49 protein-coding genes and 1 pseudogene (1 of these 50 running past the window's edge) are annotated in these 57,671 nt (G+C 66.8%); 15 read left to right on the forward strand and 35 right to left on the reverse strand.

The window, feature by feature from the left end; translation table 11 throughout:
• Positions 1-340 carry the 3' portion of a hypothetical protein gene (locus GTY47_RS35160; RefSeq protein ID WP_158688413.1) on the forward strand. The gene continues 2 nt to the left of window position 1, outside the view, so the window shows 340 of its 342 coding nt (coding positions 3-342); the start codon is cut by the window's left edge — 1 of its three bases falls inside, at position 1; the stop codon is at positions 338-340.
• 258 nt (positions 341-598) lie between these two features.
• On the opposite strand, the gene GTY47_RS35165 is transcribed toward GTY47_RS35160, so the two are convergent.
• From GTY47_RS35165 to GTY47_RS35220, 12 genes and pseudogenes are all read right to left on the reverse strand, one after another.
• Positions 599-1,972 (reverse strand): tyrosine-type recombinase/integrase, encoded by a 1,374-nt coding sequence (locus GTY47_RS35165; RefSeq protein ID WP_010040209.1) that lies wholly within the window; start codon positions 1,970-1,972, stop codon positions 599-601.
• Positions 1,969-2,163, reverse strand: coding sequence for a helix-turn-helix domain-containing protein (locus tag GTY47_RS35170; protein WP_010040212.1), 195 nt, complete (start codon positions 2,161-2,163; stop codon positions 1,969-1,971). Before GTY47_RS35170 ends, GTY47_RS35165 begins: the two co-directional genes overlap by 4 nt.
• On the reverse strand, positions 2,139-3,458 hold the full coding sequence (locus tag GTY47_RS35175) for a replication initiator (protein WP_010040214.1): 1,320 nt from the start codon (positions 3,456-3,458) through the stop codon (positions 2,139-2,141). Before GTY47_RS35175 ends, GTY47_RS35170 begins: the two co-directional genes overlap by 25 nt.
• Positions 3,459-3,588: 130 nt before the next feature.
• Positions 3,589-3,834: a hypothetical protein gene (locus GTY47_RS35180; protein WP_010040216.1), complete on the reverse strand. Its 246-nt coding sequence runs from the start codon at positions 3,832-3,834 to the stop codon at positions 3,589-3,591.
• A 14-nt stretch (positions 3,835-3,848) separates the two neighbouring features.
• Positions 3,849-4,043, reverse strand: a complete 195-nt coding sequence (locus GTY47_RS35185) for a hypothetical protein (protein ID WP_010040218.1) — start codon at positions 4,041-4,043, stop codon at positions 3,849-3,851.
• 10 nt (positions 4,044-4,053) lie between these two features.
• Entirely contained in the window at positions 4,054-4,245 is a 192-nt protein-coding gene (locus GTY47_RS35190; RefSeq protein ID WP_010040220.1) for a mobile element transfer protein, read from the reverse strand.
• 10 nt (positions 4,246-4,255) lie between these two features.
• Complete coding sequence (locus GTY47_RS35195; protein ID WP_010040222.1) at positions 4,256-4,852, reverse strand: DUF2637 domain-containing protein; 597 nt, start codon at positions 4,850-4,852, stop codon at positions 4,256-4,258.
• A gap of 22 nt (positions 4,853-4,874) precedes the next feature.
• Complete coding sequence (locus GTY47_RS35200) at positions 4,875-5,108, reverse strand: hypothetical protein (RefSeq protein WP_231911117.1); 234 nt, start codon at positions 5,106-5,108, stop codon at positions 4,875-4,877.
• Between the two features lie 67 nt (positions 5,109-5,175).
• Positions 5,176-6,551, reverse strand: a pseudogene (locus tag GTY47_RS35205) (FtsK/SpoIIIE domain-containing protein).
• Entirely contained in the window at positions 6,551-6,907 is a 357-nt protein-coding gene (locus GTY47_RS35210) for a hypothetical protein (RefSeq protein WP_010040228.1), read from the reverse strand. Before GTY47_RS35210 ends, GTY47_RS35205 begins: the two are co-directional and overlap by 1 nt.
• Before the next feature lie 328 nt (positions 6,908-7,235).
• The gene (locus GTY47_RS35215; RefSeq protein WP_231911118.1) at positions 7,236-8,474 is read right to left on the reverse strand and encodes a helix-turn-helix transcriptional regulator; all 1,239 of its coding nucleotides are present in this window, start codon (positions 8,472-8,474) and stop codon (positions 7,236-7,238) included.
• Positions 8,455-8,769 carry an antibiotic biosynthesis monooxygenase gene (locus GTY47_RS35220; RefSeq protein ID WP_010040232.1) on the reverse strand — a complete coding sequence of 105 codons (315 nt, stop codon included), beginning with the start codon at positions 8,767-8,769 and terminating at the stop codon, positions 8,455-8,457. Before GTY47_RS35220 ends, GTY47_RS35215 begins: the two co-directional genes overlap by 20 nt.
• 215 nt (positions 8,770-8,984) lie before the next feature.
• Here GTY47_RS35220 and GTY47_RS35225 point away from each other — a divergent pair, with 215 nt between their 5' ends.
• Complete coding sequence (locus GTY47_RS35225) at positions 8,985-9,398, forward strand: ATP-binding protein (RefSeq protein WP_102514991.1); 414 nt, start codon at positions 8,985-8,987, stop codon at positions 9,396-9,398.
• A complete protein-coding gene (locus GTY47_RS41460; protein ID WP_050810238.1) occupies positions 9,395-9,820 on the forward strand; it encodes a hypothetical protein in 426 nt (141 codons plus the stop codon). The genes GTY47_RS35225 and GTY47_RS41460 overlap by 4 nt, the downstream gene beginning before the upstream one ends.
• Positions 9,821-10,165: 345 nt before the next feature.
• On the opposite strand, the gene GTY47_RS35230 is transcribed toward GTY47_RS41460, so the two are convergent.
• The 16 genes from GTY47_RS35230 to GTY47_RS35305 form a co-directional block, all read right to left on the reverse strand.
• The gene (locus tag GTY47_RS35230) at positions 10,166-11,023 is read right to left on the reverse strand and encodes a hypothetical protein (RefSeq protein WP_010040238.1); all 858 of its coding nucleotides are present in this window, start codon (positions 11,021-11,023) and stop codon (positions 10,166-10,168) included.
• A 14-nt stretch (positions 11,024-11,037) separates the two neighbouring features.
• Positions 11,038-12,102 carry an AAA family ATPase gene (locus tag GTY47_RS41465; protein ID WP_231911119.1) on the reverse strand — a complete coding sequence of 355 codons (1,065 nt, stop codon included), beginning with the start codon at positions 12,100-12,102 and terminating at the stop codon, positions 11,038-11,040.
• Positions 12,103-12,581: 479 nt separating this feature from the next.
• Positions 12,582-14,195, reverse strand: a complete 1,614-nt coding sequence (locus GTY47_RS35240) for a restriction endonuclease subunit S (protein WP_078602834.1) — start codon at positions 14,193-14,195, stop codon at positions 12,582-12,584.
• A complete protein-coding gene (locus GTY47_RS35245) occupies positions 14,192-15,598 on the reverse strand; it encodes an N-6 DNA methylase (protein ID WP_078602835.1) in 1,407 nt (468 codons plus the stop codon). The genes GTY47_RS35240 and GTY47_RS35245 overlap by 4 nt, the downstream gene beginning before the upstream one ends.
• 906 nt (positions 15,599-16,504) lie before the next feature.
• The gene (dpdD, locus tag GTY47_RS35250) at positions 16,505-18,589 is read right to left on the reverse strand and encodes a protein DpdD (protein ID WP_010040241.1); all 2,085 of its coding nucleotides are present in this window, start codon (positions 18,587-18,589) and stop codon (positions 16,505-16,507) included.
• A complete protein-coding gene (dpdK, locus tag GTY47_RS35255; protein ID WP_029181195.1) occupies positions 18,586-19,086 on the reverse strand; it encodes a phospholipase D-like domain-containing protein DpdK in 501 nt (166 codons plus the stop codon). The genes dpdD and dpdK overlap by 4 nt, the downstream gene beginning before the upstream one ends.
• A gap of 17 nt (positions 19,087-19,103) precedes the next feature.
• On the reverse strand, positions 19,104-23,618 hold the full coding sequence (gene dpdJ / locus GTY47_RS35260; protein ID WP_010040243.1) for a protein DpdJ: 4,515 nt from the start codon (positions 23,616-23,618) through the stop codon (positions 19,104-19,106).
• Complete coding sequence (locus tag GTY47_RS35265; RefSeq protein ID WP_010040246.1) at positions 23,615-24,301, reverse strand: hypothetical protein; 687 nt, start codon at positions 24,299-24,301, stop codon at positions 23,615-23,617. Before GTY47_RS35265 ends, dpdJ begins: the two co-directional genes overlap by 4 nt.
• Entirely contained in the window at positions 24,298-27,336 is a 3,039-nt protein-coding gene (gene dpdH, locus GTY47_RS35270) for a protein DpdH (protein WP_010040249.1), read from the reverse strand. Before dpdH ends, GTY47_RS35265 begins: the two co-directional genes overlap by 4 nt.
• Positions 27,329-28,219, reverse strand: coding sequence for a protein DpdG (gene dpdG / locus GTY47_RS35275; protein ID WP_029181197.1), 891 nt, complete (start codon positions 28,217-28,219; stop codon positions 27,329-27,331). The genes dpdH and dpdG overlap by 8 nt, the downstream gene beginning before the upstream one ends.
• The gene (gene dpdF, locus GTY47_RS35280; protein ID WP_010040253.1) at positions 28,219-30,813 is read right to left on the reverse strand and encodes a protein DpdF; all 2,595 of its coding nucleotides are present in this window, start codon (positions 30,811-30,813) and stop codon (positions 28,219-28,221) included. The genes dpdG and dpdF overlap by 1 nt, the downstream gene beginning before the upstream one ends.
• Positions 30,806-34,114: a protein DpdE gene (gene dpdE, locus GTY47_RS35285; RefSeq protein WP_010040255.1), complete on the reverse strand. Its 3,309-nt coding sequence runs from the start codon at positions 34,112-34,114 to the stop codon at positions 30,806-30,808. Before dpdE ends, dpdF begins: the two co-directional genes overlap by 8 nt.
• 841 nt (positions 34,115-34,955) lie before the next feature.
• Positions 34,956-36,059, reverse strand: coding sequence for a DGQHR domain-containing protein DpdB (dbpB, locus tag GTY47_RS35290; protein WP_010040256.1), 1,104 nt, complete (start codon positions 36,057-36,059; stop codon positions 34,956-34,958).
• 48 nt (positions 36,060-36,107) lie between these two features.
• Positions 36,108-37,328 (reverse strand): tRNA-guanine transglycosylase DpdA, encoded by a 1,221-nt coding sequence (gene dpdA, locus GTY47_RS35295; protein WP_010040257.1) that lies wholly within the window; start codon positions 37,326-37,328, stop codon positions 36,108-36,110.
• Positions 37,325-38,458 carry a DGQHR domain-containing protein DpdB gene (gene dbpB / locus GTY47_RS35300; RefSeq protein WP_010040258.1) on the reverse strand — a complete coding sequence of 378 codons (1,134 nt, stop codon included), beginning with the start codon at positions 38,456-38,458 and terminating at the stop codon, positions 37,325-37,327. Before dbpB (GTY47_RS35300) ends, dpdA begins: the two co-directional genes overlap by 4 nt.
• On the reverse strand, positions 38,455-39,351 hold the full coding sequence (locus tag GTY47_RS35305; protein ID WP_010040259.1) for a hypothetical protein: 897 nt from the start codon (positions 39,349-39,351) through the stop codon (positions 38,455-38,457). Before GTY47_RS35305 ends, dbpB (GTY47_RS35300) begins: the two co-directional genes overlap by 4 nt.
• Positions 39,352-39,474: 123 nt before the next feature.
• On the opposite strand from GTY47_RS35305, the gene queC reads away from it, so the two are divergent.
• The 5 genes from queC to GTY47_RS41760 all read left to right on the forward strand — a co-directional run bounded on the left by queC (position 39,475) and on the right by GTY47_RS41760 (position 42,856).
• On the forward strand, positions 39,475-40,170 hold the full coding sequence (gene queC, locus GTY47_RS35310; RefSeq protein WP_010040261.1) for a 7-cyano-7-deazaguanine synthase QueC: 696 nt from the start codon (positions 39,475-39,477) through the stop codon (positions 40,168-40,170).
• Between the two features lie 2 nt (positions 40,171-40,172).
• A complete protein-coding gene (gene queE, locus GTY47_RS35315) occupies positions 40,173-40,808 on the forward strand; it encodes a 7-carboxy-7-deazaguanine synthase (protein ID WP_010040264.1) in 636 nt (211 codons plus the stop codon).
• On the forward strand, positions 40,808-41,164 hold the full coding sequence (gene queD / locus GTY47_RS35320; protein ID WP_010040266.1) for a 6-carboxytetrahydropterin synthase QueD: 357 nt from the start codon (positions 40,808-40,810) through the stop codon (positions 41,162-41,164). Before queE ends, queD begins: the two co-directional genes overlap by 1 nt.
• A 4-nt stretch (positions 41,165-41,168) precedes the next feature.
• The gene (locus GTY47_RS35325) at positions 41,169-41,942 is read left to right on the forward strand and encodes a GTP cyclohydrolase I FolE2 (protein ID WP_010040268.1); all 774 of its coding nucleotides are present in this window, start codon (positions 41,169-41,171) and stop codon (positions 41,940-41,942) included.
• 398 nt (positions 41,943-42,340) lie between these two features.
• Positions 42,341-42,856, forward strand: coding sequence for a VUT family protein (locus GTY47_RS41760; protein ID WP_010040275.1), 516 nt, complete (start codon positions 42,341-42,343; stop codon positions 42,854-42,856).
• A gap of 1,028 nt (positions 42,857-43,884) precedes the next feature.
• Here GTY47_RS41760 and GTY47_RS35335 read toward each other — a convergent pair.
• The gene (locus tag GTY47_RS35335) at positions 43,885-44,469 is read right to left on the reverse strand and encodes a DinB family protein (RefSeq protein WP_010040282.1); all 585 of its coding nucleotides are present in this window, start codon (positions 44,467-44,469) and stop codon (positions 43,885-43,887) included.
• 249 nt (positions 44,470-44,718) lie between these two features.
• The gene (locus GTY47_RS35340; protein ID WP_010040284.1) at positions 44,719-44,922 is read right to left on the reverse strand and encodes a cold-shock protein; all 204 of its coding nucleotides are present in this window, start codon (positions 44,920-44,922) and stop codon (positions 44,719-44,721) included.
• A 467-nt stretch (positions 44,923-45,389) separates the two neighbouring features.
• On the opposite strand from GTY47_RS35340, the gene GTY47_RS35345 reads away from it, so the two are divergent.
• Positions 45,390-46,886: a vanadium-dependent haloperoxidase gene (locus GTY47_RS35345; protein ID WP_050810237.1), complete on the forward strand. Its 1,497-nt coding sequence runs from the start codon at positions 45,390-45,392 to the stop codon at positions 46,884-46,886.
• Positions 46,887-46,957: 71 nt separating this feature from the next.
• On the opposite strand, the gene GTY47_RS35350 is transcribed toward GTY47_RS35345, so the two are convergent.
• Complete coding sequence (locus tag GTY47_RS35350) at positions 46,958-47,923, reverse strand: LysR family transcriptional regulator (protein WP_010040289.1); 966 nt, start codon at positions 47,921-47,923, stop codon at positions 46,958-46,960.
• Between the two features lie 81 nt (positions 47,924-48,004).
• Here GTY47_RS35350 and GTY47_RS35355 point away from each other — a divergent pair, with 81 nt between their 5' ends.
• The 3 genes from GTY47_RS35355 to GTY47_RS35365 all read left to right on the forward strand — a co-directional run bounded on the left by GTY47_RS35355 (position 48,005) and on the right by GTY47_RS35365 (position 50,953).
• Positions 48,005-48,955, forward strand: a complete 951-nt coding sequence (locus tag GTY47_RS35355) for a DMT family transporter (protein WP_050810240.1) — start codon at positions 48,005-48,007, stop codon at positions 48,953-48,955.
• Between the two features lie 187 nt (positions 48,956-49,142).
• Entirely contained in the window at positions 49,143-50,138 is a 996-nt protein-coding gene (locus GTY47_RS35360) for an ATP-binding cassette domain-containing protein (protein ID WP_010040291.1), read from the forward strand.
• Entirely contained in the window at positions 50,135-50,953 is an 819-nt protein-coding gene (locus tag GTY47_RS35365; protein WP_010040292.1) for an ABC transporter permease, read from the forward strand. Before GTY47_RS35360 ends, GTY47_RS35365 begins: the two co-directional genes overlap by 4 nt.
• Here the strand turns inward: GTY47_RS35365 and GTY47_RS35370 are convergent.
• Together GTY47_RS35370 and GTY47_RS35375 are read right to left on the reverse strand one after the other, a co-directional pair.
• On the reverse strand, positions 50,934-54,068 hold the full coding sequence (locus tag GTY47_RS35370; RefSeq protein WP_010040293.1) for a BTAD domain-containing putative transcriptional regulator: 3,135 nt from the start codon (positions 54,066-54,068) through the stop codon (positions 50,934-50,936). The two genes, GTY47_RS35365 and GTY47_RS35370, sit on opposite strands and share 20 nt — an antisense overlap.
• A 157-nt stretch (positions 54,069-54,225) precedes the next feature.
• Positions 54,226-54,528, reverse strand: coding sequence for a hypothetical protein (locus GTY47_RS35375; RefSeq protein ID WP_010040294.1), 303 nt, complete (start codon positions 54,526-54,528; stop codon positions 54,226-54,228).
• A gap of 64 nt (positions 54,529-54,592) precedes the next feature.
• Here GTY47_RS35375 and GTY47_RS35380 point away from each other — a divergent pair, with 64 nt between their 5' ends.
• Both GTY47_RS35380 and GTY47_RS35385 read left to right on the forward strand, forming a co-directional pair.
• Positions 54,593-55,189 (forward strand): TetR family transcriptional regulator C-terminal domain-containing protein, encoded by a 597-nt coding sequence (locus GTY47_RS35380; protein ID WP_010040295.1) that lies wholly within the window; start codon positions 54,593-54,595, stop codon positions 55,187-55,189.
• Between the two features lie 106 nt (positions 55,190-55,295).
• The gene (locus GTY47_RS35385; RefSeq protein ID WP_029181199.1) at positions 55,296-55,796 is read left to right on the forward strand and encodes an Asp23/Gls24 family envelope stress response protein; all 501 of its coding nucleotides are present in this window, start codon (positions 55,296-55,298) and stop codon (positions 55,794-55,796) included.
• Positions 55,797-55,869: 73 nt separating this feature from the next.
• On the opposite strand, the gene GTY47_RS35390 is transcribed toward GTY47_RS35385, so the two are convergent.
• Both GTY47_RS35390 and GTY47_RS35395 read right to left on the reverse strand, forming a co-directional pair.
• Positions 55,870-56,163, reverse strand: coding sequence for an AzlD domain-containing protein (locus tag GTY47_RS35390; RefSeq protein WP_040903275.1), 294 nt, complete (start codon positions 56,161-56,163; stop codon positions 55,870-55,872).
• A 38-nt stretch (positions 56,164-56,201) separates the two neighbouring features.
• Positions 56,202-56,885, reverse strand: a complete 684-nt coding sequence (locus GTY47_RS35395; protein ID WP_010040300.1) for an AzlC family ABC transporter permease — start codon at positions 56,883-56,885, stop codon at positions 56,202-56,204.
• Positions 56,886-56,955: 70 nt separating this feature from the next.
• Here GTY47_RS35395 and GTY47_RS35400 point away from each other — a divergent pair, with 70 nt between their 5' ends.
• A complete protein-coding gene (locus GTY47_RS35400) occupies positions 56,956-57,525 on the forward strand; it encodes an XRE family transcriptional regulator (RefSeq protein ID WP_010040306.1) in 570 nt (189 codons plus the stop codon).
• Positions 57,526-57,671: the final 146 nt, after the last annotated feature.

Consider the following 57,671-nt stretch of genomic DNA (forward strand, 5'->3'; position numbering starts at 1 on the left):
GGGGAACCTAGGTAAGTATCAGGACATCGTCGAAGCAGCAAAACGAGCAGGCGGCGTCGACGCCTTGATCAAGATCATCCAAGATGCCGCCGTAGCGAAGGCATCCCCAGGAGTATTTAGGAAAGGTGCCGCACTAGGTGCCGGAGCAGGGGTGGTAGGCACACTAGCAGCAGGCGGAGTTGCAGTCACCGTGAGACGTTCCTTGGATGACAAAAGGGCTCGCGAAGCACTGGCTAACGAGGCAGAAAAACAGTTTAAGGCTGAAGTTGAGAAATCCATGAACTCGGATGGTGACAATCCGAAGAGTGGCGAGGGCGATAAAGATTCCGACGAAGTTTAAGACTGGCTGACAGGCCCTGCGCACTCTCAGTCGCCGATCATGTCCGTGCCGCTTCCAGCCCGTGACGTGCAGCTTCACACGGCCCCCTGCGCTCCCGCATTGAACTTGCCGACGTGCCAGTAGCAAGCGAGATGAAGCCACCGCACTACAGGCAGTGCGACTCAGCTCACTCTTTACTAACCAAGCATCAGCGCGGGTAGAAAAGCGACGGAGGCCCCAGGCGGCGTGCCTGAGGCCTCAGTGTGGGTGCAGGTTGTCTCACTCGTACTCGCGGAGGAGGTCCTCGATGCGGCGGTTGGCGACGTCCTGCCGTCCATCGAGGCACTTCGCGTAGCGGGTCAGCAGGACCTCAACGCTGTTGCCGGCGCGCTCGGCAACCTCAGTCGGGTCGACTCCGGCGTTGAGCCACGTCGACAGCGCCGAGTGCCGAAGGTCGTACGGCCGACTCGCGAGCGGCGAGGCCGCTACGGCCGGCGGGAGCGCCAGGAGCCGAGCCTCCTGCCACACGCGGTAGTAGGTCGAGGACGGGACGACCGAGCCCTTCTCACTGAAGAAGAGCCGCCCGTCTTCCGCCGTGCCGAAGGTGGCCAGGTGATCGCGCAGCACGGCGACGAGCTGGGGCGGGATGGGCACGGGCCGAACGTCCTCGGTCGGCCGATTCTTGAGTCCGCGGTCGTCGTGCGTCTCCCCCGAGTCGGTCCACTGCTTGCCGACCGAAGGACGGGTCCGGTGGAGCAGCGCTGACCCCCAGCCCTGCATGGGGAGCACGAGGTCAGTCTCCACCAGGCCGACCGCCTCAGCAGGACGGAGGCCACCGAAATACATCGCCGCGAACAACCCGACGAGGCGCCGACCGCGAGCCCGCCGGTAGCCACCCACGTAGGACACCGCTGCCAGGAGATTGCGGGCCTGCTCCGGGTTGGCGACAACGCGCGGATCGACCTGGTTCGAGACCTTGGGCTTCTGCCAGCGCACCGCCGTGATCGGATTCTCACGGAGCTCCCCCAGGTCGACCGCGTAGTTCGCAGCGTTGACGAGGGTCCGCCGCTTCCGCCGCACGGTCTCAGCGGCTGCGGCGGTGCCGTCGAGCTTCAGCTTCAGCCCGTCCAGCACCGCACGGGCCGTTGCGGGTTCAGCGAGATCCGCAAGCGGTCGGGATGCCTTTGCCACCCAGTGCAGAACGTTCCGGACGTTCTCCGGGACCTCTCGCTCGTTCGGCCCTGGCAGCACGAAGGCCCAGTTGCGTAATGCCTTACGGATCTCCTCGTCGGACGGCCTCCCCGCGCGCTCCACAAGCAGTTCCATGGTCACGCTGGTAAGGGATTCGTTGATGCCGTCTCGCGTGTTGGGCGCAGCGTGGGGCCACTTCATCGCGAGGTACCTGAGGGCGAAGTCGTACCAGGACAACGGCGACTTCTTCTGTTCCATAGAGGCCGGAAGGCCAGTCTCCGTGTCGAACTCTTCGCCGTCCCGCATGGCGCGCATGAGCTTCGCTCGGTAGTGATCAGCGAGCGCCTTGGTACGGAACGAGTCCGAGAAGACGTTGCCCGCGACGGACCAGCGGACGCCGTACGAGGGCGTCTTGGTGTCCCGCTTGCGTACGCCCCAGACCTTGACGTCGAGAGACTTCACGCCGCCGCCTCCAGCTGTCGCAGCCACGCGGTGAAGTCACTCCGCCACACCCGCAGCTCCCCGTTGGGCAACTTGAAGGCGGCAGGCCCGTATCCGAGCTCGCGCCAGCGATAGAACGTCCGGCGAGAGACTCCGCCCAGCTCATCCAGGACCTGGCGGACGGTCATCAGTTCGTCTCGACGGCGGTCCATGTTGGTTCTCCTTCCGTTCCAGGGGCGGCTTCGAGTGAGGCGGCAAGCCAGGTTTCGCCATGGCTGAGGCCAGTGCCGGCGAACACCCAGTGGGCAAGGACGAGCGTGGTTTCGCCGTCCTGCGGGACGGCCGGCGCCGCTTGAGCCCGGCGCCACTCGGCACGGGCGTCGCGGAGTGCACCGAGGGTCGTGGAGTAGCGGCGGGACTTGGTGGAGAAGTGGCCTCGGAAGCCGAGCATGTGCGCCCACGCCCGAAGGCGGAGGTCTGCCAGCTCGCGGCGAGCACCGAGGGAACAGGCAGTTCGGATCATGCGCCGGGCGTGCTCGGTGATCCGGGCCTGGGCCAGCTCGGCGAGGAAGCGGATCGGCCGGTCCAGGGTGCCGGTCGCTGTCTCGGCACCCTTGGTGGCGTACTTGGCGATGTACGCCGCTACGGCCCGTTCGGTCAGCTCCTGGCCGTCGTCGAAGTCGGCGGAGCGGATCGTGCGCACGTCGAGCTGACGGCCGAAGACAAAGCGATGCGCCCGGCCGTCGATCTTCGGTCCGTCCAGGCGCGCAGCCGTGGCCGCGACCTGGATGGCGTCGGTGAGCAGGTCGGCGGTGGCCCAGGTCGGAGGTGCGGTGTCGCCGCCCTCTGGGCCGTCGAGGCGGATGACCGCGTGGAAGTGGACGGCACCGCGCTTTTGGTACTCGGCCACCTTCGCGAAGGAGACCCGCGCGTGGTGCCGGAACGCCCGCTGTGTGAGGCCGGCGCGCTTGGCGACCTCCCGGCGTAGGTAGATCGAGAAGCGCCGCCACAGGGCACCGGCGTGCGCGTTCCAGAGGACGGCCGCTTCGTAGTCGTAGGTGTCCGGGTCGAGCGGAGTGCCCAGGGCGGGATCCTGTTCGTCGTGGCGGATGCCGCAGCGGCAGTCCCGGCCGCCCGAGGGACGGTTGTGGACCGGTCCGAAGCTCGGGGCGGTGAAGGTGGCGAAGACGCGCGGGTGCGCCGCCACCTGTTCCGAGGTGCACTTGCCGCCGCGCAGTCCGGCGGTGATCAGGTGGTAGGTGTCGCGACGGTAGGTCTCGGCGCAGGCCGCGCACCGGGTTGCGCGGCGGTTGTTGCAGCGGACGAGGAGCTGTCCGGCGGGGAGGCTGGCGGAGTCCAGGTGACGCAGGACGTTGCCGATCTCGCCGGTCGTCGTGTTGATCGCGTACTCGGTGCGGTGGCCGTCGAGGCGGACCGGGTGGGTGCAGCCGCCCAGGCCGGAGAGTTGGTGGGCCAGCTCGGGCAGGTTGCCGAGGGAAGCCAGCATGGAGAGTTCCGCCAGCGGGGGCGGAGTCTGCCGGGTGATGATGGGTGTTCCTCTCTGCTGTTTCGACGGTTGGAGGGGCGGCCCCGGGGCGGCGGGATGCTTGGCGGCTTGCTACCGCCCCGGCGGCCGGTCAGCGCTTGTTCGCGCCGTTGAGCAGGGAGCGCAGGACCACGGCGGCGATGGCCACGGACACGGCCGTGACGGCGACGGCCGCCAGGAGCGCGGTGAGCACAATGCCGACGACCACCACACCGGCGACCGCGCCCGCGTACGGAGTGAGCGACCGGCCCGCGGATGGCACCGGAACCTGCGTCTGCTGCGGGACGACGGGTGTCGTCGGCAGCGTCGGGACGTCGGGCAGCTTGGGACGGAACATGGTGGACCTCCTTGTCACTTGTGGGGGCCGTTGACCACGCCGACCCCCGAACGGGTGCCGGACTCAATGGCCGGGGCGAGGAAGGTGTGAGAGAGCCAGAAGCCGAACAGAGCGATCACCACGGCGACCCAGAGACGGATGCTGAGGAACTTGATCGCGGCCCAGGCGATGACGCCCAGGACGAAGACGAGCGGGAGCGAGACGGTCACAGCGGTCTCCTCAGCGGACGGCGCAGCGATGGGTGCGGGCGGCCAGCTCGGCGGCGGCGCGGCTGTCGTAGTCCGTGGAGAAGCCGCAGCGCGGGGCCGTGCAGGCGGCGGTGTGCTTCTCGCGGCCCCGGCCGTCGTAGTACGTGCCGACCTGGACCGGGCCGATGCGGACGACGTGGCGGAAACGGCGGTTGGCGGGCATGTGTGCTCCTTCAGAGCTGTGCGGCGATGGCTTCGGCCAGTTGTGCCGGTACGCCGAGCCGTGCGCGGAGTGTCGGAGTGTCGATGGCCGCTCCGGTCCGCGCTCGGTGTTCGGAGGCGACCTTTCGGGCGTGGTCGACGAGCGCGGCCGGGACCGGCACCGAGGAAGGGGCGATGGCCGGTCGAGGTTCGGGCTCAGAGGCCGTCGGCTCGGGGATGACGGGTGCGGGTTCGCCGGTCCTGTCGTGTGCGGTGTGGGCGAGGAGGGTGCCGCCGAGGAAGGCGACCGCGGGCCATCCGGCGACGAGGATGCGGAGCCAGGCGGGTACGGCGCCCAGGTCGAGCAGGCCGGCGGTGGCGACGTTGGCGCCGAGCGACGCGGTCAGCGCCACGAGGAACCAGCACCACCCGCCCGCTTTCCCCCCGCCGGAGCGCAGTCGACGCCAGGCCGCCACCAGCAACAGGTCCACGGAAACCGGGTACGCCCACGCCTTCCACCCGTGCTGTCCTGCGGCCGAGGCCAGGTCGTGCAGGTGGGCGAAGGACAGCGCGGCGGCGATGACCGCCTGCACGAGCACCGCGTCGACGCGGGCCAGGTGGGCGCGCACGGTTCGATTCCCTCCGATGTGGTCAGTCAGTGGACTTGAGCTCGTCGGCCCGCGCGCGTGCAGCGGCGGCGACCTCGGCCGCTTCGGTGTCGCCGGGCCGGTCGGCGGCGATACGTTCCAGCAGGTCCGCCTTAGTGCTCATGAGTTCGCGGTAGTCGCCGACGCCGAATTTGCGGTGGTCGGCCAGGTCGGCGATCAGCGCCGAGACTTCGGAGATGGACGGGCGGGACAATGTGACTCCCTCGTTTTCGGGCATGGCGGGGTAGGGACTTGGCACGAGACGGACGTGCGGGCCGTTGGAACGTGGTTGAGCGGTCAGCCGCCTACTCGGCGAGCGGGACTGGCTTGACCAGCGATACCGGGGCGTCAGCCGGCTGGAGCGGCACCGCGGGCCTGAACGGTTCGAGCGCTGGCAGGTTCGGCACCAGGTGAGCCGATTCCCGGCAGACCGCAGCAGCGTCGCCGAGTGAGAGGTACGGGGTGCGGATACGGGACCAGCCGCCGGAGGTGTCACCGGCCACGGCGAGGCCGGGGCGTTCGGGGGCGATGGCACAGGCGGCGGAGACCGCTTCCGGTGCGATGTCGCCGAGCGCCATCTTTGCGGACGCTTCATCGTTGACGCGGTGGCACACGCGGCCGGTGAGCTGGGCCCGCAGCATGGTCGCGCCCTTGCCCAGCTCAGCCCCGAACCTCTGCCCGCAGACTTCCAGGTAGATGCAGGCGGCGCGGCCGAGCTGCGCGAGACGGATGAGCTGGGTGACCATCTCATCGCGCTGTTCCTCGTCCTTGCGCGTGGCAACGAGGAACAGTTCGGCCACTTCATCGACGAACAGCACGATCGGCACCGGCCGTTCTTCCTCGGGCAGGCCCCAAGTATCGGAGGTGATCTCCTCGTCCGGGGTGCCCGGCGCGATGCCTTGCCGGGCCTTGATCAGGTCGTACCGGTCTTCCATCTCCTTCACGAGGACCGGCAGCAGCTCGGCCGCCTGCTCGGGATCGGTGGCCAACGCCGACAGCCGCGGGGCGAAGGGCGCGAGCTCCACACCCCGCTTACAGTCGATCCCGACCAGCGCGACCGGCTGCTGTGCCAGCCCGGTGACCAGGTGCCGTTGATACATGGACTTTCCCGACAGGGTTGCGCCGAGGGTCAGTTGGTGCGGGATGGTCCGGTAGTCCCGCACGAAGGCCGTCGCGTCCTCCCTCAGCGCCACCGGCACCTTGAGGAATCCGCGCTCCGCCTTCCTGGGCATCCGGACGTTGCGCAGCACGTCGAAGCCGACGAGCCGCAGTTCCACCACGCCCGGCTTCACGTCCGTCACGTACACGGCGTGCACGCCCCAGGCATGCCTCAGTCGTTCCGCCGAGGCGGCGACATCTGCCGGCTCCTGGCCCGGAGCCAGGCGTAACCGAAGCCGCAGGCCCGTCGAGGCGGGCCGGATGACTCCCCGGCGAGGAGGCACCGGCCGGACCTCGCGCCGAGACGTCGCCTTGACCGCCAGGGCCCGCAGCCGTGAGGGCTGGACGGTCAGGCCGCACGCCTCCATGACGGAGCTGTGGGAGCCGAGGAGCCGGACCGTCGTATCGGCAGGCCGACCGTGGACCAGTAGACGCCCGGGTGACGAGCCCGGGTGTAGGCGGCCCCGCCACCGAGTCCGGCGAGGGGGCCACCCACCTCCAGCAGCGTCAACCAGTCCGACATCAGGCCGAGGCCTCGGCCCGAGCCGGGAACGTGGCCGGTGTGACGGCTGCGGCGCGAAAGGCGATGCCGTGCCGCTGCTGACCGTTAAACACGGTCTCCCACGGCCGGGCCACCAGACCCGGCAGCGAGACCGGTGCGCCGAGCGTCAGGCCCTCAGAGATGCCGCTTTCCGGAACGGTGACCTTGATCAGCGAAGACTCGCCGTCCTCGATGTAGACGGCGCCGATCGTCATGAGTGCTTCGCCGCTGGTGGCGTCCTTGGCGATCTCTCCGGTCTGGCGGTCCCGAACCTTGGGTTCCGGTGCTTCGGTCAGCAGGATGGTGGCCGCCGAAGTCTCCACACGGATGACACGCACAGAAATGCTCTCCCTTGCGTTGCGCCGCACGCGCGTACGGCCGCGTTTAGTGATGAATGACTACGCAACGGGAGGTTGACCTCATACCGACTGGGCGCGATACGCTCCAGGAGCGTTGATGCCAAAGACGCACCCGGCCTGAGTGGGCTGCCTCCCGCTCAGGCCACATCTGTTTCTGTGGCCCTTCCGCTTACGCGCCGGTGCAGGTCTGCCTTCCTGCTCCGGCCCGTTCGCATGTCCGCATGTCCGCACCGCCAACTCCGCTGGACGCGAAGGGGCTTGCCGGCACCAACCACAGTAACCCGTACTCCAAGTACTGTCTAGTACTTCAGGTACCAGTCCGTACTTCGTGTACGCCCAACTCCGCCGCCAGGGTGCGAAGTTCCTCAGAGGGCGGCTGGGCCATGGTCAACAGGTCCGCCGCAAGCTGCTTCACCATCGGCAGGGCCCTCACCATCTCGGGCGACAACTCACGCGCCCTGAGCAGCGCCGAGACCGCATCAGCGACCTGCCGGCGCTGGGCATAGGCCCTGGCGACATCGATCTGAAAGCGCGTCTGCCGTTCCGCGGACAGCCCCGACTCGTCGACGGCCTGCGCAGCCCGCAGTGCGACACCGGCATCTCCCAGGTCCACCGCGACGGCCACCTCGTGCAAGCCGACGTTGGTCGGCCCGAACTCGGTGTTGTAGTCGTTGCGCCCGTCACCGACCTGTTCGGCCATCTCACGGGCGTCACGTAGATACCCGTACGCCTCGTCGGCAAGGTTCAACCGAGCGGCAGCAACCGCCCGTTGCAGGGTCAGGGCGCCACGCAGGGCCACCGCCTCGATCTGCCCGGACTCCGCCAGAGGTCGCAGCGCATCAGCGGCACTCCCGGACACCTGGGCCGCCTGCTCGAAGTGACGAGCACCGAGAAAGACCAGCGACAGACGGAACTCACCGGCCGCCATCAGCAGCGGATCATTCGCCCGCTCGGCAGCGACCACCGCACGGTCCACGGCGATCCAGGCCGCCTCGGGCTCGCCCATGTTCGCGAGCGCACCACTGCACGTGTGGTACATGACCGCCAGCAGCCGGAACAGTTCCGGACGCTCCGCCTCAGCAGCCGAGCGAGTGGCCGCCTCCAGCCGGGGAACGAGCCCCTCGAGCAACTCGGCCAGGTCGGCATAGTTGCCCTGATGCGTAAGTGACCAGGCACGGTCGACCTCGGCGCGAAGCGCCGGAACATCAGCGGAAGCGTTCTGCGGCGCGAGGACCGCCTTCAGTGAGTGCGCGGCGCTCAGCACCATCCGCAGGCGACTCGCCCCAGGTGGCTCGCCTTCGGCGATCGACGCAACGATGGGGGCCTCAGCCGCCAACTCGGCGACCGGAATTTCAAGGACGTCGGCGACCTTTTCCAGCACGGTCATCCGGCCGATGCGGCGTACGCCCCGCTCCACCTGGGACACCCAGGCTTCCGAGCGCCCCAGCAGGCCGGCGAACTCCTTCTGCGACAGCCCTCGGCGCTTGCGATGGAAGGCGATCTTGCGACCGAGCGCCTTCTGATACTCAGTGCTCAACGTCCACACCCTTGCCGGACACGAAGTCCAGGCGATCAACCTCCGTGGCGGAGAGGTAGCGGTCCCGCTCGGAGAGGAAGGCCCGCACGTAGTCCTTCGACTCGTGCTCTTCGAAGGCGTCCTTGTCCCGGTAGAGCTCGTAGAACACGCGCTCCAGAGGACGGCCGTCAACGCGGTGCACCGTGTAGATCACCGTTCCGGGCTCGTTCGCACGGATCTGCTCACCAGTCCGGGTCACAAGGTCATCGAAGGCAACCGCCGCCTCTTCGTCCTTGCAGGTGAAGCGCACAAACAGACCGAACATGCGAGGTCCTCTCTCCATCGGCATCCAGGTCAGCACCAGACCGCAGGCCGAACGCTATGCGCCGGGCCGCCCGCACGAAAAGTACGAACCCGCACTCCAGGTACGCGCACATTCGGTACGGTGCTAGTACTAATTGTACAGCTCTGCATGGTCCGTGTCAGCCGATCGGCCCGGCTGACACAGAAAGCAGCAGGTCACCCGCCATGGAGGACGCCATGCCCACCCACCGACGCACCTTCCCCGGAGAACCGCAACAACTCGGCGCGGTGCGCAGTTGGACCCGCGCGACACTGAACGGCCACCCCCACTCTGAAGACGCCGAGCTGATCGTCACCGAACTCGGCACCAACGCCCTCATGCACACCGCCAGCGGCGACCCGGCTGGCGCCTTCCACGTCACGCTCACGGTTTCCGAGCTGACCGTGACCATCGCAGTAACCGACTCCGGAGACGCTAAGACCAGTCCCGCGGTCCAGCACCCGTCCCCCAACGCCACCCACGGCCGAGGTCTCGGCATGGTCACCACCCTCGCCCACCGCGTCCTGGTCCAGGGCGACGACTCCGGCCGCACGGTCACCGCCGAACTCCGTAGCCCGGCCAAGCTCCAGGAGCCGACACCGTGCTCATGAGTCCCCCACCAGACGACGCACGCCTCGGAGACCACGTGGGCAAACCCCGCCGCGGGTACTGGTGCGAGTGCTGGACACAAGACCTCACCACGCAGCAACAGCCGGCACTCCTGGCATCCTTCGACGCCTACTCGGCACCACAGGCAGACAGGTGGGTCGCGGTAGCACTCCGCACGATCTCACCGGCGCTCGACCCGGACGCCTCGGACGAGGCATGGATGTGGTTATACGAGGGCCGCGTCTACACGAGGCGAGCGCTCCTTCGCTCGGAGCCCAGCACGGTGACCATCACCCAGGCCAGCACACGCGTGACGTGGACGATCCGACCAGTGCTCTTCTTGCCGCTCGTGCACCGCCAAGGGGCCAAACTCCCAGCCTGCACGGACGATTTCAAACCCCACACGCCCCACGCCACCGACTGAGTTACAACCTTCTTCACGGGTTCAAGTCGGCTCGCTCCGCTCGCCGCGCGCGGCCCGGCCCCCGGCCGGGCCTGCGCTCCTGTCTCCGCCCCGCTCCAGCCCGGCCGGCGCCCGTGCCGCGCTGATGGCAATCAGTCGCCTGATACCAGAGAAGGGATACGTCGTGGCTGGGGCGGTCGGCTCCGCGGCTTTACGGAGCCACTTTGGCGCGAGCCTCGAAGATCATGGCCCCAACGTCGTGCTTTACCGGGCAGGTCCACAGACTGCCCGACGCGCCGAAAGCTTACGGGGCCATGATCACTCGCGCCAAAGCAGCGCCACCCCAAGCCGCTCCACCGACCTCGTCTACCTGTTCAGGCATTCAAAGGCAAGCCGTGCCGCCTCGCTTGTCGCTCGATAACTCCGAATTGCACACAAAGCCACAGCCGAGTACTCTCTGTTCCGCTTTAACGATCGCGCCAAGTCACCCATGGCCTCTCTATAACGGTCGCGAGCCGACGACTGCCTCGATTCATTCCACCGTTTTTGCGCCTTATCAGCATCGTCACAGAGTTTAAGGATCTCGGCATAAACTGCGCGACGGGCCTCCACCAGAGGCACATGGTCCAGGTGATAATACCTAGTGGAAGTGGTCACTTTTTCGTCGGCCGCACTATCGAAGTCTACGCCATGAGGATTAGCCGAGACTTGACCCGTCTCATCGAACCAGAGTAGGGCAACATCAGTCGCGCAGCAGGGGTCAATCAGCAGAGGAATTTCGTCGGACAGGATGTCATCTGGATCGTTAGCCCGCTCGGACTCGGCGAGGATAGGGAAGTAGTCTGATTTCCCACCAGCAGTACCGTCAGGGCCCTTACGCCATGAATTACAGAACGTACAGGCGAAGCGGAAGTTCTCATAGTCAAAGGCTAGCCACCAGTAGCCCGGATGGGCGGGTATACCTTTTACTGACGACTTCGGCCTGTAATGGTCGACCGCATTATCTGAACGGAAATCCCGCGATTCACAGTACCAGCACTTACCGTGGCTCACGGCCGCGAGATCGGCCTTCAAATCACGCCAAAGCTTGCCGTTCTCATCGATAATTCGCGCTCTCTCTTTAGCGCTAGTCGCTGCCGCAAGGTCCTTCTTAACCTTCCTGGCAGATGCAAGCCATGAGGCGCTGAGGCGCAGTCCCACCTCTTCGATGTCAATGAATATCAAATCTGCCCCCCCCATTAATCATCAACATCAAATAGATCACGCACGATTTCAGCAGCTTCCTGCCTGTTCTGCTCAATCTCTTCGCGTGACAGAACGACCTCATCCTGTGGCTGACTTTGTGTCCGGAATTTGGCCCGCAAGAACTCCTGAAACTCTGGATCGCGGTTTTCGAGCAAGAGACCGAGACCCCTCAACTCATGCCCCAGAGAAGAAAGCTCTTGCTCCTCTTCAGCAGTCAAGTCAGTCTCTTTGGACGCCAACTCCCTCTTACGGTCCAGCTTCCTCAGAGTCTCCAAATCCAGTTGCGAGCGAAGGCCGTAAACATCACTCGTAAGCAGGGCACCGACACCCATCCCCCTGGGATCTTCCAACGGCTCGAGAGCCACAATCTGGCCGTCTTGCCGGCGCTCTAGGATTCTGACCTCATCCTTGGTAAGGCTGGCGACAACCAAGGGATCGTGAGTCGCCATGAGCACCTGCGATCCAGAATCCAATCCTCCAAAGTCATGGAGAAATTGTTTGTACTGGACGCTCCAAGCAGGATTGAGATGGGTATCCGGTTCATCAAGAAGGAACAATGACTCCTCTTCTTTGGTGAACCGCATGAGTCCCAGAACCAGCAGCAGTTGCTGCTCGCCCTCACTAAGCTCTCTGAAGGTCAGGGGCGCATCAGCTTTGTTAATCGATACACGAATTCGCACATCGTTGATCAGTTCAGAAATATAAGTACTTTCAAGCGCCTTAAAGAACTCCTGGTTACTTTCGTAGCCGCTTGCCAACTCCCTAACCTTGTCAAGGCTAGGCAAGTAGAGAAACAAATGTTCAGAGCGAACGTGACTATTGAAGCCAGTTCTAACGCGGGTCCTCAGGCGTAGTGGAGCCAGCGAAATCCGATAGAGACTGTCGAGTAGCCCCCTCACAGTACCGCGCGCATTCCAGAACCGCGGATCACCGTCAGGGCTGTTCCATGAAGGCTTCTGCATGACGAACAGGACCGAATCAAGACCCTGAATCCCTAGATGGTCCTGCAGCAGGGACTGCACCGCCGGGTCATCATCTAAGAAGAAGGCAAGAAGCACAAAATTAGAATGGACGTTTCGTGCGTAGAATAGCGGCCTAATAGGCCTATCGTTACCACCGACCAAGTCCTTGTAGAATCGCTCTTGGTGAGCCACGAAGTGGTCTTCGAGACGATTACTTGGGCCTGAGTAGTAACCGAATACGTGCCGTGGCCGATACTGCGCGCCAGCAGAACCAGTGAAGCGACTAGCTGGGACGGTCTTCCCTCCGACCGTACAGCTAATGCGATACCGTCCGTCCTGTTCTGCAGACGATACCTCGACGTCGTACTGTCGAACTAGATATCGGATCCGGTAGGCAAAAGAAGGTGCCACTCCTAGATCTAGGTCGCGAAAGATTAGGGTTATCGCCTCTAGTAGGTTTGACTTGCCGGCACCATTCCTTCCAACAAGTACCGAAACACCTGACGCGTCGTCGAACTCGACTCGGAAATCGCGTAGGTTCTTGAATCTTGGGATTTCTACTTCAAGCAGACGCATCAGGACGACACCTCGAGGAAGACAGCAGTGTCATCCGGCCGGTGCACCTGCACGAGGCCGTTCTTTTCGAGATCCCGCAGCAGGAAGTAGAACTCGTCGATATCCTCTTCGGTCAAAGCCAGGGATGCATAGAGTTCTTCGGGTGTGGCCATTGCGCCTGCAGCGCGCAGAGCGTCGATGAGCCGATCTCTACTGGGTGGCACCTTTACACCTGCCCTCGCGGATGCTCGCTTCTTTGCTGGCACTGTCTTCTTCCTGCTCTCTTGAGACCCTTTTCCTTCTTTTGCCTGCAAACTGGATACCAAGTCAGCCGACGTCCGAGTGCCCGTGTGCTCTCTGGAGATCTCTTCTGCCAACGTCCCGTATGCCAACGAGGAGGTCAGGGCACGCTCAATCGCGGCAGCCCGCTCGAGGCCTCTTTGAACCTTCTCGCGCAGTAGGTCCAACTCAGAAATGGCATCATCCAACAGCGTTACCAGTTCGCGCTGTTTCTCGACGCTGAAGATAGGTACCGGCAGCTGCCTTACATCAGCAAGGTTCAGGCCGGGCATATTAATTCCTCGCATACGCCCTCGTAGCCAGGCTTGAGCCGCACCACTTGCCAACCAGTGTGCCAAGAAGGAGCTGTCGATTGCGGCAGCCGGCCTGAGCCGTGCGGTCCCTTGAGTGATCTGCGCGCCGTCTAGTTCCTGAGGAACGATCGCTACGCGTGTGTGACGAATGATCCCCAACAGCACATCACCCGGCCGCAATGCCGATCGTTCGTACTTTTGCGCAATTTCCGGACTGGTGCGCCGTAGCTGATCCTCTAGAATCTCTCCGTCTCGGAGATCCTGGCCCCGAATGTACGGCACGCCGTCTTCATCAGTGATATCTGGCCCGGGTTGGAGAATCCCGTAGACAATTGGCGCGCGCGCATCAACTACCTCACTGGCCTTCCTCCACTCCCCTTCAACTAGCTCTGTGGTCGCATCTGGATCCAATCGTCTATCGCCCAAGATGATACGATCACGAACTTTTCGAGGGAGGTCTGAAATAATGGGGACAGCTTTCTGCAGCGCATCCGTCGTCAGATCAACAAGGTCCTGTACCTCTCGAGCCCTCTCCGCGATTTCCCGCTGAACCTCCAGCGGCGGAACGGGAAAAGGGAGGTTTCGGAAACGCTTGAGCCCAAGGTTAACGATGTTGGTCGTCCCCCGGGCGAGAGCAGAGAAAACACCGCTATGTTGGTAGGCTCGAAAGACCAGCAGGGCAAAATCCGGGTGAACCTCTTCATGTGGCCGGAATCGAATAACGTGATTTTGGAAATACAGCTCCTCAACCTCGCCATTGAACAATGCGCAGCGGCCAACTAGTTCTCTGCTTTGTCCCTCGCACAGGAGTACATCACCGGCCTGGAGTCTGTAGCGTAGTCGCGCTTCAGGCGCGAAGGACATGGTCGCGAGTTCTTCCAGGTCCAAGCGGTCATCGAAAACGTTCGCTACCCGCAGATAAGGACGGATGTCGGGGCCACTAGCTGCAGCAGGAGTACGCTGCTGACCAACAATCGCCTCGCCAGCGTCGCTCACTAGGCACGTGGACCAGTCTCTCGGAAAACTAAGGTTGTCGATCATTCGCTGGTCACCTGGGGAGTCTCGGTCGAAGGGCGTGAGAGCCCGTAGGCCGCCAAGATCCGTTCCAACGATTCGACAGCAGACGTAGCAGTTTCCAGTTCGCTACTGAGCAAGTGCGTTAGGTCCAGCAAGTTCCCTGGCTGGGGCAAGCTGTCGTTGGTGAACTTTTCTGCTTTGTCGAGACGTTCACCATCCGCCGCAATTTCCTCGCGAGTGAGGTAGTGAAAACGCTCACTTGGCTGGCGCGGACTCCTGCCGTTAGGGTCGTCTCCATAAGCTGTGACGAAGTCGTCGAGGTCCCTATCCGTTAGCTGTCGGCGCTTCCCGTATGTAGGCCCTCCATTACGCAGATTGTAGAACCAGGTCCCATCACTCTCACCGTCATTGGAGACGAAAAGTACTGAGGTCCTAATTCCGGTTGCGTAGAAGATTCCAGTGGGAAGACTCAGTACCGTGTGAAGTCTGAATTTATCGAGCAGAACCTTCCTGATCGAGCACGCCACGCCAGACTCGAATAGGACGTTATCGGGGATGACAATGGCAGCCCGACCATTTTTCGCGAGCGACTTGTAGCAATGCTGAATGAAAGCCAACTGCTTATTGGATGTAGGGAAATCCAGTTGCTTCTTCTGCTCTGCACTTAGCGAACCCTTCAGTCCAAAGGGCGGATTCGTGAGAATAACATCGACTGCTGGCCTCATAGGGGGCTGACTCAAAGTGTCAACGTTCGCAATCTCAGCCCGCAGTTCGTGCAGTAGAAGGTTCATGAGGGCCATACGTTGCACGTCGTGGACCAGCTCATTCCCGACCAGCCGAAGGTCACCGCTGCTCATCGAGCGTGCAAAGAGTCCTGCGGCCACTAGGAAGCCAGCGGTTCCAGTAGCCGGGTCATAGACAGCCTCACCCCCAGTCGGCTTAAGTACCTTCACGAGCGCGTCGACCACTGGCCGAGGAGTGAAGTATTGACCTGCGCCATACCGTGATTCTTGTGCGTTCTTCTCGATCAACCCTTCATAGACATCGCCTAGGCCATTCTGCTTCGCCCTATACCAGTCAATGGAGTCAATTTCACTGATCAGTTTATGCAATGATGCACTATTGCGAACCTGAGTAGATGAATCGGCGTAGATTTCACGAACGATCTGAGACTTGGCTGTGGAAAGACTGACGAGGGTTTGCTCGTAAGTTGCAAGGGCTTCGGACGGAGGCGCCGACCTTAGAGCTTGCCAGCGACTCTCGCGCGGGATAAGTTGCTCAATCTTGAGCTCATCGGCCAGTTTAAGGAATAGCAAATACGACAATTCGTTCAGGTACTCGTGGTAGGTGACGCCCTCATCACGAAGTACAGAACATAGGGACCAGAGCCGGCGCGTAACGTCTGAAGTGTCTTGCATGTTGGCCATCTCCGCAGCTAGTTACTGACCTTGCTGGGAGGCTTGCGCGCTCCCTAAGCGTCACCATCCGTCCGTTTTCACCCGGTTCACCCTTACTTGCGGCGTGCTGGATGATGCATCCTGCCAAATCCTATGCTCCTACGTCGCCGAACCTCACACGGACCCGGCAACTAGTCTCCTCCTGGCGTGTGGTCGTACTTTGGGTGAGTCTTCAGGGGCTTCACCCCGTCCGGTGCTCGGTCATCAGTGCTTTCTTCCGGTACAGATAACGAACTGTCAGCCTGAAACCCCTGTTGCGTACAGGCGCCACTAGGCCGGCAAAATGCGCATCGCAGATCGCAAGGCCACCATTGCCGCCGTGTGGCAGAGCCCTGTGAGGCTGTGAACGGGAGCAGGCGAGATCTGCGGCAATGGACCGGAGGAGTGTTCTCGCACTGATGGATCGTATGAGAGATAGGCGTGCCAGTAGCGCTCAGCGCCAGCTTGAGATCAGCACTGCCGTCCTGCGGCTCCCTAGCTATGGCGCGAGGACGAGATGTCAACCAACCTCCTCCCGGTCCCGCGGCCTTCAAATGCCGCGTCGCCCCCAGAGCGCCGGAGGGTAGTCGACAGCTACACGGGTCGACACCTGTTCTCCATAAGGCTCCACCAAACGAAGTGGTCGCAGCCCTTTGGCAAGAGGCCCTGGGGCCGCGTCCACCGCTGCATCAGTCGGGCTCTTCGGCTCCGCCGGAGGGGTGGTCGTGGACCATACGTGGACTCGGCACACCTCCTACACGTGGCCCAAGGCCGCGACCAGCAAGTACGCCGAAAGCCCGCTCGGCCTCCGGAGTCGAGCCCTTCCCCCGCATGAAGGACCGTCCGGGGCGGCTGTGCTCAGCTTTGTTGAAAGGGCCACAGGACGCCAAGGGCGTCTCAGTTGCCTTGCACACTTCGGAGCAGGCCGTGTACTGCGGCGCGTAGCAGGGAGGCCGAGCCGCTGCCATCGGCGTAGTCGATGACGGCTGTTTTGGCGTGCTGGGTGATGAAACCCGTCGCAGCGTGCTTGGCGCAGCGGGTGGCCAATACGACTACATCTGCTTGGCGGGCCTTTTGGCGTAGTTGCGGACTGCCCACGCTGTCGTGGGCGAGGGCAATCTTGACTCCTGGGGCGAGTTGGTGCAGCGCATCGCCAACCCGGTCCAGGACCCGCTGGTCGAGGGAATACAGCAGCAGGTTGCGACCAGCCGCGTCCCGCAGGCCGGTTGCGGTCTCCTCTGCCCGTCCCTCGCCAGGCTGGTCCTGCCAGTCCAGTTCGATGCCGAGTTCCGCGGATAGGCGCCGTGCCATGGCGAGATCGGCGGGATCCAGGCGTCCCTGGTGCACGCTGAGCGGCAGCAGCAACGCCAAGGCGAAGGATTCACGTGCATCGGGTTCGGGGTGTGCCTCCATGACCAGTCGGTCGGCGAAGTCCAGCGCGATTGCGGCTCGCTCGGGGGCGACCCAGCGTTCGCACGTGTCGGCGAGTTCCCCCAGCAGTTGGCCGTAGACGGCGGCGGATGGCCCGGATCGCAGCACGATCTCGGTCAGTGCCTGCACGGCCAGCAGGTCGCCCGGTCCGAGCCAGTCGTAGGCGAGCGCGCAGGTGATTAGAGCGCGGGCGCTGAGCGGTGCGGGCTGGTCGTAGCCGACGCTTTCGATGAAGGCACCCACGCAGCGCCAGACTTTTGCTTGGCCCTCGTCGTGCAGTTCTTCCAGCAGGGCGGCGATGTTTCGGTCGTCCAGAGCTGGTGAGGGCCAGGCTGTCCAGACTTCCTGCTCCAGGATGTCGGTCAGGCCGGTGTAGCCGTCGGCGATCGCGTGAATCAGCTCCGGCCAAGAGGCGGGGATGTGCTCCGGCGTGTCCGACTCGACGGCTTGCGAGGAGGGCGAAGACGATAGTGATTCCGCGGTTTTGGCTGCAGTGTCAGTCTGGTGGGTGGGTGCCTCCTGCTGCGGAGTGCTTTGCGGATCGGCGAGGAGCGCCGCGGCTTTTCTAAGAACGGGTGGTAGGGCGTCGTGGGATGCGGTGTGCTCGATGATGGTGAGTATGTTCTGGGTGCTCTGAGGATCTTCCCGGGTCACGGCGGCCAGCAGGAGGACCATGAGTGCCTCGATGGGGTAGGACTCCGCGCTGTCTTCGAAGGGAGCGAGGGCGAGAAGACCCCGGTCGCGTAGTGCGTGTTGCGCAGCCAGCAGGTCGCCGTGGTCTAGCGGTTCCTGTAGGTCGCAGGTGAAGGCAGCATCGAGCACCGCCGCTTTCACTGGCGTGGGGGGATTCTGCCGCAAGACGTCGCTGAGGCCTGGATAATCGAGTAGTTCCTGGTCGAGGCCGAGCCGGGAGAGTCGCTTGATGTGCAGGTGGGCGAGGTTGGCGGCGGTGATGCCTCCTTGTCCGGCCAACTGGTCCAGGGCGGCTTGGGAGGCGGCTTGGCCACCGGCCGCCAGGGCTGCGTCGAACTCGGCCAGCAGTCGCCCGGTGGGCTTTGTTGCTCGCCACAGTCGCGGGGGACGACGAGCCAATGTGTGCTGCATGAGCAGGGCCACGTCGGTCAGTCTCTGGCGGTAGCGGCGGTGCGGGTGTGTTTCCAGTCGGAAGGTCGTCCCTGCTCCAGCGAAGTCCTGCACCGCTGCTTCGACGGGGTCGTTGGGGTCCAGTGTGCTGGGGTGTACGCCGGCACCGATGAGATAGGTCGGCCCGGCGAAGGCGGTGATGACGTTGCCGATGAGAGCTGCGTGTGCCTCGTCGCGGGTGATGACGTAGATCGCGAAGCGGTCCTGGGCCTGCTGGTAGCGCGGCAGTACGACAGGGATGTCGCTGCCGCTGCGGAGCAGGTCGACGAAGGGCCGGACCCGCTCGCCTTTCTGAGGGTCGGGATCCATATCTGGCCACGCGTCGTTGCCCGTGCCGAAGAACCGCTGCAAGAAAGCTTCCAGGTCCTGAGTGGTCCAAAAGGGGGAAGCCTGGCGCGCGGCGATCACTGATGCTCCTTCCATCGCTGGGCGAGTTCCAGGCGTGCCTGGGCCGCGTCGCTGCCTCCCACCTTGTAGCTCACCGCCTCGTCGTTCTCCATCAGGCCGCGCACCGTGAAGTTCATGGACCCGGTGAGCAACCAGTCCCGCCCGCAAATGGTCTTTTCGTGCACGGCGGGGTTCTGCACCACGCGCACGGCGTGCTGCGAGGTCAGGCGGCGCAGACGCCCGAGGAACTTTGCATTATGTGGGTCCGGGCGGGTGACCACCGTTAGGGAAGCGCCGGCCGCCACGATCCGGGCGAGCAGATCGGACAGAGAACAGGCGCTGGGAGGATTGTCGTCGAACAGGTCGTCGTACGTCCCCTGGCTGTTGTCCAAGACCTTCACGTCACTGATCCACGGCGAGACCAGCCACATCACGGGCCCAGGGCAGACAAGTTCCCCAATCAGTGCCGTCGCCAGGATCGCGTCGGCGCGCACGCCGGTGTGTCCTCCGGTGCGCATGGGGCGCTCGAGTCGACTCACTGTGTCGCCTCCCGGATGTCCACCCGCACGCGCCACTGCTGGCCGTCACGGCTCATTCCTTGCATCTCTCCGTACAGGCGCAGGACGTCCCGGTCCACCGTCAAAGCCGGCACCCGGGCGATGGCGTCAGACAGGGCCGTCGCAGCGTTCGTGTCGGCTGTCAACTCCACGGCGGCATGCTGGGCTATCGCGGTTTGATAGCGCTGCTCCCAGCCCTCTTCGGTGACGTCGATGCGCGGCAGTTGCTCATCGTGCGCGGCGGCGGCCAGGAGGCGGTCCAGGACGGGAGGACGGTCGAGGTAGGGCTGGTAGTGCTGAAGGTGGTGGGTGCGGGCATCGCGGCCACGCGGCCACAGCAGGCTGAAGGCCTGGTCGGCCGACAGGCGCGGGCCAGGGCCGGTGGGCAGACGCCCGGAACCGACGGCGTAGGCAATAACGCGGGCGTCGACTTCCACGCCCAAGCGACGCTCCAGGGCCTGCCACCCCTCGATCAAAGCCAGCGCGCTGGCGTCGGTGGTAGGGCTGCTGCCGGGACGGAGCAGCCGGGTGGACAACGCTGCCACGGCACTGTGCCGCGGCGGACCGTCGAGTCTGCTCCAAGCGTTGCGAAGATCGGTGAGCGCTTGGCTGGATCCGGCAGCGGAAGTGTGGGCCCGCAGAACTGCCATGGCCCGTGCTGCGACTCCGGTCGGTTCGGCCGTCACGTGGCGCAGGAGTCGGGTCACGGTGGTGTCGACGTACTCATAGTCGTTGGGGGTCAGAGCCGTCTCAACCAGACGCCAAAAACGCCGCGGGTCCTCGGCATAATAGCGGGACAGTTGTTCGATCACACCTAGACCGCCGATGGAGGTTTCGCTCAGCCACACCACGGACGGATCCCCATCCTTGGCTGCGGAGACTACGTCCGCGATCAAGTCGCCGTCCTGGGCGTCCGGGCAAGCGCGCAGTACTGCGGCGAGAATGGCCGCGGCCACGGTATCTGTGTAGGCGCGCCGTGCGAGGTCGGCGCTGCGGATGGCAACGTCTGAAGCCACCAGCAATTGTCCGGCCCGGTCCAGGGCGTCGATGACAGCGGGCACGTCGCTGAGTTCGGTGAGCGTGGCGATGAGACGTTCGTTGCTGTGGGCGGGCTTGCCTGTGTGCTCGTCGCGGTAGAGCACGCTGAGGATTTCCGCCAGGTCGTTGCGCCAACTGCCGTCAGCAAGACTGGAGCGGATCGACGACGGGTCGGGAGCGTCGTCGCTCAGGCCGCGCAGAGAGAATGACGTCAGGTACACCAGCGCTAGCCAGCCGCGCTGGAACTGGTTGGTCACCTTCCCCAGCGCTGGATCGTCTGCCACCGCCTGGAAGTAGGCCATGGTGCGCCACTGGGGCGACGTGAGGTAGCGCGTGACCTCGGGATGCGTGGTGTCCAGGGGGGCGAGGGTGAAGGAGGCTGCGTCCACGTTCAGCCGGAAGCCGAGCGCGGCCGGTTCTCCGTTGCGGGTGTAGCGCACGGTGCGGGCATCCGTGGTGCCTGTGTCGTAGCTCACCTCAAAGCGCGAGCCGGCAGTTATGCGGCGCACCTCGATCGGATTGCCTGCCGCGTGCAGGGCGAAGCCGACGGAGGTGATGCGGTGTTCCCACGACGAGGGGCGGGGAACGTCACCTGGCAGGGGCTGAGTGCCTGCATCGACAACGATCTGTGAGGCCCAAAGAGGAAATCCCTGTGACCGGTCGGCGACCTCCTTGGGAGGCTCGCTGAGCTGCAGACGATGCGGGCGCAGTACGACCAGACCTGCCGGGTCCTGCCCCGGGGGGGACCAGCGGCCTTCGAGCGTCGGGCCTGGTACAAGGCTGTCGTCCAGTTCCAGGGTGTCCTGGCCGATTGGAGGGATGGGGAGCCAGGTGCGGTGGTCGTCACGCTGGTAGCCGTAGCGGCGGCTGACCCTGCCGGGTACGGCTTCCCTCAGAGCCCTGGCGATCGGCAGCAGTTCGTCGCTGCTGTCCTGCTCGGCGCTGCTGGCGGTAGTGCGCGAAGCGAAGGGAAGGATCAGTCCGACCTCGGGCACGTTGAGCGGATCGAACAGCGTCCGTGTCACGAACTCCGGAAGCATGGCACGGGGCTCGGCGCCGGGATCCTTCTCCTGGAGGGTCTGCCAGTTGTTCTTCAGCCGGCGTACAGCGGTGGGAACCACGCTGAGCAACAAAGAGCGCGGCTCCTCCCAGAGCAAGGCTTGCACTTCGTCAGCGGTCAACTGCAGTGCCGCTCTGAGATGGCGCGCCAGATCGTCCTGGAGAGCAGGAGTGGTCAAGAGGCTCTCCAACACCTGCGCCAAGTCCTGGCGGGCCGCTTTGTTCTTATCGTGGGCCTTTGCCGCCTTTGGTGCGGTCAACAGCGTCCTGGGGTCGGCCCACGGATGGTGAAAGCGCAGTTTGCGTCCTGCCCAGTCCAGCAGCGACTGCGTTCCTTGAATCTTGATGACGAAGCGGTTGTTGACCGGAAGGTGACGTGCTGGCACTTCCGGCTGGAACAGCGTCTCGTAGGCCTGGTAGGCCAGCCGGTCCCGGCCGTAGTCGGACAGAGTGATCACCGTGACGGGGCGCATGGCGCGCAGACGCCCGGCCCGGCCGCGTCGCTGGATGAAGGCCGCCGCGTCGTGGGGAGCCTTGTGCTGCAGTACCAACCCAACGCGCGGGTCGTTGAAACCGACTTCGAGCGAGGCGGTCGCCACCGTCAGATTTGCCTGCAGATCCACTCCGACGTCCTGGGAGGACGTGCGCGCTATCCGCAGCGCATGGTGACCAGCTCCCGGCGCGAGGACGTGGCCGATCTTTTCCATCAGGTCCCACGATTGGCCGTCGCGGTAACGGGTTTGGTGATGGGCGCGTGCTGAAGCGCGCAACGCGGCCAGGGCTGGTTTCCGACCCGGTTGACCGTAGCGGTTCTGTCCTCCCTCAGCGTCCCGCAGGTCGTCGTAGAAGCGGTTGGTGACATCCAGGTCGTCGGTAAACAAAAACCCGGTAGCCCCGTACAGTGCGGCGTCTTCTTCCGGGTCAAGCATGCGTCCAAAGAGCATGGCGGCTTGGATGGAGGTCGACAGCAGACTGCTGCCGGCGATCGGATCGCCGCGCAACGCAAGCGCGTACTCGCGCCCCTCCTCATCCATGCTGTCGTCGGCGGGTTGGATGTACTCGACATGGCTGTCGCGCAGTCCCACCAGGCGAGCGAAGAACGTACCGGCGTCGCGCAGGGTGGCGCTTAGACCGACGAAAGCGACCGGCTTGCGGACGGCCTGCTGCCAGCGGCGCAGCAACAAAGCGGTCTGGGCTCCGTGAATCCCGGAGTAGGTGTGCACCTCATCAAGCAGGACCAGGGACGGGACCGCGCCTCCCTGCCAGCCCAGCAGTCGGCTAAGCCCGCCTCCGGCACTGTTCAGGTTGAGCATTTCGGTCGTAGTGAAAAGCAGGTCAGGGGGCGCGTCTTGCTGGGATTGACGGGTCAGAGCAAGGCTGCCCTCCGGAATGCTGGCCCGGCAGGCAAGGCAGACCAGTCGCTCCCTATTGCCGCGACGGTCAAGATCACGCCAGAGGAGTTCGCCGCGCTCACACGCAGGACAGGTCAAGTAAGGGCAGACGGCACCCTCTCGAGTCCGTTTCCAGGCAGTGCGGCCGCTTGCGCCAGGCTTGAGCCGGTCGTCCTCATGGTCGTAGGGCGTGTCTCCGTAAAGGGCCCCTAGTCGAAACGGCCGGCGCCCGGAGCCCTGGAGGGTGGGCTCCAGCGAGCGGGCAGTGCTCAGCGCCTCCCGCAACTGATCGCGCAGCAATTCCTTGCGCGGATACAGCGCCAGCGTGTGCAGGCGGAAGCTATTCGGTCGAGCACGCTCGGCCATGGCAGCGAAAGCCGGCAGGTAGAAAGACAGCGTCTTGCCGCTACCGGTGCCAGCCCCCACGATCACACCGCTGGAGTGCGGACGTTGCAGCGCACTGGTCACCGCCGCGGTGGCGTCGACCTGAAAGCGGGCTAGGTTACGGGGCCCGATGTGGGCCTGGGCCACGAGGTGCTGAAGGCGGCCCCAGCCAGCCAGAGTGGCGAGTTCCTTCAACGCGGTCGCCGCGGGGATATTGCGCTGGGGATAACGGCGCGGCGCGGTGTGCAGGCGGTAGTCGGCCACGAGTCGCTTACCGCTCTGCCACCACTGCGCCGCCTCATCGCGGGCCTGCCAGGGGAAGAGTTGCCGCAACTGCGTTGCCAGACGGACGGTTTCGGCCAGTCGCGTGCGATATTGCGGGGGCGAGGTGTCCGGCACCTTGAACAGCCAGGCACGATCGCGGAATTCATACAGCAGCTCTTCGCTCGATATGCCTGCCACCTCCCTCGGGGCGTCGGGCAGGCAGAGATCGATGACCTCGAGGACTTCACTCTCGGTCAGGGCTCCATCGGTGATGCCCCAGGAGACAAGGGGCAACTCGCGGTCCTCGAGCGCGTTGAGGACGTGGTTGTAGAAACGGGCACGGGACGGTGTGATCACGTGCGCCTCCTGCGGACTTCCAGGTCGGCGTCGAGATCGACACGACGCAGCAGCGCGATCTCCTCGTCCGTGATGTCGCTGAGCAGCAGGGCGGTGCCGGAGGCCAGGCGGTCCAGGAGCATCTGCAGTCCTTCCGGCGGCGGTGGCGCGCTGTCGAGCAACTCAGCCAGTTCGGCGTGTGCGTTGGCGAACAGAGTGATCACGGCTGCGTCGACGTCGGCGCGAGCAGTCTTGGTGAGGTCCTGGTGCAGTGCTTTGGCCCGTGCCTGGTCCTGCAGGGAGAGCATGGCCTGCCGCGCCATCTGCAAGGCCGCCAGTTGGGCTTGCGTCCACTGCCGCCATGCTTCCTGGCTGTCATGGGCTATGCGATCGGCGACCTTTTGCACAGCTGTCGAGGCCCTGGTGAAGGCCGCGTTGGGAGGCAGTCCGCCCTCACACTGGCGGGTGAACGCTGCTAGACCCGTGTCGAGCCCAGAGAGGTCGATGTCGCCAGCTGCCGGCTGGGCCATCAAGGAGCGGGCTATGCGAAGGCGTCGCTGCAGGGCCATCAACTGGTTGTGCAGGACGCTGATGCGTTCGCTGATGCGCCGGGCCTCCTCCTCTCCCTTCTCTCCGTCGTTGAGTCGGCGTGCCTCCGCCTGCAGGCGCTCGGCCTTTTGCAAGACGGACAGGGGCGCGCTCATCGGTCCTCCTCCGGTGCGCTCAGCGACCGCCACTCGGTCAAAAGTTCCTGGACACCCCTGGCCGCCTCATCGCCATGGGAGTTGGTGCGGGATGCAGCGTGCTCCAAAGCGGTGGTCAGCCACGCATCGCTGGCCTGCAGCAGGGCACGGACCACCTGGGGGGCGACCCCTCGGTCACGCACTGCCGCCGTGATGCGCGCCGCGTCGGAAGCCTCCGGTTCCTCCGCCCGCAGGAGATCGTCCTCGAGTTGGTTCAGGATCTTCCAGTCGACGTCCTGCGCCCGCGAGAGAAGGTCGGTGATACCCGTCCGCGTGGCCCGGGGCACCGGGATGCTGGCGTCCTCGGCCGCAAGGAGTGCATCGCGCACGGCGGCCAGAACCTGCTGCCCGGTTGTGCCCCGCGGATGGTGTCGGCGTATGTCGTCCAACTGCCGGCGCAGTGACGCATTCTGCGCCTTCACCAGGTCCGTCCAGTTGGCGAAGGACTTGACGGCCTTCTTCACCCACTCCGGTACGTCCGATCCTGTCACCTGCCAGTCCCACTGGGCTGTCGCTCGGCGCAGCAGCGGCAGCGCCCTCGCGGCGTCGATCAGCCGGGGCTTGCCGTCGCCTTGGGCCACGCCCAGGGCGTCGCGGAGCCGCTCGACGAGGGGGGTCCTGTGCTGAAGGTGGCCCTCCAGGGTCCGATTCCACGCATCATCGCGCGATGCGGCGTCCTCACGCGCCCAGGAGCGCCCGTCGGCGAATGCGGCGGCAAGCAGTTCGGCCTCGTCCATGCCAGGCCACGCCAGCCCGGCCAGAGCGGCGCCGATCAGGGATGCGCGCAATCCGAGGACCAAGTCGTCATCGGTGATCTGCAGGTTCTTCTGCAGCGCGGTGGTCAGTGACGCCGTGTAGCGGTCGGATTCTGTGCTCAGCCGGCGTACATGTTCGGCTCGCTCGGCGGGCTGGCCGTTCTTCAGCAGCAGCACGCTTTGCAGGTAACGGCTGTTGCGTGCCGTTCGCTTGAACCGGATCGGCGCTGCGTCCGCGCCCTGCACGTTCTCCGTTGCGCCTTCGATCGAGACCACACGTGCATTGGAAGGCCAGGCTGAGCGGATCGTCGCCTGTGACTGTTCCCGCATCAAAGGATTGACCCAGCGGAAGCGCTGCGCGACGGCGGTGGCGATGACGGTGCGCAACTCGCTGGCCACGGCCTGCTGCAGTACGTGTTCTCGTCTGAGCCAGTCCTCCACCGCATTGACCTTGGCTTGCAGAGAGGGAGGGAGTTTGTCCGTGGTGAAGGGATTTGTTTTGGTCGTCTGCTTGACCGGCTCCGTCGCCTGCACCTTGACCGGCTGCCGGGGAATTACGCTGGTCCCGGAGAAGGTACGGGCTTCCAGGTCAAAGGCTTCTAGGACTGCGGACGGCAGCGCGCCGGCGTGGTCGGGGGCTCCGCCCCAGAACTCCAGGACGATCTTCCGGCGGTCGGCGTCGAGAGGGTCCTCTGCCTCTACGACTTCCTGTACGCCGGTGGAGAGCGGCTCGTCGATGTCCGCAGTGGGGAACTGCGTGCGGAAACGGGCGTCGGGGAAGGTGCCTTCTTTGAGTGCGCCGGCATGCTCGACCAGGACAGGACGGATCACGCTGCCGAGCACGGTGCGCGGGACGAACGCATAGGGGTCGTTGCGCGGAGCCGTCGCGTGGATGGTGCGGACCAGGGCAGACGGGTTGAACGGATACAGGCCGAAGCCCTCGGAGGTGGCCCCGAACTGCTCATGGCATCGGGAGACCAGGGAGCAGGTCTCACAGGGATTGGGCACCTGTTGCTCGCCCGCGTTCTCCAGGGCGTCCCGCCCGACCCGGGCGGCGTTGAGATAACGTCCGACGAAAGAGGTGATCTCGGATTCGCCCCGGTCGTCCCTGGTGAAGGAGACGTTGAGGTTGTAGACGTAGCCAGCGGTGGCCCGCACACGGGTGAGTGCGGTCTCCGGAAGGTCGCTGAAGTAGCCCGTGGTGACCGCCATGAGGGTGCGGATGGGGGCCAGGGTGGTGCTGCCGTAGCGGTTGGCGGCCTCGATGACCGCATCGAGGAGATCTCTTTGCACGCCTTGGATCAGCGCGAAGTCCTCGATGAGCAGGATGATCTCTTTGCCCTTGCGGGCGTACTCGCGTCGCACCTGCAGCATGGCGTCCTGCAGGCGGCCAGCTCCCAGGCTCGCCACCCGTTTGACAGCTGCTTCCAGATGCTGGTTCAGCAGGTCGACAGCGGCCTGCTGCAGTTGTGTGTTGCCGGAGATCGCATTGATCAGCTTGATTGTGACCTGGGCGGCGCGGTGGAGATCCAGCAGGTCGGTGGGGAGGTCTTCCATGGTGAACGCCATCGGGCGGTCGGGCTCACCATCTGCGCGGTCTTGAAGCAGTTGTTCCGCCAGTCGGGGAATGAATTTCCCCTGTCCGAGCATGAAGGCGCTCACGTGGGGGTCTTGCAGGACGACCGTCAAGCCGCGGGGACCGGCAAGCGGACGGGCGTGTTGAGGTACGTCACGGGCCGTCGTGGCGGCCAGGGCCTCGCTGAGGGCATTCACCAGGCGCCTGCTCAAAGTGGCCGCGTCCACACCGTCGGTGAACCGGTGGATGTCGGCGCGCAACTGAGCCAGCGCGCCACTGTCCGCGTCGGCGAGGAGGGCGTCGATCACAGCGCGCAGGCTGGTCTTGGCCTTCTCCAGATAGATGATCTTGTACTTGTCCGAGGCGGGCAGGTTCTCGCGCACCCAGCGCACCAGGTGCGACTTTCCGGTCCCGGAGTCACCGACGACCGGCAACAGGAGCGCGCCGGTGTCGGACTGCAGCGACAGGAAGTCCTTCAGCACGGTCTTCTCGTCAATGAGGGGGCCGTCAGAGACGATGGCACGCCCGTCCAGGCCGGCCCGGCGAATACGCAACGGCGCATGCGTGGCCAGGAAGACCGCACGAGAGGGACTGACCGCCTCGGTATTGATCGTCGCGGCCGCGGTTTCGGGCGTCCAGCACAGGAAGCCGCGGAAGTCAGCCATGCTGGTCCTCCGAGATGACGATGTCGGACACGTAGTGCGACGGACGGTCGGGGTCATGAAGGGTCAAGACGCGCTGCGCGTCGGCGTCCTGCTGCAGGATGAGCCAGCCCTCGTCTTCGCCTCGCAGCAGGGCGTAGGACAGGGCCGGCCCTGCTGACTGCGCGCCCGGGTCGGGGATGCCCAGGGCGTTGGCGTAGTCCCCACCCGGCAGGACCGGCAGGGCACTGCGCAGGGTTCGGGCAGCGTCGACGGCGTTGACTCGTTCCCCGACAGCCCACAGCCTTTGCACCGACTGCTTGACGGCTGTTGTGCAGTCCGGAAGCAGGGGGCCCTTTCCGCTGCTTGACAGCAAGGGGGCAGCAGCCAGGCCCAGGGCCGGCGCCCAGTGCACGAAACGGTTCCAGCGCGTGTCGTTTCGCGACGCAGTCCCCGCTTCAGGGTTGAGGTCGATGGACTGCTCGCGTTGGGCGATCTCCCAGGTGGCCGGCTCGTCGAGAGGATCCCGGGAAAGAAACCACACGAGAATTCGGGTGAGGTCGCGCGAACCGGTCTGTCCTGCGTCGTCGGCCAGACCGGCATTGAGTTCACCGGCCAAGACAGCCTGGCGCAGGGCACAACTGAAGGAGGGGAAGTCCGTGCCGTCGAGGTCGCTGGCGTGTCCGGCGAGCGAGAGTCGGCCTTCGTCAACGGCGACCATCTGCAACTCGCGCAGGCTGCGCAGGGCTTGGTCGAAGGTCTTGTTCTCCTTGCCCTCGGTCAGGGAGGGGGGAGCCAGAAGAGCCCGCGCGCGATCCGTCGGCAGCGGCTTTCGCTCTGCGGCAAGAAGACGAACGACGGCCCACATGAAAGGTGGTATCGAAGATTCCGCAAGCAACAGGGCCACTAGAACGACTCCAAGGCAGTACGCACCCACAAATGGGCGCGGTGGATTGCAACAAGTGGGGTGTCAGGGCGATCCGGGTGCGCCAAAGACCGTGGATGCAGCAGGTACGTTACATCCTGGGAATCGAACCGCATCGCCAGATCGTCTCCCATGTGGGAGGCGGAAGAGTCGAGCAGCCAGACCATCGGGTTGGTGTAGCGGCCCAGGAGGTCCTCGTCCCTGTCCAGGATGAGGGGGCGGGGGCGCACGTCGCGTTGCAGTCGTCGAGTGGCGAGGCGGGCAAGTCCCGGACCGCCGACCACCGACATTCCCCGCACGGCCAGCCGCTCGAGCAGTTCGGGCACCAGGTCGGTGAACTCCTGCTCGGTTTCCCAGTAGATGGAAAGGCACGGCAGGTCACCGCGGAACCGCCTCAGGGGGTCCTCGCGTCGGCTCGGCCACGACGGCACGGCAGGCCAGGGCTCGACCGCGAGTCGGTAGTAGCCCTCCGGGGCGGTCCGCGGCGGGCCCTGCTTACGGCAGGGCGGGCACCCGCGGCAGGTGACTCCCGTGGTCAGAACACCTCCGCGGTAGGGCACGCGGTAGTGGTCAGCCAGTGCCTCGCCCCAGCAGCGGTCGCTGCGCAAAATCCTTCGCAGCCGGCCGGCGGCGTCACGTTGGTCGTTGATGATGAGCCGGCGGACGTCGTTGAAACGCTGCAGGAAGTAGGCGCGGTCGTTAGTCTGCCCATCCGCAAGGAAGACGTCGAACTGTTTCCCCAGGGACGTGTAGAACGCGTCGAGGCGCCCTTGCCAGGCCGCGTCGGTTTCCTTCTCGCTACGCTGTGGCGGTTCGGGGATGGTCACCTTGATGAGGCCGGCTCTGACCATGAAGTTGAGGATGCGTTCGTTCCAACTGCGGTGCCGGCCGAAACCTTCGGGCATGTCGGCAGGCAGGGCCTCGAGGCTGAGCCGGTGGGCGCCGCTGTCGGTGGGAGTGCGCCCCACCCACATGGCCCGCCACCGGGCCCAGGCACGCTCGGCCGTCAATTGCGGGCTGCGGTTGAGGCTTTCGGCCAGCGCCTCGTCCCCGGGAGCGGTGGCCATGTAGGCGATGCAGGGATGTCCGTCTCGCCCGGCGCGGCCGACCTCCTGGTAGTAGCGGTCCGTGGTCTCCGGGAGGCAGGCGTGGACCACGGTACGCACGTCGGCAAGGTCAACTCCCAGGCCGAAGGCCGAGGTGCCCACGACCACGTCGAAGCGCGTGGGCTCAGGCCCGTCGGGGGTCGAGCCCGCCCAGCCTTCGAGAGCCTGCCGCCGCTGGTCGTCGGTGGACTTTCCGGTGACCTGGGTGACGCGGCGGAAGCCGGCCTGGCGGAGCCGTTCAGCCCAGTCGGCAGCGTCCTTGACCCGAGTGGTGTAGAGCGCCAAGGGCCGAGGCAGCATGGCGACTGCGTCGATGACGGCTTCGTTCCGGCTCTGCTCGTCGGGGCAGGTGTCGACGTAGTAGCTGGGCTCGTGCCGGAGTTGAGAGGCCCACACCACCTGGGCCTGCCCTTCCTCGGCGAACAACTGCTCCAGAAGGCTGACCTGCTGGTGGGTGAGGGTGGCGCTCATCGCCACCGTCACCGGCGCCTGGTCCTGGGGGGCCTTGCGCAGCCAGGTACGCCGGTGGCTGGCCATCGTCTGAAATTCGGGCCGAAAGCCGGTGCCCCACTGCTCGACCAGGTGTGCCTCGTCGATGACGAAGTACTGCAGCAGTCCGGCTTCGGCGGCGTCCTCCAAGGGCTTCTTCAGCGCCGTCACCACCGCTTCGGGGGAGGCGAATAGCAGGCGTTGGCGACCGGTGCGGACGTCGTCGCATATCTGCCGCTTGACCTCCTCCGGCATGCCGCCGGTGTAGGCATAACGGCCGGTCGGGCTCCCTCTGCCCTGCCGTTCAAGGGTGGCCTGCGTTCTAGCCTCCATGTCCAGGGCAAGAATGACCGTGGGGACGACCACGATGGACACTCCCCCGCGGGCACCGGCCAACAGGGCCGAGGCCTGGGCCACCGCGGTCTTGCCGTGTCCGGTGGGCAGACACACGATCGTCGTGCTGCCGGCAGGAGCCAGGGCAACGGCTCGCGCGGCTTGTTGCTGCCCGACGGAGACGTACTCGGTGTAGCCGAGGGCCTCTGCCCAATAGGGGTCGGCCGGCCGGGGTTCGAGGTGTCGCCGATGCGGTGAGTCCACCCCGAGATAGATCTGCTTCAGGTCCTCCCGGGCGCTTTCTTGTGCTTCGGGCGTCAACTCCCGTGGGTGCCACGGCAAGGCGAAGACCCGCAATCCCCGTGTGGTCGGCAGTGTCCGGCACGCCATCTGTTCCCACTGTTCGCGGCTGGGCAACGCGGGATCCAGGGGAACCTCCAGTCCAGCGTTGTTTCCCCGGACGGCAACCTCCAGCAGTACCTGCCGGGTGAGGGCTGCGATGTCGCACCAGCCGACCGCGTCTGCGCGATGAGCGGCCCGGTCGGCCAAGGCGTCTTCCAGTCGCCGCAGGGTGCCGGTGGCCGTCGTCGTCGGCACCTGGGGCCAGGCCGTAAATAGTTCCTGGGCGTGCGCCCACAGATCACCCATCGTGCTTCACCGTCCGGTATCCCCCGCGCACGATGCAGGTGGCGGCGACCACGCGTATCGAAGGGCGGCTCAGTGCCTCCGTCAGATCCCGTCCCACGGCCACGTCCAGCAGGTAGCTTTCGGTGTCGCCCAGCAGGTGGCCGGCCGCACTGCGTGCCTGCGCCTGCGCGGTCGCGATCGCGAGTTGCTGCTGTGCCTGCTCCTGCGCCTTAGCGCACTTGCTCATCAGGTCGGTTGCCTGGACCAGGTGGGCACGGGCCACCTGCTCGGCTGCTTCTGCTGTCTGTCGGTATTCCTGCCAGCCTCCGAACACGGCGACCAGTTCGCCGTGGTTCTTGACGTTGTAGTTCTGATCTCCTCGCCTGCCATAGGGAGCATCCAGCCAGGCGCAGGCCTTCGGGTCAGTCAGAGCGATATGGTGCCCGGCAGGCACCCACACCTTGCGGGTGAACGGGGGAAGCAGTCGGTCAGCCTGGCGTCGCAGGGCTCGCCCGGCCTCGGGCACGTCGGCGACACGCCGCAGAGCGGCACTGATGTCGGCTTCCACGAGGTACTCGAGCCCGAAGTAGGCTTCATCTCCTGTACGGCAGGTGGGGTCAAAGCGCCGGAAGGCCGTCGCCTGACCGCGTTCGTCGGCGAAGACAATGTCGGCGAGCATGTCCACGAACGGGTTGCCCGAGCGGAAGAGCCGGGTTCCCGGGGCGCGCAGAGCAGTGGAGCGGTTGAAGACACCCTGGGCCATGTGGGGATGAATGCGTTCGGCGGCTGCTTTGTAGCGCCGTGGGTCGATCAGCGGATGCGAGGAGGCAACGTCGAACCGGTCACGCTGGTGGCCGGCGACGGTGCGTGTGTCATGCCGAAAACGCAGTCCGCCACTGCCGTCATCGGCGTAGTGCACCAGGCTCTCACGCAGGCGGCGCCAGTCCTGCTCCAGGCGATCGAGCGCGCTCGTGGTCTGACGGGCCTGTTCAGACGTCTCGTGTATGGACTCCAGCATGTCCATGGTGTCGATGTCCCGCTTGGCCTGGCGCAGTTCCTCGCGCACGCTGGGCGCCAGGGTCGTCAGCCCCGCGGGACCGTCGTCGAGGGCCTGGCGCCACACGCGGGTCAGCCCTTCAGCGATGGTGTCCTGCAGGGTCGAGACGGACGCGGTAAACAGGTCGTATCCCTCGTGGAGCAGGCTCGCCCAGGCCCCGCAGAACGCCTCGTTCCCTTCGCGATCGCCGATGCGGAACTGCTGCGCCGGTCGGTTCTGCCGCAGCGATTCCACCCCCCGGTAGCGATCCACCCGTCCGATCCGCTGTTCCAGGCGGTTAGGGGACCACGGCAGCCGCACGTGTACCACCACGTCTGCAACCTGCAGGTTCAACCCGTCCTCAGCCGAGGCGTCAGCGACGAGCACCTGGCACAGGGCGGCGTTCTGCGAAGTACGCCAGGTCTGCACGACCTGCTCGCAAGCGTCCGCGCTGGTGGCTGTGGTGTGCAGGCCCACCACAGCGTCGGGGGCCTGGGCGCTGAGCGCTGCCGCTACTTGGGCGGCCAAGGTTCCCGGGCCGCAGAAGATCACCGCCCTGGTTCCGGGACGCACGACTGGCAGCAATGCTTTGGTCAGGGCCGTGGGTGCGGCGGTGCGAGGCAAGTCAGCGCGCTGCTTGCTGTAGGTCTCCCCCAGTTTTCTTTCCCGGGAAAGGGTTGCCGGTGCCGCAAGCAGGAGTCGCTCCTGCTCGGTCAGTCCGGCTCGGTCGGCGGCTTGTCGATCGCCGTGTGTGCGCCAACGCAGCGCGCACAGCAGGTCTTCCATCAGGCCGCCGGCCCGAGAGGCAAGCACCGCCAGCGCCATGGCGTAGGCCGAGTGCTGAGTGTCGTCGGCCGCGGTGTCTACCAAGTGGTCGGCGATCAGCGTGCGCCACTCCAGCAGCAGCGCCTGACCGAGGTGGTGCTCGCCAAAATCCACCGCGAGCAGACGCGGACGGGTGCGTCCTCTCACTTCATAAGGCACAAGCTCCGTCTCTTCGTCGTCGCGCAGCACGGAGGCGCGGCGGTGGCGGATGACCCGTCGGTGTAGGCGATAGGTCTCGCTGAGATGAGCCCTCAAAGCCTCGACTCGCAGGACCAATTCTGGGGCCTGATCCTCGTTTGCCAACTCGTCATCGTCGTTGAGGAGAGCCAGCACATCGGTGGCCAATGCCTCAAAGCGCTCGTCGGACGGCAGGAGTTCCCGCAGGCTATCGATGGTCATCGGCAGCAGCGTGGGGAAATAGGCGTCCAACTGAAACACGCCGTCGGCAAGGTCCTTACGCCGCTGGTAGCGCTCCTCGAAGGAGGCGCGGTCGTCCCAGCGGTACAGCTTCTCGTCCAGCAGATGCAGCAGACCCAGGTGAGTGACGTAGTGAGAGGTCACCGGGGTGGCCGACAGCAGCAGGAGGCGCGTGGCCGTGTGCGCGATGCCGCACAGCTCACGGTAGGGCGATTGCGTCGGCTCCGTGATGTCGTGGACGAGGAGGTGGGCCTCATCGACAACAAGCAGGTCGGCGTCGCGATAGCCCGCCCACTTGTGCGGCGTGTCGTGCGCGGTGAAGGTGATGCGCGCCTCGGGAAAGTCATCGATGAAGAACCTCTCAAGCATTTCCCCACGCCACTGCCTCACCAAGGACGCTGGTGCCATGACGACAACACGCGCGTGAGGGTTGTCGATCAGAGTCTGACGAATGACGTAGCCGGCCTGGATGGTCTTTCCGAGCCCGACCTCGTCGGCCAGCAAGTAGCGTTGCACCGGGTCGGACAGGACGGTCAAAGCGGCCTGCACCTGGTGGGGGTAGATCTCCGCCGCAGAAGACAGCAACGCGGGGATGCTTCCACTGGCCCCACGCTGAGCAATGAGGCTGTGCAGCATGGGCAAGCGGGCATCGTGGAAGTAACCGGACTCGTTCCCGCCGGCTCCCAGGGTCGCGACCGGATTCTTTACGGGCCGGTCCCAGCGCACGTGCAACTCCGCCGCTCGAACCGGCAGGTGCACGTCCGGATGGTTGGGGAACTGCACATAATACACACCGGGGTCACTCCCCCGCACCCGGCCCACGATCCACACGCCGGTGCTGGGATCACGCCGGTAGACACGGGTCTCCTCCGGCAAAGACACCGGCGTGCACAAGCGCGCAGCGATGCGTTGCGTGTGGGCAACGGGCTCCGCTATCGATTCGAAGTAGTCAACCTGGACACTCTCCCCCTCAACTGCTGCGACTCGACCCATTCCCGGAGAACCGGCAAAGCGGACAAAATCCCCCACCCTTAGCCTTGACATTGCAACTTCCTTCACAAGGCGTTCACATCCAGCCGGTTGAAGCGTAAACCGCACCACCGACAATCGCCGGGTAGGTGCCCGCTCCACGGCGATCACCAGGTAACGAAGTCCCCGATCGCCTGCTGGAAGCTCGCGCCTGCCCTCCCACCGTCGCCCTCCCCAGACGACTTGTACCAGCCCACTACCCCCCGAACCCCCTCCCGGGCGCAGAGGGCGAGCGCGCGATAACAATGATCTTCAACTTTCATAATGCATGCAGTTGGTCCGGTCAATGCAGTACACGTGAGCGAGTGCGCAAACTTCGAGGCAACTAGCGCAGGAGTCGATGCGGTGCACGCTGGGGTGTCGCTCAAGCGGGGCGAGAAGTCCCCTGCTGGTGTCGCCGCGTTTCAGGTGGGCAAGGTCAGTGGGTGCGGGCGGCGCCCAGGACCAACACACGTTCGGGCGGGATCCTGCCCGTCGCCGGGTCCCCATCCGCCGGGGCATGCCTGGGATGAGGCCACGAGAGTCGATCGGGCAGCCATACCAGGGGATGGCGGACAGCGGTGCACCGCAGAGCGGCTGGCCTGTGAAGTGGGCCGCTGTCCTACCGGTGCAAAAGCACCCGCGTTCTCTTCGACCTACGCTGGCGCGCCCTCGTGCCGGAGCTTACCGCCGGGAACGCTGCCCCTGAATGGACGTGCGCCGCAACCTCCAACTCCTCGACGAGTTCCTCGCATCGCCCCGTTCGGCCATTCGCGGGCATGCAGCAAAGCCCACCGCTGGGTGGGGGCGATGGGCGGGAGGTGCGGTGTAGTCGGTTCGTCGTGCCCGAGAGGGCACGACGAACGCGATCAGGTAGTCAGCCCCGTACGGTGCGGACCAGCAGGTCCGTGAGCAGGCGGATGTCGTTGGGGGTGTTTTGCAGGCCGTTCCATCGGCGCTGCTCGCCCTCGGCGAAGCGCCACATGCCCGAGGTCCAGGCGGTCACCGGCATCAGGCCGAGGACAGCGTTGCGGACCTGATCGCAGTCGACGTCTTCGGCAGGCATGCCGTCGGTGAGGGCGTCCATGACGAAGCCCATGGCCTGGATGCCCACGCCGTGGGTAAGGCGGGATTGGCGGGGCGGGAGTTTCCAGGCGTCGCTGAAGGTCTCCTTCACGATGGTCCAAAAGGAGCGCAGGTGCAGCAGCATGCGTTCGACGTCGCCAGAGCCATCTTCGGGATTGCGGTACTGGTAGAGGGCGCCTTCGAAGAGGCTATGTTCCAGCATGCGCAGCAGGCTGGTGTCCTTGATGTTGCCGTCGGGTGAGGTGGGGCTGGCTACCCGGCCGTAGAAGGGGCCTTGGCCGTCGGTGTTGAGGCGGGTCATCAACTGGGCCGGCAGGCGCTTGCGGGCGTATGCGGGGGGCAGGTGTCCGCTGGTTTCGGGCAGCAGTTCGTGGATGAGGCCCTTGGGTAGCGGCTTGGTGGAGTTGACCAGGATGAACTGCGAGCGCTGGTCTTCTTGGTTGTCGGCGATGAATCCGACGGCGGCGACGGGAAATTCGACGAGGTCGGCGTCGCGGATGGCGGCGCTTCGCTGCTGCCCGTCCACGATGAGGGCGGGCTTGTCCTGGTCGGTGAGGGATTCGTCGACGGGGATGACGAGGACGCCGGGGACGGAGTAGTCCACGCCGGCGTTGGGGCGGACCCCGGTTTCGAAGCGGACGGTGTCGTCGAAGGCGAGGACGAGGGCGTTGGGGAGCATGGCGTCCTCGGATTCGAGGTAGCGGCGGATGCCCCGGATATGGCTGAGGACCTCGGGGCGCTGGTAGCCCTTCAGGTTGCTGTCATCGTCGCGGCGGACGCGGGAGACGGCGGCGAAGCTGTGGAGTTTCTTCCCGTCGATGGCAAAGCAGTAGATTTTTCGGTTGCCTTGACGTACTTCGAGGGCGGGAAGCCTCAGCTCATATCGGTCGGCCATTCATATCTCCTGACAGGATTTTTAAGAAAAGCTGGGTGGCGGTGAAGTCTATCCGAAGGTGAGTTGTCTCATCTTCGCCTCGAGCACGGTGAGATTGTGGAATCCGCGGCGCTTGTTGCGTTCACTGCCGCGGAATATGGCGATTTCGATTCCGTGCTTTTTACACAGGGCGCAGAGGCAGGTGCGCCAGGGTGCATCACTGAGGGTGCGCTCGTAGTACTCGAGGTAGCTTTTCTTTTTCGAGCCGAGGACGAGGTTTTCGTAGGTGGCGAGGGCACTCATTACTTCTTCGAGTGCTGTTTCTTCTTGGTCGAATGCGCGGAGGGCGCGCAGGCAGTCTCGTTCGGCGATGATGGCTTCGGCTTGGGAGACGTGGCCGGAGAGGATGAGGCGTTTGAGGGCGGGGTTGCCGTCGACTTGGGGGACGCGGATGGCGGTGTAGGAGTCGGTAGCAGTGTGGTAGTTGTTGCGGTCGTCCATGAAGGCCTGGCGGAAGGCGCTGGTGCTGTCGAAGCTGGCCACGCCGTGGCGGGCGAACTGTTCCATGCTGTCGACGCGGTTGATGCCGAGCAGGTGGAGTTCGGTGTCGTGGTTGCGTACGGCGTCGATGGCGCGCAGGCAGGCGAGGATCTCGTGGGACTTGAGGGGGACCATTCCGCCGAGGGCGATGCGCCGGTATCCCATTTTCTGTAGTTGGGCGACGGAATGGGCGTAGCTGTCGGGTCCCCATCCCTGGGCGGCGCCGACGGGTTGGAAGCGGGCGCCGTGTTTTTTTGTGGCGGCGAGGAAGTTTTCGGCAAGTTCGAGGGAGATCTGCTGGCGTTCCACCCAAGCCGCTTCGGGTTCCGTATCGGATTCTTGGGGGATGTAGCCGAAGATGATGTGGTCGATGCTGATGCCGGCGTCGAATCCGCAACGGCCATAGAAGTCGATGACTTCGTCGACTTCGTACGGGGGGCGTTCTTCGTCGATGTAGTTGAAGGCGCCGCAGTCGCCGATGGTGGAGCAGGTGTCGGGGAGGCGGAAGAAGTTCCTCACGCCCAGGCGGTAGAGGCGCTCGCGCTGCGGGGCGGAGTATTTTCCTGCGCCCTTCATAGATCCGTCGACAACCGCCTTGCTGACGAGGATCCCGTCATACGGAATCGGCGTCACGGCCTGGTGGGCGTAGACGTCATCGCGCTGACGGACTCGGTAGGGCGAGTACTCGTCGTTGATGAAGTCGTAAGTGGGGCTCACCAGGTCCTGGCTGTCAGGGAAATAGAATTTCACGCGGCTTTTGCCTTTTCCTGCACATAGATACGGAGAAGATAGTTCGACAGGGTGCTGATGTGGCGGGGGTTGTTTTGGAGTTCGTTCCAGGGGGTGTTCAGGTCGGGCCAGCGTCCCTGGGTCCAGCGGCAGTGCGGAGCGATCAGGGCGAGTTCCGCCCGCGCCAACTCCACGGCATGGGGTGAGGCGGGGTCGATGGCCATCATGACGCGGTCCATCAGACGTCCCATGGAGCGGATGCCCACGCCGTGCATCAGCCGGGACCGGGTCGCCGGCAGGCCCCATGCGTCGGGGAAGGTGTCACGCACCGCGGTCCAGTAGACGACGAGGATCTGGCGAATGGTGGCGGTGTCGACCGTGCCGTTGGACAGGTTCTTGTAGGGAAAGAAGGCGCCTGAAGGAGAGTTGAGGGATTCCTGAATCGCGGTGGTGAGGCTGTTGTCCGTGACGACGGCGTCCGCCTTCTGTTCGGCCGTGGTGGAGGGGCGGCGCACCAGGCCCCGAAAGGGTGAGTCTTTGTCGTGGTTGAGGGCCTCGACCAGGACGGAGGGGAGTTTGCGGGCGGATAGCTTGGTCGGCAGCAGGGTGCCGACTTCCGGGAGGAGTTCGGTGACCAGGTTGGTGGGCAGCGGGGAGACCGTGTTCACGCGCAGGAACTGGTCGCGTTGGGTTTCCAAATCTTCGGCGACGAACCCGGCGATGGTCACGGCCAGGCGGGTGTTGCGGGTGCGGGCCAGGGCGAGGCTGCGCTGCTGGCCGTCGACGATCCAGGCCGGCCGGGGGGCCTCGGGGGCGTCGGGCAGGGGAATTTCCAGCGTGCCCGAGGTGCACAGGCCGTCGCTGCTGCCAGGGCCCGGGCTGGACTTGAACCGCACGCTGGAGGGCAGCGCCATGATCAGCCCGTTGGGAAACAGGACCTCCTCGCCGTCGAGGTACTCGAGGATCTGCTTCACGTGCTGCTTTTTTTCGGGGCGTTGGTAGCCGATCAGTTTGCCGGCCTCGTCCCTCGAGATGCGTGCCACGTCGGCGACTTGGCGTACCTCCTCGGCCGCCAGGGTGAACACGTACAGGGGGATCGTGGGGTGCTGCTCGATCCGCAGGGCCCGGCGTTTAAGCACAAGGGAGGTCATCGGGGGCCAATCGTTGCTGTGTACAGGTCCGCGAAGCGCTTTTGTTCACAGGCCATTCCCTGGTCTCGCAGCAGGCGCAGCAGGCGGGTGCGGGAGTAGCCGGGGTGACTGTCCTTCGACTGCTCGATGAAGTCGATCACGGCTTCGTCCGTCATCGGCCGGCGCTCGTAGCGTTCGGGGCGGGCGACCTGATCGACCCAGTCTCTCCAACGCTGCTGTGCGCTGGAGGTGATGAGGTGGCCGGGCGTGCAGCGCTCAAGCCAGGAGGCCGCCATGCGGACGTTCAAGCTGGTGCGGGTGCCGCCCAGGGCGTGGCGCAGGGCGGCGTTGGCCGGCACGCGCACGATGCCGTCCAGCTCGCAGGCGCCCCCGACCAGCACCACCTCGGCTCCCGTGGCCGCCAGCGCGGCAAGGTCACGGTGCATGGCCCCTGCGTAGGTCTCGGACAGCACCACCAGCGCCCGGCCGGCAGCGGCTGCGATCTGGGGCAGCTGACAACTGGCGTCCAAGCGTTGCAGATGGTCCCACCAGTCAGCGGCCTGCGCGCTGGAGGAAGCCACGGAATCTGCATGTCGGGGCAGGAAAGTCGCCGCGTAGGAGGGTGCGAGGCTGGAGACTGGTCGCAGGCCCAGACCGGCCGAGGCCACGTAGAGACGGGGAACAAAACCGGCCCGAGATGCGGCTTTTGTGAGAACTTGGGCGCGCCGCCACTGGTCTCCCTGATACAGGTCCTCCAGCGCGATGCGCGGTCCTGGCGCGGCGTGCAGGCGGCGAGCCCATTCCACGGCCCGCTCCGCGAGGTCCGTCTTGGGCAGGGCGCGGGCCTGCAGTGGGGCCTCGGGGGGCGAGGTCTTCCGGTCCGTGCACGTGACCACGATGGGCAACTCGTTCACTGCGGTTCGACCTCTAGCTTCCGTAACTCGTATCTTGTTGTGGTTACTGTAGCCGGTAGTTAAGACGGTAGTCTGCCACTGCCTCAACGGAGGCAACTGGACCTCAGATAAGGGAGTGACAGCATGGACCGTCCCGCGATCGTGTTGCTGAGCGGCGGCCTGGACTCGACCACGGTGCTGGCCATCGCCAAGGACCAGGGATTCACTCCCTACGCGCTCAGCTTCCGCTACGGGCAGCGGCACTCCATCGAGTTGGAGGCGGCCCAGCGGGTCGCCCAGGCCCAGGGCGTGGCCCGGCACGTCATCGCCGACATCGATCTGCGGGTCTTCGGCGGCTCTGCTCTGACGGCCGACATCGAAGTGCCCAAGCACGAGTCGCTCGCGGACGTGGAAGAGGCGGGGGTACCGATCACCTATGTGCCGGCCCGCAACACGATCTTTTTGTCCTTCGCGCTCGCGTTTGCCGAGACGGTCGGCGCCAGCGACATCTTCACCGGGGTCACGGCCGTGGACTACAGCGGCTACCCCGACTGCCGCCCCGAGTACATGGAGGCGTTCGCCACCATGGCCAACCTGGCGACCAAGGCCGGCGTCGAGGGCACCTCCAAGATCACGCTGCACTCCCCCCTGATCGCTCTCTCCAAGGCCGACATCGTCCGCGAGGGCCTGCGCCTGGGCGTGGACTACTCCCTGACCTCCTCCTGCTACGACCCCGACGAGCAGGGCCGGGCCTGCGGCAAGTGCGACACCTGCCTGCTGCGTCTGAAGGGGTTCGCCGAAGCCGGCGTCACCGACCCCGTCCGGTACCAGAGCGCCTGAGCATGACCTACCTGATCAAGGAAATCTTCTACACGCTGCAGGGCGAAGGCGGCCACGCCGGCCGCCCGGCGGTGTTTTGCCGGTTTTCCCGCTGCAACCTGTGGACCGGCCGTGAACAGGATCGCGCCCGCGCGATCTGCCAGTTCTGCGACACGGATTTCGTGGGCACCGACGGCGAAGGCGGCGGTCGCTTTCGCACCGCCGAGGAGCTGGCCGACGCCGTCGAAGCCGCCTGGCCCACCACCGACCGTGCGCACCGGTTCGTGGTGTGCACCGGCGGAGAGCCCCTGCTGCAGTTGGACGAGGCCGCCATCGAGGCCCTGCACGGCCGCGGCTTCGAGATCGCGGTGGAAACCAACGGCACCCGGCCCGCTCCCCGCGGTATCGACTGGCTGTGTGTGAGCCCGAAGATCGGCTCCACCCTGGTCCTCACCAGCGGCGACGAGCTCAAACTGGTCTACCCGCAGGCCGGTGGCGACCCCGCCCAGTTCGAACATCTCGACTTTCGCCACTTCCGCCTACAGCCGCTGGATGACGCCGACCGCGAGGCCCACACCCGTGCCGCCGTCGAGTACTGCATGAAGAACCCGCGCTGGACGCTCTCCCTCCAGACGCACAAGTATCTGGGAATTCAGTAATGGAAATCTTTCGCGAGTTCACCTTCGAAGCGGCCCACCGCCTGCCGCGCGTGCCCGAGGGTCACAAGTGCGCCCGCCTGCACGGCCACTCCTACAAGGTCACCGTGCACGTGGAGGCACCTGTTGAGCCGGAGGCGGGCTGGGTGATGGACTTCGGCGACATCAAACAGGCTTTTAAGCCCATTGATGCACAACTCGACCATTACTACCTGAACGATATCGAAGGCCTCGACAACCCCACGAGTGAGAACCTGGCCCGCTGGATCTGGGACCGGATGGTCACCGAGCTTCCCGGCCTGTCGGCGATCACCGTGCGCGAGACCTGCACCTCCGGTTGCACCTACCGAGGTGAGTAGCGGCATGCACGACATCCAGAACGAGGCCGACTCCCGCGGCATCGCCATCGACGAAGTAGGGATCAGCGGCTTGCGCTATCCCGTCACGTTCGATGACGGTCACACGTGCCAGCATGGCATCGCCGACATCAGTGTCACCGTCGGCCTGCAGGCCGACCGACGCGGCACCCACATGAGCCGCATGATCGCCCTGGTGCATCAGGAAGTGGCCACCCTCGCCCCGCAGGACTTGCCCATCGCCCTCAAACGAGGGCTCGCCCTGCTCGAAGCCCCCAGCCTGGCCGTGACGTTGTCCCTGCCCATCGCCACGACCGTGACCGCACCCGCCAGTAAGCGGAAGTCGTGGCAAACCCACGACGTCACCATCACCGGTTACATCACCCCCGACACCTGCACCGTCGCCACCACGGTGACCACCGACGTCACCAGTCTGTGCCCGTGCTCCAAGGCCATCTCCGACTACGGCGCCCACAACCAGCGCAGCGAGGTCACCCTCACTGTCACCGGGACCGCCGACGCGCCCTACCCCCTGGCGGTCCACGAAATCGTCGACCTGCTGCGCAGCGTCGGCTCCGCCCCTGTCCTCCCCCTCATCAAGCGGCCCGACGAACGCGTCGTCACCATGCAGGCCTACGACCATCCCGTCTTCGTCGAAGACATCATCCGCGACATAAGCCTTGCATGTCGCGAAAAGGGGCTGAAACATGCGATCCGGGCTAAGAATCTGGAAAGTATTCACAGCCACGACGCCATCGCCAGCCTGACCTACACCGGTTGAATCCCCTCACACGCCCTGGGTCGGAAAGGGGGGTGCCAACCCCTTCCCTACGCTGTGCCTGCGGCGGCAAGGTGCACGGCTTTGCCCGAGCCCGCGGGAAGCGTCCACTGGCGCCTATGCACGCGCCACGTGGGCCCGTACAGCGGGTCGGCGCCCGCGCCGCTGACTAGCGCGTTCGCCATTCAGGGGCCCACCCGAGGCCCTCAGCGCGGCATCGCCTAAACCCACCGGGACCTTACTCGCCCCCGGCAGCAGGCACTTCTCTCAGCACTGCAGCGCGGACCGACGCCTTAAGGATGTTCAGTGTCGTGCGCTGTACTGTCTGCACGTTCGTCCCACCGCCCATCCGCCACTGGAGCCGAGCGCAGCAACCCACCACCGAGAACAGAAAGTAGATCGTGAAGACCCCCGCTCCTGCCGGTATTGCCACAGTCATCGCGTACATCGCCACCATCCCGGCCGCCAACTTGGCCGTCACCCACTTCGGCGCGGTACCGGTCGGCCTCGGTTACGTGGCGCCCGCCGGCGTCTACTTCGTCGGCCTGGCGCTCGTCCTCCGCGACCTTGCACGCGAGGCGACCGGCCGTGGCGCCATCCTCGCCGCCATAGCCATCGGCACCGTCCTCTCCTACCTTCTCGCGGACCCCAGCCCCGCCACTGCCTCAGCGGTTGCCTTCGCCGTCGCCGAAACCATGGACTTCGTCGTCTACGAACCTCTGCGCCGCCGAGGACTTCTGGTTGCGATACTCGCCTCGAACGCCGTCGGGCTTCTCGTCGACAGCCTCCTGTTCCTCCACCTCGCCTTCGGCTCCCTCAATTACCTGCCTGGACAAATCCTCGGCAAAACGTGGATGACCCTCGCGGCCGTCATAGTCCTGGCGCTACTGCGCCGCCGTTACCGCGTTATCGCCTGAAGGTCAGCCTGCCATCCACGCATGGCAGGAAACCGCACCGCAATCGCCTTTGCTCAGGCCTTGGGCAGGACTCAAGCGGCCGCTTGGCGGGGTACGCCCTCAGCACCCCTGTTCGGCGGCGAACTACCGCATCTGGCCACCCGTCAAGTCCACGCACTGCTGGACCCCGGTCTCACCGCCTCGCAACCGTGCCTTCTGGGGGCACCGTCATGCCCTGGAGTGACACGGATTCTGCTTGCCGCCTCTGCCCCGGCACACTGGGTGGAAGCCCAGACGGCCCCTCGAAGCCCGGCCGTAGTCTCTGGCCGCCGACTGCACCCGGTAGACGACGGCCGGGCTACGGAAGGCGGTGGACGGTATTCAACTACGGTCACCGTTCGCGCCACGCGGGTCCGGGACGCATCCGATACGACGTGGGCTCTACCTCGCAGCCTCTTTGACCGTCGTGGACTACCTGTGGACGGGTCGCGCTCCAGTGGCCGATCATCAACCCGTGACCTGCGTAAACGTAGGAGCATGATGCGCCCTCCGGAGCCGTGTGCGCAGGTTCGAATCCTGCCGGGGGCACTCGCCATCTAGCCAGCGCGAAGCAAGCGCTGACCAGGGCGGATGCCGACCGAAGAGGGCGGGAGTCAGTGTCACTGACTCCCGCCCTCTCTCGTTGTCTCTCAGTGTTCGCGACACACCTCCGACACACTCACGACGCAGGGCCCAGCCAGGGACCTACTCGCTCTCGCCGGCGATCGGGTGGGCAGGCAACCGAGGCGGAGTCGCCACCACGGCAGCGACGCCCGCCCGGGCTAGAGCAAGGGGACGAAGCGCAGCACCGCTCAGCGGCCCACCCCGGACGCGCACGTGCCGGACGTCTGCGGCAGAGGCCGCCAGGCACAGCCGCTGGTGAGCGCGTACACCACTGCCGTGCACACGGCCCGCTCGCCACAAGAGCGATCCCACCACCTTGCGTTCGATGGATCAGCGCCCACGACCGGCGTCATGCCGCACGCACATCAAGTCACGTCAGGCAGCCTCTAAGCCTTGAGGGGTGCGGCCGACCTGGCGGCCTGCTCGATCTTCGCGCAGTAGGCCGCACGGGCTTCCTCGTCGATCTGCGTCTCGTGTTCGGCGCGCAGCCCGGTCCGGCCGTCGAGGCCCTCGCGCAGGATGTCGGCGTGCCCGGTATGCCGGACGGATTCGCTGAGGACATGGACCATGACGGCGAACAGGTTCGTGTTGGGATAAGGCTCCGGCCACCACGGCACGTGGCCGGGGGCGTCGAGGGGAAGCTCGTTGATCGTCGCGTCCGAGTGTTCCCATGTGCGCCGGTAGAACCCGATGATCTGATCGCGGGTCTCGTCCTCGGTCGCCCACAGATCGCTGCCGCTGTAGTCCTGCCATCGGGGCAGCGGCTCCGGGGAAGGACGGTCGAAGACCTCGCCGAAGTATCTGGCCTCGACGGTGGCCACGTGTTTGACCAGGCCGAGGAGGTTGGTCCCGGTCGCGGTCAAAGGTCGGCGGGCGTCGTATTCGGACAGGCCGTCGAGTTTCCAGAGCAGCGCCTCGCGGTCCCGCCGCAGTCTCCCGTGCAGGTTGTCTTTGGCGAATTCATCGATCATGCGGCGTGAGCCTGCCATGGGCTGCTCGTGGCCTCAAGATCCCTTACGTGGGGTGCCGCCGCCGGGGTGGCCCAGCTCGACGTCGCGGTGGCCCGTCGACTAACCGCGAACCACGCCCGCACCACGCCCTCACGCTCGCCGGGCCGGTGTCGGAGGGGGCGTTTCGTCTGGCCCCTGCCAACCACCCGGGGCAGGCGGTAAGGCCCGGCGTCCCGCCGTCGGGAAGCCGGGCCTCGCCGGGGCGGCGCGTCAGGCGGGGCGGATGTTCTCCGCCTGCGGGCCCTTCTGGCCCTGGGTGACGTCGAACTCCACCTTCTGCCCCTCCTGCAGCTCGCGATAACCCTGGGCAGCGATGTTGGAGTAGTGGGCGAAGACGTCGGGGCCGCCGCCCTCCTGCTCGATGAAGCCGAAGCCCTTCTCGCTGTTGAACCACTTGACAGTGCCCTTGGCCATGACTGTCTCCTTCGCGGGGAACCGGGCCCGCGCCCTGCGCGCCCAGGAGGTGATCGCCCTGGTCCGGAGAGGCGCTGAAAGCAGGAACGCCCGTGATGGCGATCACGGGCGAACGGGACTTCGGAACCACGACTGCTGGATCTCCACGCTATCCCGGCCTGGCGGCAGCCGCTACTGACAACGCCGGAATGTCAACGCCGGACTGTCAACGCCGGCACATGCATTCCGGCAGCGGCGAATGCCTGACGCAGGTGATCCGGTCATCTGCCACCGCGCTGCTCCCGCCTCGTCGGACACCTCGATCAAGTCGACATTCGCGGTGTGCACCGCCCAAGGGGGAATCTCGTCTCACACATGTGCAGAAGTCGCCGACTGCCGTTTCTGGCGCAACCAGCCCTGGGCGCCCGGTGTCTCAGGAGACGAGTGCGATGCCACGCACACTCATGGGGGAATACGGGGGTATTCGAATGAGTGATCGTCGTTTTGCCGCGCGTGACGCGCGGGTCCGCGCCGCCGAGGCAGCGTTCCAGCGCCACGTACCGGTGCACGCCGCAAACGGGGAGGAGACCGACCACCCCTACGTCGCGAACTACTCCAAGGCGCTACCGCACAACAAGTTCGGCGAGGTCGACCCGGCCGCGTACCACCTGCTGCGCCGGGCGCTGGCCACGGGAAGCTACGAGGACTTCGAGCGGATCCCGCTCGCGGACACCCGCAAACTGACCAACCCGCAGGCCGGGCTGGCCTTCGACACGCAGGGCCCGGACGCCCAGGCGCTGTCCATGCCGCCCGCGCCGCGCATCGACAGCGCGCAGAACTCCGCCGAGGCGGTCGAGCTGTACTGGATGGCGCTGTGCCGGGATGTGCTGTTCACCCGGTTCACCGAGAGCGAGCTGGTCGCCGAGGCGGCCGGTGAACTGAGCGCGCTGGCGGACTTCCGGGCGCCGAAGCTGGACGGTCAGGTCACCCCGCAGACGATCTTCCGGGGGGACACCCGGGGCGATCTGGCCGGGCCGTACCTGTCGCAGTTCCTGCTCAAGGACATCCCGTACGGCACGCTGCTGATCGACCAGCGGCAGGACACCCTCGTCCGCCCCGTGGACCATCTGACCACCTGGGGCGACTGGCTGGAGGTGCAGAACGGCTCCGAACCCGAGCCGGACGAGAGGGACTTCGCCACCCGGCGCTACATCCAGACCCCGCGCGACCTGGCACACTACGTGCACTTCGACGCGCTGTACCAGGCGTACCTCAACGCCGCGCTCATTCTGCTGGGCCTGAACGCACCGGCGGACGCGGGAAATCCGTACAACTTCTCCCGCAACCAGATCGGCTTCGGCACGTACGGCGGCCCGCACCTCCTCTCGCTGGTGACGGAGGTGGCCACCCGCGCGCTGAAGGCGGTGTGGTTCCAGAAGTGGTACGTGCACCGGCGGCTGCGCCCGGAGGAGTTCGGCGGCCGGGTGCACCAGCAGCTGCGCGGGCAGCGCGAGTACCCCATCGACTCCGGCGTGCTGGACTCCGTCGCCGTCAAGCGGGTCTTCGAGAAGCACGGCAGCTACCTGCTGCCGCAGGCGTTCCCCGAGGGCAGCCCGGCCCATCCCTCGTACGGTTCCGGGCATGCCACGGTCGCCGGGGCGTGCGTGACCATCCTCAAGGCATGGTTCGACGAGTCGCACATCCTGGCGGACCCGGTCGTGCCCACCACGGACGGCACGGCACTGGAGCCGTACACCGGCCCGGACGCCGACCGGCTCACCGTCGGCGGCGAGCTCAACAAGGTCGCCGCCAACATCGCCACCGGCCGCAACATGGCGGGCGTGCACTGGCGCACCGACTTCACCCAGGCCGTCCGGCTGGGCGAGGAGATCGCCATCGGCCTCCTGCGTGAGGCCAAGGAGTCCACGTTGGAGGACGCGGTCTTCACCCTCAGCCGCTTCGACGGCACCACCCTCGCCGTCTGACCGCTGCGGATCGGGCGGGCCCTGGTGCCGCGGTTCCCCGCGGCGCCAGGCCGGTCAGCGCAGTGCGGATGTCAGCCGTTTGATCCTGGCGGCTTCTCAGGCTCCCCACGGTCCCCAGTACCGGACCGGGGGCCGAGGTCCTGGCTCTGGATCACCGCGGCGCCCCGGTGCAGCTCGGCGAGGACCGTGCGGACGGCCCTTCGTGCGGTGCGTTCAGGGCGGTGCAGCACGTCGATGTGGCGGTGGGTGTGGACACCGCTGAGCGGTTTGAGGACGACCGCGGGGTGGGGGCGACCGGTCCAGCGGGGCATCAGCGCCAGGCCGCCGCCGGCTGCCACCAGCTCGGCGACCACCGAGAACTCGTTGACGCGGTGGACGATGTCGAGCCGGCGGTTAGCGGCGGTGGCGATGGCCTCGATGGTGGCCATCAGCGGAAATCCGTCGTGCACGGTGATCCAGGGGTGATCGGCCACGTCCTGCGGGGAGAGCCGTGGCCGTGCGGCCAGCGGATGGCCGACGGGTACCGCGATGTCGAGGGGCTCGCGCAACAGCGTGGTGGCGGTCACCGTGCGCGGCCACGCCGGGGCGTGGTCGAGCCGGTGGGCGAGCACGAGATCGTAGCCACGGGTGAGCCGGGGGAAGAGGTTCTGGGCGACGTCCTCGTCGGCGAGCGCCAGCCGCGGGCTGCCCGGCCCGGCGAGTCCGCGCAGCAGCAGGGGGAAGAACGTCGCCGCGCCGCTGTGGAAGGCCGCGACCGACACGACGCCGTCCGGCTGCTCCACGTAGTCGGTGACGGCATGCCGCGCCCGGGCCAGGGCGGTCTCCACCTCGATCGCGGCGTCGGCCAGGGCCTGACCGGCTTCGGTGAGCACCACTCGGCGTCCGGAGCGTTCGGTGAGCGGCACGGGGATCGAACGTTGCAGCAGCCGCAGTTGCTGGGAGATCGCCGAGGGCGTCACCAGCAGGGCCTCGGCGACCGCGCTGACGCTGCCGAGTTCTCTCAGCTCCCGCAGGATCCGCAGCTGTCGTGCATCCACGGGGCTCAGTGTAGGGCTGCTAAAGCATTGTTTCAGAAGTTGGTACTGGGCTTCAGTTTCCTGGCCGTGCACCGTGAGCGCATGCGCGATGCCCGCCGTACCGACCTGGTACTTCTCCTTGTTGCGATCGTCTGGGGTTCCAGCTACCTCTCGGCGAAGACGGCCACCTCCGCCCTGCCGGTCCTCGTGGTGCTGTTCGCCCGGTATGCCATCTCCGCGATCGGCTCCCTCGCCCTGGTTGCCACCCGGGGTGGGCCCCGCCGCTTCACCCGCCGCGAGATCCGGGCCGGGACACTGCTGGGGATAACGCAAGCGGCGGTGCTGGTGCTGGAGACCTACGGGGTGGCGGACACCAGCGCCGCCAACGCGGGCCTGATCATCAGCCTGACCATCGTGCTGACGCCGCTGCTGGACCGTGCCGGTGGCCGCGGCAGGCTGCCCCTGACGTTCTTCGCGGCTGCCGGCTCGTGCGTCGTGGCCGTGGGGTTCCTGCTCTCCGGCACCGGACTGCACGCCGTACGCACCGGTGACCTGCTGATGCTCGCCGCCGCGGTCGTCCGGGCGGGACACGTGGCCCTCGTCGGACGGCTCTCCGTCGGCGGCACCCTGCGCCCCCTGCAGCTGACGACCGTCCAGACCGTCGTCGGCACCGCGCTCTTTCTGGCACCCGTCGCGGCCGACCTGGACGCGTTGGCCCACAGCGATGCCGCCACGTGGGCCCAGCTGGTCTACCTTGCCCTCTTCTGCGGGCTGTTCGCCTTCCTGTCCCAGACGTGGGCGGTGCAGCAGACGTCCGCGAGCCGTGCCAGCCTCCTGCTGGGCACGGAACCGATCTGGGCGGTGGTGGTCGGGATCAGCCTCGGCGGCGAACGGCTCACCTTTCTGGCCGCCCTCGGCGGGGCGCTCATGGTGGCCGGCACGTATTGGGGCCAGGCCATCGAGCGTGCCCACCGCAGCGGCGTCAAGCGGAACACCCCCGCCCTGACGGCAGCCGACGCCGTGCCTCCCGAACCCAGCCCGACGGCGACCTGAGCACGGCCGCCAAGGGTGCCCGAGCCCTACGCACCGGGCTGCCCGGCGCGGGGCTGGCGGCGGGCACCCGGTAGCGGGGGACATTCCGGGTGGCGGGCCAGGTCATTTCACCGCGTTGCCCATGGGCGACGGCCAGTGAAACCCCGCTGAAAGGTCGCTGAACGCGGCCCCCCGCAGACTCCGGGGCATGACGACAACGACCCCCGCATCCGCCATCGCAGCCGCGGGGCTGCGGAAGTCCTTCGGGGACAAGCTGGTCCTCGACGGCATCGACCTGCACGTGCCCGAGGGCACGATCTTCTCGCTGCTCGGCCCGAACGGCGCCGGCAAGACCACCGCCGTCAAGATCCTCTCCACCCTCATCACGGCCGACGCCGGTGACATCCGTGTCGGCGGCCATGATCTCGCCGCCGACCCGCAGGCCGTGCGCGCCGCGATCGGTGTCACCGGACAGTTCTCCGCCGTCGACGGGCTGATCACCGGCGAGGAGAACATGCTTCTCATGGCGGACCTGAACCACCTGTCCAAGCGGGAGGGGCGGCGGGTGGCCGCCGGGCTGCTGGAGCGTTTCGACCTCACCGAGGCCGCCAAGAAGCCCGCCTCCACCTACTCCGGCGGCATGAAGCGGCGCCTCGATCTCGCCATGACCCTGGTCGGGAGCCCGCGCATCATCTTCCTCGACGAGCCGACCACCGGCCTCGACCCGCGCAGCCGCCACAACATGTGGCGGATCATCCGCGAGCTCGTGACGGGCGGCGTCACCGTTTTCCTCACCACGCAGTACCTGGAGGAGGCCGACGAGCTCGCCGACCGGATCGCGGTGCTCCACGACGGGAAGATCGCCGCCGAGGGCACCGCCGAGGAGCTGAAGCGGCTCGTCCCGGGCGGACACGTCCGGCTCCGCTTCACCGACCCGGCCGCGTACCAGCGCGCCGCCGTCGAGCTGCGCGAGGTCACCGGGGACGACGAGGCGCTGGCGCTGCAGATCCCCAGCGGCGGCAGCCAGCGCGAGCTGCGCTCCATCCTCGACTGGCTGGATTCGGCAGGCATCGAGGCGGACGAGCTGACCGTGCACACCCCCGACCTCGACGACGTGTTCTTCGCCCTGACCAGCCCCGCCAACGTCCCCAACCAGCCGAACGAGCCGAACCAGCCGAACCAGACCGAGGAGAAGGTCCGATGAGCACTCCCCCGGCTCCCGCCCGCCCCACCCGCATCTCCCTCGCCGTCCGCGACTCGAACACGATGCTGCGCCGCAATCTGCTGCACGCGTGGCGCTACCCGTCCGGGACCCTGAACCTGCTGCTCACGCCGATCATGATGCTGCTGCTCTTCGTCTACATCTTCGGCGACGTGATGAGCGCGGGCATCGGTGGCGGCGGCGCGGACCGCTCCGAGTACATCGCCTATGTCGTCCCGGGCATCCTGCTGATGACCATCGGCAGCACCGTGATCGGGGCTGCCGTGTACGTCTCCATGGACATGACCGAGGGCCTCATCGCCCGCTTCCGCACGATGGCGGTCTACCGCGGTTCGGTGCTGGTCGGGCACGTCGTCGGCAGCGTGCTGCAGTCGGTCGCCAGTGTGGTCCTCGTCGGTGCCGTCGGCGTGGCCATCGGCTTCCGGTCCACGGACGCCACGGCCCTGGAGTGGCTGGCGGCGTTCGGGCTGATCGCGCTGTTCGCCCTGGCGCTCACCTGGATCGCTGTCGGGATGGGCATGGCCAGCCCCAACCCCGAGGCGGCCAGCAACATGGCCATGCCGCTGATCCTCCTGCCGCTCATCTCCAGCGCCTTCATCCCGGCCGACACGATGCCGGGCTGGTTCCAGCCGATCGCCGAGTACCAGCCGTTCACCCCGGCCATCGAGACCCTGCGCGGCCTGCTGCTCGGCACCGAGATCGGCCACAACGGGTGGATCGCGATCGCCTGGTGCGTCGGCCTGACCGCGCTCGGCTACCGCTGGTCGACGGCGCAGTTCAACCGCGACCCGGAATGAGTGTGCGGGCCGCCTCCATCAGCCCGTCCCGCCCCAGGGCGGCGTACTCCGACACCGCGTCGGCGTACGCCGCCCCGCCGGGCTCCTCGGCGGCCCGCCGGGCACGGTCGGCGGACATCGTGGGGAAGGTCTGCGGCACGTACATCCGCTCCGCCAGCGCCAGCAGCCGCACCGCCGAGGTGTCGCCCGCGGCGAGCCGGGCCAGGCCGAGGGCCAGCACGTCGGTGCCGGACACCGGGATCTCCCCCACCGGGTGGGAGCCGTCGGCGAGCAGCGTACGCAGCCGGCCCTCCAACTCGGCCACCAGGCCGGCGACCGGCTCCAGCCGCCCGGCGTACGCGTGCGCGGCCACCGCGTAGGCCTCGATCGCCCGCGCCCACGCGTCCATGGCCGGGTCGACGGGCGGCGAGTCGTGCCACCGCAGCCGCTGAACGGCCGTCCGCCACCGCTTGAGACCCAGCTCGGTCAGCCCGCGGGCCAGCGCGATCTCGGCCCAGGCGGCCAGGTCGGTCGCGACGGCCGAGGTCTGTTCCGTCGGCTGGCTCCGCTCCACGCGCCGCAGCCACTCCTCGGCCTCGTCCGGCTCACCGCGCTGCAGGCAGGCCAGTGCCAGACCGCGGTGCAGGCCCGTCGTGGGCGACTGGTCACTCAGGTGCTCCAAGGCCTCCAGCGCCGCCAGCAGGTGCCGGTACGCCTCCTCGCCGAGACCGGCGTCCGCGCACAGCTCGCCGCAGCGGGAGTGGCCGAGCAGCTTGAGCGACGGGTGGGGCACGGCGTCGACCGCGGCGAGCAGCCGGCGGGCGGAGGACAGCGCACGCTCCGGCTGGTGCTCGTGCTCCCAGAGATAGCTGGCCGCGCACTCGGCGACGCCCGCCACCAAGGGCGCGTCGCTCGCGCACAGTTCGTGCAGCGCCTCGTAACCGGGCGGGCGCATGTCCGGAAGGGAGCACAGCACGACGGCGAGCGCTCTCAGCAGCGTGTCCGGCTCCGCGGGCGGCAGCCGGCGCAGGGTGACGAGATGGCGCAGCCGGGGCGAGCCGTATCCGAGGAACGGGGCGGCGGTGCAGACGGCGCAGAGGGTGCGGGTGACCTCGGCGTACCGGGCCTCGGGGCGGTAGTGCGACAGCGGCGCCGCGGTGTCGGCGGCCAGGGTCAGGACCCGGTGGAAGCTCGTCGCGTCTATGAACCAGGTGCAGGCCAGCACCGCGCCGGCCGCCGCGGTGGTGGCGTGGTCCTGGCGGGCGAGGGCACACCGCAGGGCGAGCACCAGGTTGTCCTGCTCCGCGCGCAGCCGCGCCCAGTGCCGCATCGGCTCGGGGCCGACCATCGCGTCGTGGTTGGCCAGTCCGAAGTCCCGTGCCCAGCCGAGGAACCGGTCGGTGACCGACTCCTCCTCCCCGGCCGCCGTGCGCCGGGCCGCGCTGAACTCCCGCACCGTCTCCAGCATGCGGAAGCGGATCCCGGCCGCGGTGTCGCCGGCCTTCAGCAGCGACTGGTCCACCAACTGCTCCAGCAGGTACAGCGTGTCACCGCCGTCACCCAGCAGCCGTTCCGCCGCCTCTTCGGTGAAGCCGCCGGGGAAGACCGACAGCGCCCGCAGCGCCGCACGCGCGTCGTCGTCCAGCAGATTCCAGCTCCACTCCACGACCGCGTGCATCGTGCGGTGCCGCTCGGGTGCGTCCCGGGCCCCGCCGCGCAACAGCGCGAACCGGTCGCCGAGTCGGCGGGCCATCTCGGGTACGGACAGCACCCGTACCCGCGCCGCCGCCAACTCCACGGCGAGCGGCAGCCCGTCCAGATGCCGGCACAGCTTCGCCACCGCGTCGGGCGGCAGCTCGACATCGTGGCGCGAGGCCCGGGCCCGCTGCTCGAACAGCTCGATCGAGGTGGCCAGGCTCAGCTGCGGCAGCTGGTACACCGCTTCCGAGCTCAGCCCCAGCGGGGCCCTGCTGGTGACCAGGACCCGCAGGTCCCGGGACCTCGCCACCAGCTCCCGTACCAGGTCGGCGGCGCCCCGGAGGACCTGCTCGCAGTTGTCCAGCACCAGTAGCGCGGGTCCGGCGCCGAGCGCGGCGACGATTCCGGCGGGCACATCCGCCCCGCCGCCGTACGCCCCGACGCCCCCGCGCGGCGCCTCCCCACCGCCGAGCGCCGACGCCACCTCGCCGGCCACGTCCGCGTCCGTACCGACTCCGGCCAGCGAGACGAAGTGCACCACCCGCTGTTCCGCCTGGCGGCTGACGGCGTACGCGAGCCGCGTCTTGCCGAGACCGCCGGGTCCCACGATCGAGACCAGCCGCGAGGAGCGCAACGACCCGGCCACCGCCGCGAGATCCTCGTCCCGCCCCAGCAGCGGATTCGGATCGTGCGGCACCCCGTACCGGGCCACGGGAGTCCCACCCCGCAGCAGCTCCTGATGCACGGCCTTGAGCCCGGCGCCCGGGTCGGTGCCGAGAGCGTCGCGGAGCTCGCGCCGGTACGCGTCATAGCGGGCGAGCGCCGCCGACGGTCCGGCCGTGGCCGCCTCGGCGCGCAGCAGCTCGGCCAGCACTTCCTCGTCGCGCGGCGCCCCGGCGAAGACCTCGGTCAGCGGTGCCACGGCCTCGGCCCGCCGCCCCAGCCGGGCGAGCGCGAGCGCGCGGGAGCGTACGAGGGAGTCGTGGAGCGGTGCCCGCTCGGCCCGCAGCTCCGCCACCGGGTCGCCCGGCGCGGCGTCGGCGTCCGGGGCCGCGTCCCAGAAGGCGAGGCCCTCCTCCGCGCTCGCCAGGGCGGCGGCATGATCCCCGGCCCGGGCGTGCCGGGCGCCGGCCTCGGCGCACCGCACCACCGCCGAACTGTCGACCTGCTCCTCACCCAGCGCCAGCCGGTAGCCGGTCGGGGTGCTGACGACGACGTCGGCCCCGAGTTGGGAGCGGGTCCGGGAGACCAGGATCCGCAGCGCGTTGGCCGGGTTGGCCGGCAGCTCGTCCCGCCACAGCCCGTCCACCAGCCGCGCGGTGCTGCAACCGGAGCGCAACTCGCCTGCGAGGAGCGCGAGCAGCCCGCGCAGTCGGGGCGCGGTGATCTCCCGGCCGCGGTAGGCCACACGCGACAGGAAGGTCAACTCGGTCTTCACGCGGTCAGGTTATCGAGCTGTTCCGTGCGTTCGGGGGGGGCGTTCGTTCCGCGCGGGCCGCTACGCGTACCTCATGGCTGGGATCACACCGTCCAGTGTTCCCGACGAAGGATTCCGCTCGCCCGATTCCGCCGGCTTCCGGGTCCCGGCGGGCCGCTCAAGGCCGGCGATGGCCCCGGCTCTTCGTGTAGTGGCGGCGTGCGGCCGTCGCCAGGAGGGCCGTGCCCGCGCAGCCGACCAGGAGGGTGCCCCATTCGGGGATGTGGGCTGCTCGGAGGAGGCCTGCGACGCCGAAGCTCGTGTTCCAGCCGGCCTCTGTGATGGCGGAACCGAAGCCCTGGATGGCCAGAATGGCGCCGAAGAGCCAGAGCAGGCCCTGGCCTGAGTGGGTGTCCGAGGTCTTGAGCTGCTGTTTCGGCATGGCGAGGCCCTCCGCCAGGTCGTTCCGATGCGGTCGCATCACATCGTGCCGGGTCGGCGGATATGATGCAAGCGCATCGGAAAGAGAGGGGGAGGAGCGAAGCGTGCCCAGGCAGGTCGATTACGAGGAGCGGCGGCTGCGGATCGCGGAGGCGGTGTGCGCCCTGATCGCGCGTTCCGGGATGGAGGCCGTCAGCCTGCGGGACGTCGCCGCCGAGGCGGACGTGTCCATGGGGGCCGTGCAGCGGTGCTTCCGCACCAAGGAGGACATGCTGCTCTTCGCGCTGGAGCACATCTCACAACGCGTCAGCGAGCGCGCCAACCAGCGCATCGCCGCGACCTCCACCCCCCAGTCCGCGTCCACCCTGCTGTCGCACACGCTGGCCGAACTCGCCCTGCTGGACGAGGAGTCGAGGGCTCAGGCGCATGTGTGGCTGGCCTTCGTCAGCCACGCTCCCGCCAGCGAGAGGCTCGCCGCCGTCCTGCATGAGGCCTACGGCAAGCTCCATGATCTGGTCGTGTGGCTGATCCGATACGGCCAGGACACCGAGGAGATCCCGCCGCACCTCGACGCCGCCCAGGAGGCGCATACGCTCCTCGCCGTCGCCGACGGCCTCACCGTGCACGTCCTCGCGGGGCATCACTCGCCGGAGACGGCCTCGGCCGTTCTTCAGCGCCACGTCGATCACCTCGTGCAGTGAGCGACCCTTGAGGTGTTTCAGCACTTTCGCCCCATACGCACCATTGTTCTACGGTGGATAGGAACGACGCTGCTCATACCCCGCACCGATCAACGAGGTGACGGTCATGACGGAGACCACACAGCGCAGAAACACCGCAACTGGGACGGGAAGGCAGGAGGGGGGCACGACACAGCAGGGCCGCCGAGGAGACAGCGCCGCTCCCCCGGAGGCACGGGGAAGCACCGCTGTCGCGGACGTGGTCGTGGCGAAGATCGCGGGCATGGCGGCCCGGGAGATCCCGGAGATCCACAACCTCGGCGGAGGCATGTCCAGGGCCTTCGGGGCCGTGCGCCAGCGCGTGCCCGGTGGGGGCAGTGGGGTCACCCAGGGGGTGAAGGTGGAGGTCGGTGAGCGCCAGGCCGCCGTCGATCTCGACGTGGTCGTCGAGTACGGCGCCGCCATCGCCGACACCGCCGCGGACGTCCGGACCAACGTCATCAACGCGGTGGAGCGGATGACCGGGCTGGAGGTCGTCGAGGTCAACATCGCCGTCGACGATGTCCATCTGCCGGACGAGGAAGAGGACGAGGGCGAGTCCGGGCAGGAGGGGCGGCGCGTGGCCTGAGGCTTCAGGCCATGTGGGCGGCGGGGGTGTGAGCACGGCATTTCCGTCGGGCGGCTTTGCAGCACGGACTGTGTCACGGGACCCCCGCCAGCCGCAGCAGTGCCGTCGTGCCCGCCGCCGCCAGTACGACCGCGAGGAACGGGGCCCTGCGCCAGGCGAGCACCCCGCCGGTCAGGACCCCGAGCGGTCGGGCGGGGCCGGTGAAGACGTGGTCCTCGGTGAGGGCGGACGTGGCGGCCAGGGCGGCGAGCAGGAGGACCGCCGAGATCTCCAGCAGTTCGTCGGTGCGCTCCGGGAGCGTGAATCTCGCGCGCAGGGCCGGCCCGGAGAGGCGGAGCAGGAAGGTCCCGGCCGCCAGGGCGAGCATCGCCGCCAGTGTCGGCGGGAGGGGTATGGCGATGTCGCTCACCGTGCGGCCTTCTTCCTCGTCCTGACGGGGAACAGGGGCAGGGCGGCCAGGGCCAGCAGGACCGGCAGGCCCGCGGGGAGGAACGGGGTGCCGGCCAGGGCCAGGGCCGCGGCGGCCAAGGCGGTGCGCCGCACAAGCCTGTCCTTCAGCGTGGGCAGGATCAGTGCCAGGATCACGGCGGGGAACATGGCGTCCAGGCCGAGGGCGTCGGTGTCCCGCACGACGCCGCCGAGCAGGGCGCCCAGCGCGGCACCGAGGGGCCAGCAGATCAGGATGCCCAGGCCGCACAGCCAGTAGGCGGCCCGCTTGCGCTCCGGCTCGTCCTGGGCGAGGGCGAAGACGACCGTCTCGTCGTTCATGAGATGCGTGCCGAGCACTCCCCGCCAGCCCCGTCCGAGGACGTCGGATACCGCCAGACCGAACGGCAGATGGCGCGCGTTGACCAGCAGCCCGGCCAGCAGCGCCGCGATCGGGCTGCCGTCGGCGGCGATGATCCCGACGAACAGGAACTCGGACGAGGCGGCGAGGACGAGCACCCCCATCAGGACCGGGAACCACCGGGCGAACCCGGACGTGACCGCGACGGCGCCGTAGGACAGGCCGATCACCCCCACTGCCAGGCAGACCAGCACGATGTCGCGGAGCAGTGAGCCGTCCAGGGTTCTCCAGAACGAACGCATGATTTTTATAGTGAACATGGCTTACGATGTTCGTCAAGACGAACGAGAGACCGCTGGAGCGAACAACCCCATGCCCGACACCGGCCCCGCCCCCAAGCCCCCGATCGAAGTGATCGCCGCGTCGCTGCGGGCGGAACGCGTCCGGGCCGGACTGTCCCTCACCGAGGTCGCCCGCCGGGCCGGGCTCGCCAAGTCCACGCTCTCCCAACTGGAGTCGGGCACCGGGAATCCGAGCCTGGAGACGCTGTGGGCGCTGTGCGTGGCCCTGGAGATTCCCTTCTCGCGGCTTGTTGCCGTGTCGCGGCCGCAGGTGCAGGTGATCCGGGCGGGACAAGGGCCGGCCGTCGGGTCCGAGCAGAGCGACTACCGGGCCACGCTCCTCGCCGCCTCACCGCCCGGGGCCCGGCGGGACGTCTACGGCGTCGCCGCCGAGCCCGGGCCGCAGCGCTCCTCGGCGCCGCACCCGCCCGGAGTCGTCGAGCATGTCGTGATCAGCTCGGGCCGGGCCCTGGTGGGCATCGCCGACGAACCGGTGGAACTCCACCCGGGCGACTACATCTGCTACCCGGCCGATGTCGCGCATGTCTTCCAGGCGCTGGAGCCCGGCACTCGTGCGGTGCTCGTCTCCGAGCACCACTGAGCGCACACGTCCTGTGAGCGCTTCCGGGCAGACGCGGTGCCCGCTCCGTCAGTATTGTCAACGGCTCGCTGCGCTACTCGATGGGGCCCCTGCAACGCGGCCCGCCGACCGGCTCGCCGGGGCCGGGCCGCCCCGGCCGGGCATCA

Source organism: Streptomyces sp. SID5464, assembly GCF_009862985.1.
GTDB lineage: Bacteria > Actinomycetota > Actinomycetes > Streptomycetales > Streptomycetaceae > Streptomyces > Streptomyces chartreusis_D.

Bases quoted from the DNA above. Each gene is read 5' to 3' on its own strand.
- queC (WP_010040261.1), top strand. From the start codon at position 39,475: ATGGACCGTCCCGCGATCGTGTTGCTGAGCGGCGGCCTGGACTCGACC.
- dpdF (WP_010040253.1), bottom strand. From the start codon at position 30,813: ATGGGTGATCTGTGGGCGCACGCCCAGGAACTATTTACGGCCTGGCCC.
- dbpB (WP_010040258.1), bottom strand. From the start codon at position 38,458: ATGACCTCCCTTGTGCTTAAACGCCGGGCCCTGCGGATCGAGCAGCAC.
- GTY47_RS35335 (WP_010040282.1), bottom strand. From the start codon at position 44,469: ATGATCGATGAATTCGCCAAAGACAACCTGCACGGGAGACTGCGGCGG.
- GTY47_RS35360 (WP_010040291.1), top strand. From the start codon at position 49,143: ATGACGACAACGACCCCCGCATCCGCCATCGCAGCCGCGGGGCTGCGG.
- GTY47_RS35190 (WP_010040220.1), bottom strand. From the start codon at position 4,245: ATGCCCGCCAACCGCCGTTTCCGCCACGTCGTCCGCATCGGCCCGGTC.
- GTY47_RS35170 (WP_010040212.1), bottom strand. From the start codon at position 2,163: ATGGACCGCCGTCGAGACGAACTGATGACCGTCCGCCAGGTCCTGGAT.
- dpdK (WP_029181195.1), bottom strand. From the start codon at position 19,086: ATGCGCACCGGAGGACACACCGGCGTGCGCGCCGACGCGATCCTGGCG.
- GTY47_RS35200 (WP_231911117.1), bottom strand. From the start codon at position 5,108: ATGCCCGAAAACGAGGGAGTCACATTGTCCCGCCCGTCCATCTCCGAA.
- GTY47_RS35220 (WP_010040232.1), bottom strand. From the start codon at position 8,769: ATGTTCGGTCTGTTTGTGCGCTTCACCTGCAAGGACGAAGAGGCGGCG.
- GTY47_RS35175 (WP_010040214.1), bottom strand. From the start codon at position 3,458: ATGCTGGCTTCCCTCGGCAACCTGCCCGAGCTGGCCCACCAACTCTCC.
- GTY47_RS35180 (WP_010040216.1), bottom strand. From the start codon at position 3,834: ATGTTCCGTCCCAAGCTGCCCGACGTCCCGACGCTGCCGACGACACCC.
- GTY47_RS35395 (WP_010040300.1), bottom strand. From the start codon at position 56,885: ATGCGTTCGTTCTGGAGAACCCTGGACGGCTCACTGCTCCGCGACATC.
- dpdE (WP_010040255.1), bottom strand. From the start codon at position 34,114: ATGTCAAGGCTAAGGGTGGGGGATTTTGTCCGCTTTGCCGGTTCTCCG.
- GTY47_RS35325 (WP_010040268.1), top strand. From the start codon at position 41,169: ATGCACGACATCCAGAACGAGGCCGACTCCCGCGGCATCGCCATCGAC.
- GTY47_RS35385 (WP_029181199.1), top strand. From the start codon at position 55,296: ATGACGGAGACCACACAGCGCAGAAACACCGCAACTGGGACGGGAAGG.
- GTY47_RS35365 (WP_010040292.1), top strand. From the start codon at position 50,135: ATGAGCACTCCCCCGGCTCCCGCCCGCCCCACCCGCATCTCCCTCGCC.
- GTY47_RS35400 (WP_010040306.1), top strand. From the start codon at position 56,956: ATGCCCGACACCGGCCCCGCCCCCAAGCCCCCGATCGAAGTGATCGCC.
- queE (WP_010040264.1), top strand. From the start codon at position 40,173: ATGACCTACCTGATCAAGGAAATCTTCTACACGCTGCAGGGCGAAGGC.
- dpdH (WP_010040249.1), bottom strand. From the start codon at position 27,336: ATGGCTGACTTCCGCGGCTTCCTGTGCTGGACGCCCGAAACCGCGGCC.
- queD (WP_010040266.1), top strand. From the start codon at position 40,808: ATGGAAATCTTTCGCGAGTTCACCTTCGAAGCGGCCCACCGCCTGCCG.
- GTY47_RS35245 (WP_078602835.1), bottom strand. From the start codon at position 15,598: ATGGCCAACATGCAAGACACTTCAGACGTTACGCGCCGGCTCTGGTCC.
- GTY47_RS35265 (WP_010040246.1), bottom strand. From the start codon at position 24,301: ATGAGCGCGCCCCTGTCCGTCTTGCAAAAGGCCGAGCGCCTGCAGGCG.
- GTY47_RS41460 (WP_050810238.1), top strand. From the start codon at position 9,395: ATGAGTCCCCCACCAGACGACGCACGCCTCGGAGACCACGTGGGCAAA.
- dbpB (WP_010040256.1), bottom strand. From the start codon at position 36,059: ATGGCCGACCGATATGAGCTGAGGCTTCCCGCCCTCGAAGTACGTCAA.
- GTY47_RS35345 (WP_050810237.1), top strand. From the start codon at position 45,390: ATGAGTGATCGTCGTTTTGCCGCGCGTGACGCGCGGGTCCGCGCCGCC.
- GTY47_RS35390 (WP_040903275.1), bottom strand. From the start codon at position 56,163: ATGCTCGCCCTGGCGGCCGGGACCTTCCTGCTCCGCCTCTCCGGGCCG.
- GTY47_RS35225 (WP_102514991.1), top strand. From the start codon at position 8,985: ATGCCCACCCACCGACGCACCTTCCCCGGAGAACCGCAACAACTCGGC.
- GTY47_RS35340 (WP_010040284.1), bottom strand. From the start codon at position 44,922: ATGGCCAAGGGCACTGTCAAGTGGTTCAACAGCGAGAAGGGCTTCGGC.
- GTY47_RS35240 (WP_078602834.1), bottom strand. From the start codon at position 14,195: ATGATCGACAACCTTAGTTTTCCGAGAGACTGGTCCACGTGCCTAGTG.
- GTY47_RS35355 (WP_050810240.1), top strand. From the start codon at position 48,005: ATGCGCGATGCCCGCCGTACCGACCTGGTACTTCTCCTTGTTGCGATC.
- GTY47_RS35375 (WP_010040294.1), bottom strand. From the start codon at position 54,528: ATGCGACCGCATCGGAACGACCTGGCGGAGGGCCTCGCCATGCCGAAA.